The organism is Kitasatospora sp. NPDC088264 (genome assembly GCF_040685715.1).
Lineage (GTDB): Bacteria > Actinomycetota > Actinomycetes > Streptomycetales > Streptomycetaceae > Kitasatospora.
On sequence record NZ_JBFBIR010000023.1, the window covers coordinates 56,081 to 113,751 of the forward strand.

Below are 57,671 nucleotides of genomic sequence, written 5' to 3' on the forward strand. Positions count from 1 at the left end.
GACTCGTCGAAGCTCTCGGAGGCGCCGAAGTGGACGCCGCCGAGGCCGCCGGTGGAGAACACCCGGATGCCCGCCCGGTGGGCGAGGAAGGCGGTGGCCGCGACGGTGGTGCCGCCGTGGCGGCCGAGCGCGGCGACCACCGGCAGGTCGCGCAGGCTCACCTTGTCCAGGCCGTCCGTCGCGGACAGTTCGGTGATCTGCTCGGTGCTCAGACCGACCGTGGGCACGCCCGCGTGCACGCCGATGGTCGCCGGGACGACGCCCGCCTCGCGCAGCTGTCGCTCGGCCTCCAGCGCGACGGCCAGGTTGCGGGGGCGCGGCAGGCCGTGGGTGAAGATGGTCGATTCCAGCGCGACCACGGGCCGGCCGTCGGCCACGGCCTGCGCGACCTCCTCGGAGACGCGGATGGCCCGCGCGGAACGGGTGGCCGGCGCGGAGCCGGCGGCTTCGGGGGTGCTGGGGGGCAGTCCGGTCATGGTCGGATCTCTCTGTGAGATGCCACTGCGGTGGGGCAACGTGTCGCTCAGCGTATGGACGGTTCGCATCGGAATCCAGAATGAGTCCTGGGGCTTTCCATAGGCTCAGACCTATGGGTTGGCTTAGGCTTGAACCATGGGCTTCACCTTGCGTCAGCTTGAGGTCTTCCTCACCGTCGCCGAAACGCTGCACTTCGGACGGGCCGCCGAACGGCTGCACATCTCCCAGCCGACGGTCAGCCAGGAAGTCGCCCGGCTGGAGCGGACCGTCGGTGTCGAGCTGTTCGACCGCAGCCGCCGCTCGGTGGCGATGACCGAGGCCGGCGAGGTGATGGCCGCCGAGAGCGCCCGGCTGCTCGGGCAGGCCGAGACGCTGCTGGCCCGGGTGCGGCTGCACGAGGAGTCCCGGCTGGGGACGGCCCGGATCGTCGCCTCCCCCAGTGTGGTGAACCGGCTGCTGCCCGCCGTGGTCAGCCGCGCCGAACAGGAACTGCCCGCGCTCACCACCGCCGAGGTCGCCGTCGACACCGGCCAGGTCTCCACCGCGCTGGCCGCCGAACTCGCCGACATCGGCCTCGGCCGCTTCCTCGACGAGGTGGCCGGCTACCGGCTGGAGCGGATCGCCGACGAGCCGGTGCGGGTCGCCCTCGGCCGGGACCACCCGCTGGCCGGCCGGACGAGCGTGCGCCTCGGCGAACTGCGCGACCTGCCGCTGCTGCTGTGGCCGCGCGAGCAGCACCCGCGCTACTACGACCACGTGCTCGGCCTGTGCGCGGACCACGGCGTCGACCCGCCGGTCCTGGTCAGCCCGCCGCGGATCGTCGGCTCCCGGCTCTACCTGCTCGCCCGCAACCGCGCGTTCTCGCTGGTGCCCGGCTCGATGACCGGCCACCTCACCGAGGACGTGGCCACCGTCCGGCTGGACGGCCGGGCCACCCTGCCGCTGGAGATGCAGTGGCGGCTGGACGACCGCCGGCCCCGGCTGGCCACCCTGCGGGACCTGATCCGCCAGGAGGCGGCGGCCCTGGAGGTCGACTAGGGCTTTGCCGGGCCCGCGACGCCGGGCACCCGAAGCGCCCCCGGCGAATCCTTGACGCTGGCATGCCACCGCCGAAAGGATGCCCGGACCGCCCACCCGGCCTGCGGCAGCGCCCGCCGGCCGCCCGAACCCTGGGGACCAGCCTTGGCCGTCCGCCCGCTGCTTCGCCGCGCCGCCCGCCTCCTCGGCGCCGCCGCCCTGACCCTCGCCGGCACCCTCACCGCCGCCGCCCCCGCCCACGCCGACTTCGGCACCGACTACCACGACCCGGTCACCGCCACCCGGCCGCTCACCCGCCCCGACACCCGCTCCTGCACCGTCGAGGTGATGCACGACCAACAGTTCCGCAACGGGTACGGCAACCCGCCCGACACCCCGTACACCACCACCCTCACCCCGCCCGCCGACTGCGCCGGGCCCTGGTCGGCGGTGGTCCTGGACCTCCACGGGCAGGTCGCCGGGCGGCAGTTCGACCGCATCTTCAGCGCCCGCGTCGGCGGCGTCCAGGTGCTGCTCTCCTCCACCCCCGAGCCGTCCAAGGACGGCATCGAATGGAAGCTCGAACGCGATCTCACCCGCTACGCCCCGCTGTTCGCCGCCGGCCCGCAGCCGTTCTCCCTCGACCTCGCCAACGTCACCGACGCCACCTACACCGGCGTCTTCACCATCAGCGCCAGTGTCACCTTCTACACCGCGAACGACCGCTGGCCCGCCGCCCGCGCCGCCGACCGCCTGCTCACCACCGGGCCGTTCGCGCTCACCCAGGCCGCCCCCGCCGCCACCCGCGAGCTCACCTTCCCGCAGAACCTCGAACGCCTCACCGCCGAGGTCTACACCCGGGGCGGCGGCGCCTGCGAGGAGTTCGCCTACGCCTCCGCGCCCGACGCCTTCGTCAGCGCCAACCCCGGCCTCGGCTCCTGCGGCAAGGGCCCGTTCCGCGAACTGCGGCTCACCGTCGACGGGCGGACGGCCGGCGCGGTCTGGCCCTACCCCGTCATCTACACCGGCGGGTGGGATCCGCTGCTCTGGCGGCCCGTCCCCGGCGTCTTCGCCTTCGACCTGCCCGCCTACCGGCTCGACCTCACCCCCTACGTCGGACTGCTGCTCGACGGCCGCCCGCACACCGTCGGCATCGCGGTGAACGCCACCGAGGCGCAGAACAACGACACCTGGACCGGCCAGGTCAACCTCTTCGCCGACGTCGACCACGGCACCGCCCGCACCACCGGGCAGCTCACCGACCACCGGGTCGCCCCCGAGGCCGCCGTCGACACCCGGCTCACCGACCACGGCGGCGGCAGCGGCGACTGGACCGTCACCGCAGGCCGGCACGACCTCGCCCGCGGCTGGGTCCAGACCTCGCACGGCCGGATCACCACCGAGGTCCGCGACGACCTCGCCTTCCGCTCCGCCCAGCAGCTGCGCGACAGCGGCAACGACGTGACCCTGCACAACCGCACCGACCTCACCCGCACCACCGCCACCTGGGGCGGCGGCCCGCACCGCACCACCACCGTGCGCGAGGGCGAACCGCTGGACGTCACCTACCGCGTCACCCACGACGCCGCCGGCAACACCGACCAGCGGACCGCCATGGACCTCGGCTACCACCGCGAGGCCACCGCGGCCACCGGCGGCCACGTCACCGAGCGTTCGACCGTCGACCACACCCTGCGCCCCACCGCCCGCCGCCACGACGGCGACTCCACCGTCCGCACCGGCACCAGCACCGAGGACTACCGCAGCACCGGGCCCGACGGGCCGTACCACCGCACGCTCGCCTTCGTCGACGGCTGGCCGAAGCCGTAACACCGCCCCGAATCTCCCGACTTGCGAAATCCATCCGATTTCGGGCGGTTGACCCCTGGTGCACACGGCGTGGGAAGCGCATGATGGGAGGTGGACCTGCGAGGCAGCTGAAGGAGTTCGACCGCAGGAGGCAGTGGTGACAGATCGAGACGGATCAGGGTCTGCCACTGGCACTACCTCGGTCGACGATCGAACTGCCAGGCCGGAGGACACGATGTCCGGAGGCCACCCCCGCCTCGTAGGTTCCCCGCGTCCACGGAGCGCCCCCTCGGCTCCGTGGACGCGTCCGTCGCGGCAGGGCCCGTCACTGCGGCGCCTGTGACCGCGGGGCCCATCGCCGCGGCGCCCGTCACTGCGGCACCCATCACTGCGGCACCGGGTAGCCCGTCCCCCAGGCGTGGACGGCGATGCCGACCCGGCGCTCCCCGTCCGCCGCCGATGCGGCCCGGCGGGAAGTTCACGTCACGGCCCCGGCGCGGTTCACCAACGCGCGGTGAGGCTGGCGGCCATGAACGCTTCCAGTGGACATCTCCCCGTCAGCCGGCGCGGGATCCTGGCCGGTGCCACCGGTCTCGGTCTCGGCGGCGCCGTCTCCCTCTCCGGCATCGCGGCCACGCCCGCCGCCGCCTCTCCGCTGCTGCTGGAGCGGCCGGACCGCTCCGGCGCCCCGCGCGTCGCCGGGCTGCACCTCCAGTTCGGCTCGGACGCCTCGCGCGAGGTCGTGGTCTCCTGGCACACCACCGCCTCGGTCGGCAACCCCCGTGTCCGGTACGGCACTTCGCACGGCGGCTTGGGCCGCAGCGTGCAGGCCGACACCAACACCTACCGGGACGCCAAGTCCGGCACCGAGGTCCAGATCCACCACGCCCGGCTGAGCGGCCTGCACCCCGACACGGACTACGTGTACGCCGCCGTCCACGACGGTGCCACCCCGGAGCTCGGCACCGTCCGCACCGCCCCGCGCGGCCGGGCCGCCTTCACCTTCACCAGCTTCGGCGACCAGGGCACCCCCACCCTCGGCAAGAAGACCGCGAACGGCTACGCCAACGACAACCTGGGCAGCCCCGCCGCCGGCGACACCACCGCCGGAGTCGAGCGGATCGCCCCGCTGTTCCACCTCGTCAACGGGGACCTCTGCTACGCCAACCTCGCCACCGACCGGGTCCGCACCTGGTCCGACTGGTTCGAGAACAACACCCGCTCCGCCCGCCACCGCCCCTGGATGCCCGCCGCCGGCAACCACGAGAACGAGCGCGGCAACGGCCCGACCGGCTACGGCGCCTACCAGGCCTACTTCGACCTCCCCCCGTCCGGCTCCGACGACGAACTGCACGGCCTCTGGTACGCGTTCACCGCCGGCGCGGTCCGCGTCATCAGCCTCAACAACGACGACGTCGCCTACCAGGACGCCGGCGACTCCTACGTCCACGGCTACTCCGGAGGCGCCCAGCAGCGCTGGCTGGAGCGGGAGTTGGCCGCCGCCAACGCGAACCCCGAGATCGACTGGATCGTGGTCTGCATGCACCAGGTCGTCATCTCCACCGCCGACAAGTTCAACGGCGCCGACCTCGGCATCCGCGAGACCTGGGTGCCGCTGTTCGACAAGTACGGCGTCGACCTGGTGGTCTGCGGCCACGAGCACCACTACGAGCGCTCGCACCCGATCCGCGGCCAGCAGCAGACCGACACCCGCACCCCCGTCCCGGTCGCCACCGACACCGCCACCATCGACACCACCCGGGGCACCGTCCACCTGGTGATCGGCGGTGGCGGCACCTCCGCCCCCTCCAACCACCTCTTCTTCGAGCCCGCCAAGGCCCGCGTCATCACCGGCGTCGGAGCCGTCGACCCGGCCACCGGCAAGCGGCCCCCGCAGTACGTGATCGAGGACGCCCCCTGGTCCGCCTTCCGGGACGCCGAAAACCCGTACGGCTTCGCCGCCTTCGAGGTCGACCCGGGCGAGCGCGGCGGCCGGACCACCATCGACGTCACGTACTACTCCGTCAGCGGCCCGTACGGAGACCTCGTCCCCGTCGACCGCTTCACCCTCACCCGCCCGCGCGGCGCCCGCGGCGGCGGCCGGGGACGCTGACCCCGGGCGCCCGGGGCGGTGGCGCCGGCCCGGACCGGCGCCACCGCCCCGGCAGCGCGCTCACCCCCCGACAGGCGCGGTACCGTTCCTCCGCGCGCCCGAACGCACCGAGCGCACCGAGCGCCTGAACGCCCGAACGCCCTGGAGGCCCGCCCGATGCCCGTCGACCGCCCCGCCGACGGCACCGGGAACGCCGGCCGCCCCGACTACGGCCGACTCGCCGCCGTCGGCCCGTACTTCGCGCTCGACACCCCCGCCACGCCCGGCGCGGGGCCGCCCCCGGGCTTCCGGCCGCTGCCCGAGCTGTACGGCGCCGGGCCGGACGCGCCGCTGGCCCTGCGGATCCGGGTGGTGGCGCAGCGGCTCGGCACCGCCGAGCCGCGGGTCGCCGCGTCGATCCTGCACCTCGGACTGGCCGCCCGTTTCTGGTCGGTGGGCCTCGGGGCGGCCGTCCTGCTGGGTACGGTCCCGACACTGGAGCACGCCTGGGTACGGATCCCGGATCAGGGGCCGCTCGACCTCTGGACGCCGCCGGAGCCCCCGCTCCCCGCTCCGTTCCCCACTTCGCTCCCGCTCGCCGACCAGCTGTACGAGGCTGTCCTGGTGGGCCAGTTGGAGCCGCTGGCGGCGGCGGTGCGGTCCGCCGTCCCGCTCTCCGCCCGGCTGCTGTCGGGCAACGCCGCCTCCGCCCTGGCCGGTACGCTGCGGGTCCTGGACGCCCACGCACCGGTCCCCGCAAGGGCGTTGGTGGCGGAGCTGCTCGCGCGCCCGCCACTGGCCGGTACCGGGACGCTACGGACCGGCCCGCGCGGCGCCGCCTTCCGGCGGACCAGCTGCTGCCTGTACTACCGGGTGGGGCCGGGCGCCGGGGTCTGCGGCGACTGCTGCTTCACCCGGCCGCCCGCACCAAGACGGGGCTGATACATCCAGGAGTGGAGGTCATGTCCGGACCACCTCCCGGTTCGCCGCCGCCGACGGCACCGCCGCCCGCCCCACCACCGGGCCTCCGGTCACCCGTCAGCCGTCAGCCGTCAGCCGTTCGTCCGCCAGCTGGAGGTGCCCCCGCACCAGGTGGTGCACGCAGGCGACGGTGTGCACCTCGGCGGCGGCCCGGGCCCCGGCCGCGTCGCCGGCCAGGACGGCGACCAGGATCTCCCGGTGCTGCTCGGCGAACCGTTCCTGGTCGGGGCCGTGCGGTGCGGGCAGCCAGAGCAGCGGCCCGAGTTCGGCCTGGAGCCGGACGGCGAGCCGGGTGAGGCGCACGGACTGGGCGGCGACGGCGAGTTCGATGTGGAAACGGGCGTCGGCGCGGCGCTGTTCGGCGGGCCCGGCGGCGTCGCGCAGGTCGTGCACCAGCCGGGTGAGCCGGGGTGCGAGGTCGACGGGGGCGCGTTCGGCGGCGAGCCGGGCGGCGGTGCCGGAGACGGCCAGTTCCTCGTCGCCGAGGTCACGCAGGTCGACGGTGGCGAGGTCGCGCAGCCGGGCGAGTTGGAGGCGCTCGGGGCCCTCGCCGGGGGTGCGGACGAAGCTGCCGCCGTTGCGGCCACGCCGGGTCTCGATCAGGTCGGCCTCGCGGAGCAGGGCGAGCGCCTCGCGGACGGTGCCGTTGGCGACGCCGAGCTGGTCGGCGAGGTCGTTCTCGCTGGGCAGTTGATCCCCGTCGGCGACCAGGCCGAGGGCGATCGCCTCGGTGATCCGGCGGGCCACGGCATCGGCGCGGCCGAGGTCGGTCAGCGGCGCGAGGACGGCGCTGAGCAGCGGGGTCGCGCTCCCGATCGTCGCCACGCCGACCCTCTCCTCGATCACCGTCGGACTGGGTGCTTCCGGCAGGGTACCTCCCGGTCGGGCACGCACCCTTGCCGCTAGAAACCCGATCTCGTATGTTTTCCCGCGATCCCGGTCCGAGCACCACCCCCCGGTAAGCCCTCACGCGTCACGCCACGTTCCCAAGAGCAGGAGCAGGTCATGACCGATGCCAGCGCACGTGCCACCTCCCCGACCGGCCCCCTCCCCCCTCAGGGCCCCGACCTCGGCGCCGATGCCGACGCCGCACGGCTGGCCGCCCTCGGCTACGCCTCCGAGTTCAAACGCGACATGAGCCTCTGGGCGAACTTCTCCCTCGGCTTCACCTACCTCTCCCCGGTCGTCGGCGTGTACACACTCTTCGCCTCCTCCCTCGCGACCGCCGGCCCGCCGATGGTGTGGAGCTTCCTGATCGCCGGGGTCGGCCAGTTGCTGGTGGCACTGGTGTTCAGCGAGGTGGTCGCCCAGTTCCCGGTGGCGGGCGGGGTGTACCCGTGGTCGCGCCGGCTCTGGGGCCGCACCTGGGGCTGGCTGACCGGCTGGGTGTACCTGCTGGCGCTGATGTCCACCATCGCCGCGGTCTCCTACGGCGCCGGCCCGTACGTGGCCGCGCTGCTGGGCGTCGAACCGAGCACCGCGACGACCGTCTGGTGCGCGCTCGGCCTGCTGCTGCTCGCCACCGTGATCAACCTGGGCGGCACCAAGGTGCTGTCGGCGGCGGCCGTGTTCGGCTTCGCCGCCGAGCTGCTGGGCGCCCTGGCGGTCGGCGCCTGGCTGCTGCTGACCCACCGCTACCACGGGCTCGGTGTGGTCTTCGACCGCTTCGGCGCGGGCGACGGCGGCTCGTACACCGACGCCTTCCTGGCCGCCGGACTGATCGCGGTCTTCCTCTTCTTCGGCTTCGAGGCGTGCGGCGACGTCGCCGAGGAGGTGCCGAACCCCGGTCGACAGATCCCCAAGTCGATGCGGCGCACCCTCTACGTCGGCGGCGCGGCGGCGATCGGCGTCAGCCTGGCGCTGGTGATGTCGATCCAGGACATCGGCGCGGTGGTCTCCGGCGACGACAAGGACCCGGTGGCCTCGGTGCTGCACGACGCGTTCGGCGCCACCGGCGCCCGGGTGGTGATCGGCGTGGTGCTGATCTCCTTCCTGTCCTGCGTGCTGAGCCTCCAGGCGGCGGCGAGCCGGCTGGCGTACTCCTTCGCCCGGGACCGGATGATCGCGGGCAGCCGGCTGCTCGCCACCGTCTCGGACCGCCTGCGGGTACCGCCGTACGCGCTGCTGCTCGCTGCGGCAGTGCCGGGCGTGATCATCGTCGGCGCCTCGGCGCTCTCCGAGGGCGCCCTGACGAAGATCATCTCCTTCTCCAGCATCGGCATCTACCTGGCCTTCCAGATGGTGGTGCTGGCCGCCCTGCGCGCCCGGCTGCGCGGCTGGCGCCCGAGCGGGGACTTCCGGCTCGGCCGCTGGGGCCTGGCGGTGAACATCGGCGCGCTGGTGTACGGGCTCGCCGCGATCGTCAACATCTGCTGGGGCCGCACCCCGGACGCCGCCTGGTACGACGACTACCTCGTGCTGCTCTCGGCCGTGGCGGTGCTCGCGGCCGGCGGGCTCTACCTGCTGCTGGCCCGCCCGCACCTGCGCGGCGACGCCCCGTCCGGCGACGCGACGGCCCCCGCCGGGGACGCCCGATGACCCTCACCCCTGGAGGAATCCCCGTCGCCGCCCTCGACCGCCTCCCGGACGACGGGCACCCCGAAGGCGCGCCATGAGCCCGGAGCCATGAGCCCGGAGCCACGGAACCCGGAGCCACGGAACCCGGAGCCACGGAACCCGGAGCCACAGAGCTTGAGTCACGGAACCGGAGCCGCGAAACCGGCCCGCGTCCGGCTTGTCCAGAGCCGGGCGCGGGCCGCCGGTCCCCACCCGGTGCCGATGCCCTTGGCGGCGGGTGAAGCACTCGCGTGCGGTGCGGTCAGACCGCGACCGCCTCCGCCATCTCCCCCTCGGCCTCCACCGGGCTCTCCACCGCCCGGCGCCCGCGCCCCTCGTAGAGCGCGGCGGCCACCAGCGCGGCCCCGCCCAGCAGCAGCCAGACCACCAGGGTCACGACGTGCCCGCCGAGGCCCGCGCCGCCGTCGAAGTACAGGATGCTGCGCGCGCCCTCCAGGAAGCCGGCGCCGGTCCAGAAGCCGTGCAGCGCGCCGAAGAAGCCGTTCTGCAGCTCGGGCCGGAAGACGCCGCCGGAGCTGGTGAAGTTCAGCATCACGAACAGCACCATCAGGGCCAGGGTGGTCCACCTCTTCAGGAAGCTGTGCAGGCCGATGCCGATCAGGACGACGCCCGCCGAGTAGAGCCACCCGAGCGCCCACACCGCGGCCAGGTCGTGGTCGACCACGTGGAAGACCGGTCCGGCGGTGACGATCCCGATCACGCTCACCACCAGCGACACCGCCACGCCGACCAGCGCCCGGATCCGCATGCTCAGCCCGGCGCCGGCCGCGCCGATCACGGCGACGCTGGCGTAGGAGCCGATGCTCAGCGCGACCAGCAGGAAGAACAGGCCCTGGCCGGTCGGGTCGCCCTCGGCCGGGGTGGTGAGATCGGTGACGTGCAACGGCACGCCCTGCCGGTCGGTGACGTTGCTGAACACCGCCGTGGCGGCCACCGCCGAGGTGTCCGAGTTCCCCTTGGCGACGAGCAGTTCGGGGCTCCTGGCATCCGGGAGGAAGGCCCCCACCAGGTCGCGGTCGCGCAGCTGCTGCTCGGCGGTCGCCCGGTCTGGCAGGGTGCGGACGTCGACCGCCGCCCCGGCCTTGGCCTGGATCGCCTGTGCCAGGCCCTGCGCCTGCGGGGTGGTGCCGACCACGGCGACCTTCAGGTGGTGCGGCTCGGGCTGGTGGAAGGCGCCCTGGTAGGCGAGCGCCATGCCGAGGCACATCAGCAGCGGGGTGATCAGGTGGAGGGCGAGGTGCTTGAGCGAGTGCCCCAGGGCGGGCGCTGCGGCAGGGGTCTGGGATGTGCTCATGGCGTTCGTACCGTCCTCCGGTGGCGTCGAGTCAAGATAGGTGGCAAATACAACCATGAGGGGTGTCGAATGCGCCTACATCAGGTGGTAAATGCAACTATCTTGGATGTAGCTTACAACTATCTGACGCCGTTCGAAAGCCGGCCGCCCCAGCAGGGGACACGGCCGAGCGCTCAGGACAGCTCGAACACGCCGTACGAGAAGCCGTCCGCCCGCAGTTCCCCGTCCGCCACCCGCACGCCCCGCACCTCCAGCGGGCGCACCCCGCCGTGCTCCAGCCGCACCGCCCCCGGCTCCCGGCGCGGATTCACCGCCACCAGGTACCGTCCGGCCCGGGTGTACACCAGCGGGTACCCGGCGTGCCGGACCTCCACCCCGCCGGAGGCACCCAGCCCCGGATGCGCCCGGCGCAGCGCGATCAGCCGCCGGACGGTGTGCAGCAGCGACGTCGGATCGGCCCGCTGGGAGAGCACGTCCGGGCGCCGCGGGTCCGGGTCGACGGGCAGGTAGAGGCGCTCGGGCGACGCGCTGGAGAAGCCCGCCGTCGGCCCGGGCTCCCACTGCATCGGGGTCCGCGAGCCGGCCCGGTTGTACCGCGGGCCGAGCACGCTGCCCTCGACGTCGGGCAGTCCGGGCAGGTAGCGCATGCCGATCTCGTCGCCGTAGTAGACGGCCGGCAGGGTGGGCCAGGTGAGCAGGAACGCGAAGGCGGCGGCCAGTTGCCCGTCGGCGCGCGGGCCGGTGGCCAGCCGGGAGAAGTCGTGGTTGGCGGTGGGCAGGGCGATGTGGCCGACACCCCCGGTCGCTTCGGCGGCGGCGCGCCAGGCGTCCAGGAACACCTGCGGGGTGCCGCGCCCCTCGGCCTCGAAGTAGCACGGGCCCTGCTGCCAGAACTCCTCGACCGTGCCGGCGCCGTTGTTCCACAGCGAGCGCAACGCCAGGCCGTGGTCGGCACCGCCGAACTGCAGGAAGAAGTCCGCGTGGAAGCCCGCCGCGACGGCGGCCGCCGGATCGCCCCACTCGGCGAACAGCGCGGCCTGCGGGTGGGCGCGGTCCAGCCAGTCCCGCAGCCCGGTCCACAACTTGGCGGTCTCCACCAGGCCCGGGTCGTCCTTGACCAGCGAGGAGGCCATGTCGACCCGGAAGCCGGCCAGGCCGAGGCCGAGCCAGTGCGCCATGATGTCGCGCAGGGCCGCCCGGTTGGCGCGCGGGCCCTCGGCGTCCACCGGCTGGCGCCAGGGATCCTCGGAACTCGGGCGCGCGTAGCCGAAGTTGAGCGCGGGCTGGCAGTCGAAGAAGTTCGGCCGGTACCAGCCGGGGCGGCTACCGGGCGAGGCGACGAAGCCGTCCACCCGCTGGTCGGACCAGATGTACCGGTGGTCGGACGGGTCCTCGGCGGCGGCCAGGAACCAGGGGTGGCGGTCGGAGGTGTGGCCGGCGACCAGGTCGAGCAGGATCCGGATGCCCTTGCGGCGGGCGGCCTCGACCAGCGCGACCAGGTCCTCGGTGGCACCGTAGCGCGGGGCCGGGGCGAGGTAGTCGGCGACGTCGTAACCGGCGTCGCGGAACGGGGAGGCGAAGCAGGGGTTGAGCCAGACGGTGTCGACGCCGAGCCAGGCGAGGTGGTCGAGGTGCGCGGCGATGCCGGCGAAGTCGCCGATGCCGTCGCCGTCGGAGTCCGCGAAGCTCTGCGGGTAGATCTGGTACAGGACGGCGTCGGCCAGCCAGTCGGGGCCGGGGCGGGGCGGGGTCATGGGGTGGGTCCTCCTGCCGGATCCGGGGGCCGGGGCCAGGGCTGGGGCCGGGGCTGGGGAGCACGATTCTCGCCCATCCCCGGCCGCGCCGACAGCCCGCCGACAGCCCGCCGAGGCCGTCCCGACAACTCGCCGACCGACCGCCCCGGCACCCCGCCGCCCACCGGCCCCTCAGGCCCGCGCCACCGCGCACGCCGCGGTGAACGCCCGGGCCCGCCGGGTGATCTCCGCCCAGTCCCCCGCCGCGACCGCGTCCGGCGGCACCACGTCCGTGCCCGCGCAGACCGCGAGCGCGCCGTGCGCCAGGAAGTCGGCGGCGTTGCCCGCGTTCACCCCGCCGGAGGCCACCAGCGGGACGTCCGGGTACGGGCCGCGCAGGTCCTTGAAGTAGCCGGGGCCGAACGCCCGGGCCGGGAAGATCTTCACGGCGGCGGCCCCGAGGTCCACCGCCCGGGCCACCTCGGTCGGGGTGAGCGCCCCGAGCACCACCGGCACCCCGGCGGCCCGGGCGGCCTGCGCGACCTCGGGCCGGCAGCCGGGGGTGACCAGGAAGGACGCCCCGCTCGCGACCCCGCGCTCGGCCTGCTCGGCGGTCAGCACGGTGCCCACGCCGACCCGCCAGCCCGCGTCCGCGGCACGCCGCAGGTGCGTCGTCACCTCCGGTGTGGTGTAGGTGAATTCGGTCCAGTTGATGCCGCCGTCGGCGAGCGCGGCGCACAGCGCGGCCGCGTCCGGGATGCGGGGCGCGCGGACCACGGCGATCACCGGGTCGTCCCGCAGATCGGCGAGGGGGTTCACGGAGGGGGGATTCACAGGGATCTGGTTCCTCGGTCGGTGCGGCGCAGGGCGCGCCCGGGCCGGGCGCCCGTGGTGCGGCCCTGCCGGACGACGGCGGTGCCGTTGACGTACACGTGCTGGACGCCCTCGGCGGGCAGCCGGGGGTGCTCGAAGGTGGCGGCGTCCCGGACCTTCTCGGGGTCGAGGAGCACCAGGTCGGCGTGGTGGCCGGGGGCGATCAGGCCGCGCCGGTGCAGCCCGAGCCGGGCGGCGGGCCGACCGGTCATCCGGGCGATCGCCTCCTCCAGTGTCAGCACGCCCAACTCCCGGCTGTAGTGGCCGAGGTAGCGGGGGAAGGTGCCCCAGGCGCGCGGGTGCGGCCGGGCGCCGACCAGCAGTCCGTCGCTGCCGACGGTGTGCGCCGGGTGGCGCATGATCGCCCGGACGTTCTCCTCGTGCCCGACGTGCTGGAGGATCGTGGTGGCCAGTTCGTCGCGGCGCAGCAGGTCGAGGAAGACCTCCGTGCCGCTGCGGCCCCGCTCGGCGGCGAGTTCGGCGACGGTCCGGCCGACCGCCCGCGCCAGCTCGGCCGTCCGGACACCGGAGATCTGGATCGTCGCCCAGTCGGTGACGACGCCGTGGCAGCCGTCGCTGCCCTTCTCCTCCACCTCATACCGGATCCGCTCGCGGGCGGCCGGGTCGGCGAGCCGGGTGAGTGTCGCCGCCGGACCGCCCTCGGTGGCCCAACTGGGCAGCAGGGCGGCCAGGGTGGTGGAGCCCGGCAGGTAGGGGTAGCTGTCCAGGGTGAGGTCGACGCCGTCGGCGAGCGCCTGGTCGACCAGTTCCAGCAGTTCGCCGGCCCGGCCCCGGTTGACGCCGAAGTTCATCGTGGCGTGGGTCAGGTGCAGCGCGCAGCCGGTCCGCCGGGCGATCTCCACCATTTCCGCGTAGCCCTCCAACGCGCCCTCACCGTACGAGCGTTGGTGCGGGGCGTGGAAGCCGCCGTAGGCCGCTACCACGGTGCACAGCTCGACCAGCTCGGAGGTGTCCGCGTACATCCCGGGGGTGTAGCTGAGGCCGCTGGACATGCCGACCGCGCCGTCCAGCAGGCCCTGCGCCAACTCCTGGCGCATCCGGTCGAGTTCGGCCGGGGTGGGCGGCCGGTTGGCCCAGCCCATGGCGAGCATCCGCAGCGAGCCGTGCGGGACGAGGTAGCAGGCGTTGACGGCGACGCCGGTGCGGTCGATCCGGTCCAGGTAGCCCGCGACGCCGCGCCAGTCCCAGTCGAAGCCCTCCGGATCGCCGTTCCAGCCGGCCAGTTGGCGACGCAGCGCGGGCAGCGTGGCGTCGTCCACCGGGGCGTAGGACAGGCCGTCCTGGCCGAGGACCTCGCAGGTGACGCCCTGGGTGACCTTGGCCGGGTGCTCGGGTTCGAGCAGCAGGGCGAGGTCGGAGTGGGCGTGCATGTCGATGAAGCCGGGGGCGAGGACCAGCCCGTCGGCGTCCACCACCGTCGGCGCGTCGAGGCCGTGGCCGATCCCGGTGATCAGCCCGTCGGCGATCCGCACGTCCGCCCGGTAGCGGTCCGCGCCGGTGCCGTCGACGACGGTGGCGCCCCGGAAGACGGTGTCGGGCGCTCTGCCGCCCGCCATCAGAAGAACGTCCTGACCAGCCCGGTGACCTTCGGCTCGGCCGCGTCGGCGGAGTCCAGCACCGGGATCGCGGTCCACTTGTCGAAGGCCGTGCACGGGTGGGAGACGCCGAGCCGCAGCACCGCGCCGATCGGGGCGAGGTCGCCCGCGTCGCGCAGGAAGGCGTGCTGGTCGTTGAGTGCGGTGATCCGGGCCGCGGTGCCGGTCAACTCGGCGCCGCCGCGCACGCGTTGCGGCTCGGGCAGGCCCTCGTCGAAGGGCAGGTCGCGCTTGCCGGCGTCCAGCAGGGCCAGTTGCGGCTCGGGCCGGGACACCACCCGGGCCCAGCCGTGCAGCGCGCTGCGGAACGGCGTGGCGCCGGCACCCCGGACCAGCGGCGAGATGCCCCGGTAGAAGCCGTCGTCGTGGGCGATGTACGCGCCCGAGCGCAGGACCACGAGGGCGTCCGGCAGGCCTGCCAGTTCCTCGACGACCAGGTCGAAGTAGGCGCTGCCGCCGGCCGTCACGATCGGCCGGGCGTCGTCCGGGTAGGCGCGGGCGAGCCGGCCGTGCAGGTCGGCGAGCGCCTTGAGGTAGTCGCGGACGGTGGCCAGCCCGTCGGCGGTGGCGTCGTGGGCGAGCGCACCCTCGTAGCCGCCGACGCCCGCGAGGCGCAGGGTGGGGGCGCGCAGCACGGCGGCGGCGATCTCGACGGCCGCGTCCACGCCGCGGGCGCCGGTGCGCCCGCCGGGGCCGCCGAGTTCGACCAGGACCTCGACGGGCCGCTGGGCCCCGGCGGCGCGCAGCGCCTCGTCCATCAGCCGGACGCTCTCGGTGGAGTCCACCCAGGAGACGAAGGCGAACGCCGGGTCGGCGGCCAGTTCGGCGGCGAGCCAGGCCAGTCCGGCCGGGTCGAGCAGGGTGTTGGCGAGCAGGATCCGCTCGACTCCGAAGGCCCGGGCGACGCGCACCTGCGGCAGGTTGGCGAGGGTGATGCCGTGGCTGCCGGCGGCGAGCTGCGCCTGCCACAGGGCGGGCGCCATGGTGGTCTTGCCGTGCGGCACGAGCGCGACCCCGGCCTTGGCGCACCAGTCGGCCATGGTGCGGAGGTTGTGGTCGAGCGCGGCACCGTCCAGGGTGAGCAGCGGGGTGCCGAGCCCGGTGAGGGTGGGTCCGGTGGCCAGCCAGTCGCGGACGGAGTGCCCCCAAGCCTCCGGCGGGGCGGCCTTGAACCGCCAGTCGAGCGTCTCGTCGGCGAGGGCCGCCACCGCGCCGTCGTCGATGCCCGGCCCGGTGCCGATGCTTGCGAAGGTCTGCTCCACCGTCTTCCTCCATCTGCCGTGTTGCAACATGTGCAATGAGGGTTGCACATGTTGGCATGACGGTTCTAGCATCGGCGCCGGATCACGGTCAACGGAACGGCCGCCGCAGACGGAGGAGCCCAGCAGATGCCGCGACAGGACACCCCGGGCCCGGCCCGCCCCGGTCCTTCCCCGACGGCCGTGTGCGTGGGCGAGTCCATGGCGGTGCTGCTGCCGGACCGGCCGGGCCCGCTGGAGGCGGTGGAGAACTTCCGGTTGTCGGTCGGCGGCGCGGAGTCCAACGTGGCCGGCGCGCTGGCCGCGCTCGGCGTCCCGACCGCCTGGATCAGCCGGGTCGGCGACGACGGCTTCGGCCGCCGGCTGCTCGCCGAGGTCGCCGCCCGCGGCGTGGACGTCTCGGCGGTCGCCGTCGACCCGCACCGCCCCACCGGCCTGTACCTCAAGGAGGTCGGCGGCGCCACCGGCCACCACCACGACCTCGGCCCCGGCCGCAGCCGGCTGCACTACCACCGGCGCGGCTCCGCGGCCGCCGCGCTCTCCCCCGCCCTGCTGGCCGACCCGGCGGCCGTCCGGCTGCTGTCCGGCGCCCGCCTGCTGCACCTGTCCGGCATCACCGCCGCGCTCTCCGACGACTGCCTGGCGCTGCTGCGCGCCCTGCTCGCCGACCGCCGCCCGGAGCGGACCGTCAGCTTCGACCTCAACTGGCGCCCCGCGCTCTGGCACGACCGCGACCCGGCCGTCCTGCCGCCGCTGCTGGACGCCGCCGACCTGCTGCTGATCGGCGCCGACGAGGCCGAGGCCGCGTTCGGCACCGGGGAACCGGCCGCGCTGCGCCGCCGCTTCGCCTCCCCGGCCACCGTGGTGGTCAAGGACGCCGCCCGGCTGGTCACCGCCCTGGAGCGGGACGGCACGGCGGTGAGCGAACCGGCCCTGGCCGTCGAGGTGGTCGAGGCCACCGGCGCGGGCGACGCCTTCGCCGCCGGCTACCTGGCCGGCACCGTCCGCGGCCTGGACCAGCGCCGCCGGCTGCGGCTCGGCCACCTGAGCGCCGCCTGCGCGCTGACCGCCCACGGCGACCAGGCCGAACTGCCGCCCGCCGCCGTGGTGGCCGCGCTGCTCGACGCCTCGCCCGCCGACTGGGCCGCCACCCGGGTCTCGGTGGAGGGCATCACCGGCCCGGCCGTCCCCGCGGACCGGTCCCGCGACACCCGGCGGGCCCGGGCACAATGAGCACGAACCCGAGCCCGAACGACCCCGGCGGAGCACGATGAGCCAGACCGTCACCCGCGCCCTGCGCCTGCTCGCCGAACTCGGCGAGGGCGAGCGCTCCCTCGACCAGCTGGCCGAGGTGCTCGGCGTCCACAAGACGACCGTGCTCCGACTGCTCCAGAGCCTGGAGGAGGAACGGTTCGTCTACCGTGACGCCGCCTACCGCTACCACCTGGGCGCCGGCCTGTTCGCCCTCTCCGGCCTCGCCCTGGAACAGCGCGGCGTCCGCCGGATCGCCGCCCCGCACCTGGCCGAGCTGAACGCCACCACCGGCCAGACCGTGCATCTGGCCGCGTACGAGGGCGGCGAGGTCGTCTACATCGACAAGTTCGACTCCCGGCACCCGGTCAGGATGTACTCCCGGATCGGCCTGCGCGCCGCCCTGCACAGCGCCGCCGTCTCCAAGGTGCTGCTGGCCGACCTGCCGCTGCCCGAACGCCGCCGGGTGGCCGCCGGGATCGACTTCACCCCGCACACACCCCGCACCCTCAGCACGCCCGAGGCGCTGCTCGCCGAGCTGGAGAAGGTCGCCGTCCAGGGCTGGGCGCAGGACCACGCCGAGCACGAGGCGTTCATCAACTGCGTGGCCGCACCGATCCGGGACGCCAGCGGCCGGGTCGTCGCCGCCGCGTCCATCTCGGTGCCGGACGTCGTCCTCCCCTACGAGCAGGTGCTGGACCTCCTCCCGCAGCTGCTCGCCACCACCCGCGCCATCTCGGCCGACTGCGGCCGCCCGGACCACAACTGATCAACCGTCAGACCGTAAGGAACCCCATGAACGAGCAGCACCCGACCAGCGGCAAGACCGAGGTCCGCACCGACGGCGCCCCCGCCCCCGCCTGGATGTTCTCCCAGGGCGTCCGCAAGGGCCCGATCCTCCAGGTCTCCGGCCAGGGCCCGCAGGACCCGGCGACCGGCGAGTACCTGTACCACGGCGACGTGAAGGCGCAGACCCGGCGCACGCTGGAGAACGTCAAGGCGATCGTCGAGGCCGGCGGGGCCACCATCGAGGACGTGGTGATGTTCCGGGTCTACCTCACCAAGCGGGCGGACTTCCCGCTGATGAACGAGGTGTACGCCGAGTTCATCGACGAGAACATCAAGCCCGGCGGCGTGAAGCCCTGCCGCACCACGATCTTCGTCGAGCTGCCGCAGGAGCCGATGCTGGTCGAGATCGACGCCCAGGCCGTCGTCGCCTGAGACACCGTCGAGCGGCCCGACCACCGCAAGGGCCCGGACGCGCACCAGGCGTCCGGGCCCTCCGCCGTCCCCCTCGCTCACCGCCCCGCGGGCACGCCCTGCTCGGCCGGGGCCCCCGAGCGCGCCACGACCCGCCCCTCGCCCGCCGCGCCGCGCCGGTCGAGCGCCGCCGCGAACACCGTCACACCGAGGGCGACCGCGGTGAGCAGCCCGCCCACCCAGTTCGGCGCGTCGTAGCCGAGGCCGCCGGAGATGACCAGCCCGCCGAGCCAGGCGGCCAGCGCGTTGCCCAGGTTGAACGCGGCGATGTTGGCGGCCGAGGCCAGCGTCGGCGCGCCCGCCGCCTGGTCCATGACCCGCTTCTGCAGCGGCGCGACGGTCGCGAAGCCGAACAGCCCGATCAGCGGGATGAGGACGATCGCGGCCGGCTTGCTGTGCGCGGCGAAGGTGAAGGCGAACAGCAGCACCGCGAGCACCGCGAGGATCACGGTGAGGCTGCGCATCAGCGCGCGGTCGGCGAACCAGCCGCCCAGCAGGTTGCCGACGAACAGGCCGACGCCGAACAGGAAGAGCAGCCAGGTGACGCTGCTCGGGGCGAAGCCGGCCAGTTCGGTCATCATCGGCGTGATGTAGGTGAACATCGCGAAGATGCCGCCCCAGCCGAGCACGGTCATGGCGAGCGCGAGCCAGAGCCGCAGGGTCCGGAAGACGGCCAGTTCGGGGCCGAGCCGGGCGGCGCCCGCCCGCGGCTGGACGGGCACCAGCGCCGCGATCCCGGCGAGGCCGAGCAGGCCGAGCCCGGCGACGACGTAGAACGTGGAGCGCCAGCCGAAGTGCTGGCCGAGCAGGGTGCCCATCGGGACGCCCAGCACGTTGGCGGCGGTGAGGCCGGTGAACATCAGGGCGATGGCGCCGGCCCGCTTGTGCGGGGCGACCAGGTCGGCGGCGACGACCGAGCCGATGCCGAAGAACGCGCCGTGCGCGAAGGCGCTGACGATCCGCCCGATCATCAGCAGCCCGAAGGCGGGGGCGACGGCCGCGATCAGGTTGCCCACCACGAACAGGCCCATCAGCGTCAGCAGCATGCCCTTGCGGGGGGCCCGGGTGCCGAGGATGGTGAGCAGCGGGCCGCCGACCACGACGCCGAGCGCGTAGCCGGAGATCAGCAGACCGGCGGTGGGGATGGAGACCGAGAAGTCGCCGGCGACCTCGGGCAGCAGGCCCATGATCACGAACTCGGTGGTGCCGATACCGAAGGCGCTGATCGCCAGCGCCAGGAGCGCGAGGGGCATGAGGGACCGCTTTCCAGAGAGAACCGTTGCGCATGCAACTACCAGCGTCGACAATACGAGACACCCGCAGGTACTTGCAAGCGCCACCTATCCCCGACGACAGCAATCCCGGCCACGCCACTTGCCACACCCTCGAGCGGAGATTAGGTTAGGCTCACCTAACTAACTGGAGGTCCGTCATGAGCCTGCCCGCCGGCGACGCCGAGGTGCCCGAACCCACCACCGCCGAGCGCGTCCAGAGCCTGCTCAGCGCGACCTCCTCGCTCACCGTCCGCGCCTGCGGCGAACACCACGACCTCGACACCCCGGTCTCCGTCCACGGCTCCCGGCTGCGCCTGCGCGCCCCGCTGGGCGACCCGCTCGCCACCGCCGCCGCCCGCGCCACCGACGGACTCGCCGTCGTCCTGGACGTCACCGACATCTCCCCCGTCGCCGTCCGCGACCGGATCCGCGCCCGCCTCACCCTGGCCGGCCGACTGCACCTGGCCCACCTCGCCGACGACGGCCTCAGCGTCCACCTGCGCGTGGACGTCGCCCACGCCGTCCTCGCCACCCCCTACGGCACCGGCGCGCTCACCGCTGGCGACCTCGCCCTCGCCACGCCCGACCCGCTGGCCCGTTACGAGGCCGCCATGCTCACCCACCTCGCCGACGACCACGCCGACGCCCTCGCCGTCCTCACCCGGCTGCTCGACCCGGACCTGCTCGCCCAGCACCCGGAGGTCCGCCCGCTCGCCCTGGACCGCCACGGCCTGGTCCTGCGCCTGGACCACCCGCACGGCCACCGCGACGTCCGCCTGGTCTTCCCCGAACCGGCCGCCGACACCGAGGACTTCGGGCAGCGGATGCACGAGCTGCTGACCGCCGCCCAGCACGGGCTGCCCGCCCACCGGCTCTGAACCGGCCCGCCGAAGCACACTGACGTATCGTCAACTCTCCCCGGACACACCCACCAAGGCCCGGAAACGACAGCGGCCGACCCGGCTCGCGAGAGAAGTCTCGCGAGCCGGGCCGGCCTGGGCGTGTCCCGCGCCCATGTCCACTGCTGCGGCGATCACCCGGTCGAGCGGTCACCCGACATGACCATCCCGGGCGGTCGATTCGCCCCGTAGCAGCGGTGGTTCCTCATCCGGTACATCCGGCAGATCCGGCACATCCGGTACATCCGGTACGGGTCAGAGCGCGACGCCGTGGGCCCGCAGGTAGGCGACCGGGTTGATGTCCGAGCCGTACTCCGAGCCGTTGCGGATCTCGAAGTGCAGGTGCGGGCCGGTCACGTTGCCGGTCGCGCCGGAGAGGCCGATCTGCTGTCCGGCCTTGACGGCCTGACCGATCTTCACCCCGATCGAGGAGAGGTGCGCGTACTCGGCGAAGTGGCCGTCGGCGAGCTTGATCTCGACCTCGTTGCCGTAGGCGCCGCCGTTGCCGGCCTTCACCACGACACCGTTGCCGACGGCGCGCAGCGGGGTGCCGGTGGAGGCGACGAAGTCCTGGCCGGTGTGGTGGCCGGAGGCCCACATCGAGCCTGCCACGCCGTACGCGGTGCCCAGCTTCGGGCCGGCCAGCGGGGCGACGAAGGCCGAAGCGGCGGCGACCGGCACGGCGGTGACCACGGCGGACGGCGCGGCGGTCTGCAGCTGGGTCTGGAGCTGGGCGGACGGCTTGGCCGCCTCGGTCCGGACCTCCGGCTGGGCCTGCGGCTTGGCGGCGGTGGTGGCCGGCGCGGCGTCCTGGGCGGACGGCTGGGCGGGCTTCGCCGGGGCAGCGGGCTTGGCCGGGGCGGCCTGGCCCGCGATCACGAGCCGCTGACCGGGGAAGATCAGGTCCGGGTTGCCGCCGACGACCTCACGGTTGTGGTCGTACAGCGCCTGCCAGCCGCCGTCGACGTGCTGGGCGTCGGCGATCCGGGACAGGGTGTCGCCGCTGACGACGCGGTAGCTCTCCTGCGACGAGGCCTGGGCCTGGTCGGCGGGAGCGGCGGCCGGGGCGGCGGTGACCGCGGCGGCCGGCGCGGGGTGGGCCTGGGCGCTCATCGCGGTGACGAGCGGCAGGGCGAAGGAGACACCGGTGACGGCGGTGGCGATCCCGATGCGGGCGGCGCGGGGCAGGGCGATACGACGAGCCTGTGCAGGCATGGAATTTTCCTCTCCGACGCCTGCGAGGTGAGCTGTCGGGTTCGGGCTGGAGTTGCCCGGCCGCACATGCGGCTTCACCCCTAGCCGGCCCTGGATCCGGGTACGCGAAAGCGTGCCGTTTCCGGTCCGGCGACTTACCTGTGGGTCCCCCGCTCCTGCCGTACAGAGTTCGGTGCGAGCCACCGGGCAGCGGCAGGATTCGGCGTTCCACCCGGTGGATCCGTCCGGACTGGCCGGGCGGTCGCTGAACTAAAACCCATCCGTTCGGGTGAAGCAATGTCGATCACTTGAACCGGCAACAACCCCCCGAGCTGCGGTGACCCTCCGAATGATCGGCTGCACCGTACGTGCACAATCCATTCACCCGGCGCCACTGATCCACGACGCTGCGCCGATTCCGCCACCGCTGCGCACCCGCCCGCTCACGCACCGCGCACCCACCGACACACCCCCCGGTGACCCTTGTCACGTACGCCCCACGGGCGCAGGATCGGCCCGTGGCCACCTCCGAAGCAGGAACACTGCGCCTGGGCACCTCGCGGGGACGCTGGGTCCTCCTCGCGACGGTGCTCGGCTCCAGCATGGCGATGCTCGACGGCACCGTGGTGAACGTCGCGCTGCCCCGCATCGGCACCGATCTCGGCGCCTCCCTCGCGTCCCTGCAGTGGACGCTCAACGCCTATCTGCTCACCCTGGCCGGACTGATCCTGCTCGGCGGCGCGCTCGGCGACCGGTACGGCCGGCGCCGGGTCTTCCTGATCGGCGTGCTCTGGTTCGCCGCCGCCTCCGCGGCCTGCGCCGCCGCCCCCACCATCCACGTGCTGATCGCCGCCCGCGCCGTCCAGGGCATCGGCGGGGCGCTGCTCACCCCCGGTTCGCTCGCCATGCTGCAAGCCGTCTTCCACCCGGACGACCGCTCGGCGGCGGTCGGCCTGTGGTCGGGCCTCGGCGGGGTGTCGGCCGCGGTCGGCCCCTTCCTCGGCGGCTGGCTGGTGGACGGCCCCGGCTGGCGGTGGATCTTCCTGCTGAACCTTCCGCTCGCGGCCGCCGTGGTCGCGGTCACCTCCCGGTTCGTCCCCGAGAGCCGGAACGAGAGCGCCGTCGGCCGCTTCGACGTCCCCGGCGCGCTGCTCGCCGCGCTCGCCCTCGGCGCGATCACCTACGCGCTGACCGCCGCCGGGGAGGGCCTGTCCCCCGCGGTCTGGCTCACCGGCGCGATCGGCCTGCTGCTCGGCGCTGCCTTCATCGCGGTCGAGCGCCGCGCCGCCGAGCCGATGCTGCCGCTCGGCCTCTTCTCCTCCCGGCTGTTCACCGCCGTCAACCTGGTCACCCTCTGCGTCTACGCGGCGTTCAGCGGGGTGTTCTTCCTGCTGGTGGTGCAGTTGCAGATCGTCTCCGGCTTCTCCCCGCTGGTCTCCGGCCTCGCCCTGGTCCCGATCACCGTGCTGATGCTGACCCTGTCGGCGCGCGCCGGGCGGCTGGGCAAGCGGATCGGCCCCCGGATCCCGCTCACCGTCGGTCCGCTGCTGTGCGCCGCCGGGGTGCTGCTGATGCTGCGCACCGGCCCCGGCTCCTCCTACTGGGCGGACGTGCTGCCCGCCGTCACGGTGCTGGGCTGCGGGATGACCCTGTTGGTCGCGCCGCTGACGGCGACGGTGCTGGCCGCCGTCGAGGTCCGGCACGCGGGCATCGCCAGCGGCGTCAACAACGCCGCCGCCCGCGCGGCCGGGCTGCTCGCGGTCGCCGCGCTGCCCTCGCTCGCCGGGCTGAGCGGCGACGCCTACCGGGTGCCGTCCGCGGTGGACTCGGCCTTCCGCACCGCGATGCTGATCTGCGCCGGGCTGCTGGTCACCGGCGGGCTGACGGCCTTCGCCACCGTCCGCGGCAACGTGCTCGCGCCGGTGGACCGCCCGGTGGCCGAGCCGGACTGCGAGTGGGCCTGCGGCACCACCCCGCCGCTCGACCCGGGCCACGTCCACACGGACGAGGGCCCCGCCACCGGATCGGCGGCAGGGCCCTCAGCCAGCTGACGAATCGTCAGAGGATGTCACCGGGCGCGTACTTGGCGGCCTCCGGGTAGGCGGCGGCGACGGCCTCCACCTGGCGGACCACCTCGGCGACCTGGGCACCGGCCGCACCGGTGAAGGAGAGCCGGTCGGCCAGCAGCGCGTCCAGCCCGGCCCGGTCCAGCGGGATCCGCTCGTCGGCGGCCAGCCGGTCCAGCAGCTCGTTCTCGCGGGCGCCCGCACGCATCGCCAGCGCGGAGGCGACGGCGTGCTCCTTGATGACCTCGTGCCCGGTCTCCCGGCCGACGCCCGCGCGCACCGCGCCCATCAGCACCTTGGTGGTGGCGAGGAACGGCAGGTAGCGGTCCAGCTCGGCCTCGATCACGGCGGGGAAGGCGCCGAACTCGTCGAGGACGGTCAGGAAGGTCTCCAGCAGGCCGTCGAAGGCGAAGAAGGCGTCCGGCAGCGCGACCCGGCGCACCACTGAGCAGGAGACGTCACCCTCGTTCCACTGGTCGCCGGCCAGCTCGCCGGTCATCGAGGCGTAGCCGCGCAGGATGACGGCCAGGCCGTTGACGCGCTCGCAGGAGCGGGTGTTCATCTTGTGCGGCATCGCCGAGGAGCCGACCTGGCCCTCCTTGAAGCCCTCCGTGACCAGCTCGTGGCCGGCCATCAGACGGATGGTCTTGGCCAGACTGGACGGCGCGGCGGCCAGCTGGACGAGGGCGGTGAGCACCTCGAAGTCCAGCGAGCGCGGGTAGACCTGGCCGACGCTGATCAGCACGTTCTCGAAGCCGAGGTGCCCGGCGACCCGGCGCTCCAGCTCGGCGAGCTTGTCGGTGTCGCCACCGAGCAGGTCCAGCATGTCCTGGGCGGTGCCGACCGGGCCCTTGATCCCGCGCAGCGGGTAGCGGGCGATCAGCTCCTCCAGGCGACGGAAGGCGACCAGCAGCTCGTCGGTGATCGACGCGAAGCGCTTGCCCAGGGTGGTGGCCTGCGCGGCCACGTTGTGCGAGCGGCCGGCCATGACCAGCTCGGAGTGCTGGGCGGCCAGGCGGGCCAGCCGGACCAGCACGGCCACCGTGCGGTCGCGCACGTGCTCCAGCGACTGGCGGATCTGCAGCTGCTCGACGTTCTCGGTCAGATCCCGGGAGGTCATGCCCTTGTGGATCTGCTCGTGGCCGGCGAGTTCGCTGAACTCCTCGATCCGGGCCTTCACGTCGTGGCGGGTGACCCGCTCACGGGCGGCGATCGAGCCGAGGTCGACCTGGTCGATCACCCGCTCGTAGTCGGCGACGGCGTTCGCCGGTACCTCGACACCGAGGTCCTGCTGGGCCTTCAGGACGGCGAGCCACAGGTGGCGCTCAAGGACCACCTTGTGCTCGGGGGACCACAGCTGGGCCAGGGTCGCCGAGGCGTACCGGGAGGCCAGGACATTGGGGATCTGGGGCTTCGCGCTCACGCTTCGCAAGCCTAACAGCCGAGGTCAGCCGGAACGTCGGCGCATCGGGCGGCTCCGGCCCGGGCCGGAGCGGACGGCTCCGACCGGGCCCGCCCGACGATTCCCGCCGGGCGCGGGGCGGCCCGCTGCCGGGCGGCCTACTGGGCGGCGCCGGACCGGCCGGCCAGCACCGGCAGGACCTGCGCGCAGATCGAGTGCAGCGCGATCCGCTGCTCGTCGGTCATCGCCTCGAACGCCTGGTGGGTGCGGGCCATCTCGCCGCGGATGCGGTTCAGGATCTCCCGGCCCTCGTCCGTGATCACGACGATCTTCACCCGGCGGTCGCCGGCGGCGGCCTCCCGGTGGGCCAGGCGCAGCGACTCCAGCCGGTCCACGATCCCGGTGACGTTGGACGCGTCGCAGCCCAGCCGTCCGGCCAGCGCCCGCATCGGCACCGGCTCCTGCACCGCGCCGAGCGCCTTGGCCTGCGAGGAGGAGAGCCCGTGCCGGGCCGCGGCCGCCGCGAAGTCCTGGAAATACGCGGCGCCGACGGCGGCCAACGCTTCCATCAACTCGGCGTTGGTCGGTACGGTCGTCGTCGCTGTCGAACCCATGGGGTCAGCGTACGGCCAAGTGCTTCAGCAACTCAAGCTTTGACCACGGCAACCGTCGACGGCTTGACCGGAACTGCGGCATCGGCCGGTCGACGAAGCCTCCGGCCGGTCGACAGAGCTTAGAGCACCAGCTGATCGAACAGGTGCCGCAGCTCCGGGTCCGGGTCCGCGGTCAGCCCGGTGTGCACCGGCCCCGGCTGGACGATCGCGCTGCGCGGAGCGGTCAGCCAGCGGAACCGCTGCCCCGGACTGTCCCCCGCCGCCGGGCCGGCCTCCGGCCCCCCGGCGCAGACCGCCTCGATCCCGTGCAGCGCCCGCCGCACCCCGTTCACGTCCGCCACCGGGTCGAGCGCCAGCAGCCGGGCCTGGTCCAGGTGCGTGCGCGCGGCCAGGTACCCGTTCTGGCGGCAGTACAGCAGCACCCCGACGTTGACGCACTCGCCGCGTTCCACCCGCGGCACCGCGCGGATCACGGCGTACTCGTAGTCGTGCAGCTCGACGGCGGCCGGCAGCGCGGGCGTCCTCGGCTCGGTCATGCGGGCACCTCCGGCAGCCAGTCGCGCGGACCGGCCAGTCGGCCGGTCAGCTGGGCGCGGTACGCGGCGCGCACCGCCTCGGGCGAGTCGAAGCCGGGCTCGTCCAGCAGCCAGACCTCCGGGATCCTCGCCACCGCGCCCTCGATCGCGGCCTCCGCGAGCGGTGCGAGCGCCTTGTCGGCGGCCGTCAGGTCCGGCCGGGCCCGCAGCAGCGCGTGGTCGGAGGCGTCGTACGGGCGGCGCACCCAGGCGGCGGCGCCCGCCCAGTGGTGGTGGAAGATCAGGCTCGCGCCGTGGTCGATCAGCCGCAGCCCGCCGGTCGCCACCAGCAGGTTGGGGTTGCGCCAGGAGCGGTCGACGTTGCCGATCAGCGCGTCGAACCAGAGCACCTGGCCGGCCAGCTCCGGATCCACCTCGAAGCAGAGCGGGTCGAAGTTGAGCGCGCCGCTGACGAAGGCCATCCCGAGGTTGGTCCCGCCACTGGCCCGCATCTGGTCCTGGACCTGCTGGTCCGGCTCGCTGCGGGCCAGCACCGGATCCAGGTCGACCGTCACCAGCTCCGGCACCGGCAGCCCGAGCCGCCGGCCCAACTCCCCGGCCAGCACCTCCGCCACCAACGCCTTCCGGCCCTGCGCCGCGCCGACCCATTTCAGCGCGTACAGCCGCCGGTCGTCGGCCTCGACCAGGCCCGGCATCGAGCCGCCTTCTCGCAGTGGCGTCACATAACGGACCGCCGTCACCTCGGGGAGCACGCCCGACAGCCTATCGGTGCCGACCCGTCACCTCCTCCCCTCCGTACGCCCCGTCCCACCCCTCCACCATCCGCCCCACCCCGGTGGCAGCCCCCGCTGCTCCGTGCGAGTGTGGCGGACAGCAATGGGGACCTTCGCGGTTACGACCTGCACGGCAAAGGGATGAGCGATGGAACGACCTCGGATCCTGATCGTGGGCGGCGGCTTCGCCGGCCTGGAGTGCGCCCGTCGACTCGAACGCAAGCTCGCGCCGTCGGAGGCCGAGATCTCGCTGGTCACACCGTTCAGCTACCAGCTCTACCTGCCCCTGCTGCCGCACGTCGCGGCCGGCGTGCTGACCCCGCAGTCGGTCGCGGTCTCCCTGCGCCGCACGCTGCGCCGCACCCACATCGTTCCGGGCGGCGCGATCGGCGTGGACCCGGCCTCCAAGGTGTGCGTGGTCCGCAAGATCACCGACGAGGTGGTGGCGCAGAAGTACGACTACCTGGTCCTCGCCCCCGGCAGCGTCACCCGCACCTTCGACATCCCCGGCCTGACCGACTACGCCCGCGGGATGAAGACGCTCGCCGAGGCGGCCTACGTCCGCGACCACGTGATCGCCCAACTCGACCTCGCCTCGGCCACCCTGGACCAGCGGGAGCGCGAGTCCCGGCTCCAGTTCGTGGTCGTCGGCGGCGGCTACGCGGGCACCGAGACGGCCGCCTGCCTGCAACGCCTGACCACCGCCGCGTCCCACCGCTACCCGCGCCTGGACGCCCGGCAGATCAAGTGGCACCTGATCGACATCGCCCCGAAGCTGATGCCGGAGCTGGGCGACGCGCTGGGCCTGGCCGCTCTGGAGGTGCTGCGCGGCCGCGGGATCGAGGTGTCGCTGGGCGTCTCGGTGGCCGAAGTCGGCGCCGAGTCGGTCAAGTTCACCGACGGCCGAGTACTGCCCTGCCGCACGCTGATCTGGACCGCCGGGGTGGCCGCGAGCCCGCTGATCGGCACGCTGGACGCGGAGACGGTCCGCGGCCGGCTCGCGGTGACGGCGGAGATGCGGGTGCCGCAGTTCGAGAGCGTGTTCGCGCTGGGCGACGCGGCCGCCGTGCCGGACCTCGCCAAGGGCGACGGCGCGGTCTGCCCGCCGACCGCCCAGCACTCCGCCCGGCAGGGCCGCGTGGTGGCCGGCAACGTGATCGCCGCGCTCCGCAACCAGCCTCTGGAGCCCTACTACCACAAGGACTTGGGCCTGGTGGTCGACCTGGGTGGCAAGGACGCGGTGTCCAAGCCGCTCGGCGTGGAACTGCACGGAGTGCCGGCCCAGCTGGTGGCCCGCGGCTACCACCTGATGGCGATGCGCACCAACGCGGCCAAGTTCCGGGTGGGCGCCAACTGGCTGCTCAACGCGACTGCCGGGGACGACTTCGTCCGGACCGGCTTCCTCGCCCGCCAGCCCGCCCGGATGCGCGATTTCGAGTACACCGACTCCTACTTGACGAAGGATCAGGTCCGGGCGCACGCCCAGGCCCTGCTCGCCAAGGGCTGAGCCGCCCGGCGCCCGCCTCCGGAACCGATCCGGAAACGGGCACCGGGCATCGCGTCACAACAGCCCAGCGTCACGACATCACGGCGTCACGACAGCCGCGCGCCGGAACAACCCAGCGTCACAACGTCCCGGTGTCACGACGTCACCGCGCCGCCAGGTACATCCCGCCCGCGTCCTGCCCCGCCGTGTTGCGGCACGCGTAGTCGCCGCTGCTCTGCCCCCACAGCAGGGTCAGGCAGCGCCCGAGCGCCTGCTGCCCGTAGTAGTTGGGGTGCATCGACTCCTGCAGCACGCCCTGCGTGGAGTTGAGGCCGCCGTCCAGGAAGCGCGCCCATTCGCTGGTGGTCGCGGACGGTCCGGCGGTGGCGGTCGGCTGCCGGGTGGCCGTCGAGCAGACCTCGCGGCCCTGCAGCATGTCGGAGAGGTCGAGGAACTGGGCGCCCTTGGACGCCGCGACCCCGGCCAGCGACTTGGAGATCTGCGGCACCATCGAGTCGCGCGCCCAGTCGGCGTCACCGTCCCAGAACGGGCAGCCGCCGGTGTTCGAGCGGGTCCAGCCGCTCTCCGGGTAGCGCATCTCGGCACTGCGCGGGATCGGCGAGGGGTAGGACTGCAGGACGAGGCGGTAGTCCCCCTGCGCGTAGCCGGCCCCGGCCATCACCGCGCGGATCTCGTCGATCGCCTTGCCGACGCCGGCCATCGCCGTGGGCATCTTCGAGTCGATCGAGGACTGCGCGGAGTCGTGGCAGTAGGAGTACCAGATGAGGTAGTCCTGGACGCAGTTGGAGATGATGCCGCTGAAGCCGAGGTCGTTGCCGCCGATCGACAGCGTGATCAGCTTGACGCTGTTCTGCCGTGCCACGGTGGCGAGTTGGTCGGCCTGCGGGGCCTCGCCCTTGAGCGTCTGGCCGCCGTTGGCGGCGCGGAAGATGTTCGCGGTGACGGCGCCGGAGCAGGCCAGGTTGATCTCGTTCTGCGCGCCGGTGGAGGCGCTGAGCACCTCGGCGACGTCGGAGCGGTCGCAGCCGCTCGCGGCCGTGGGGCCGTAGATCCGGGAGGCGTCGGCGGAACTGCCGTTCCAGGCGCGGTCGGTACCGGCCCGGCTGCCGCTGGTGCCGGCGGCGTTGCCCATCCAGCGGCCGGCCTCGCCGGAGATGTAGCTGTCGCCGAGCGTGACGCTGGCGGTGGGGCCGCCCGGTGCGGCGAGGGGTACGGAGGGGGCCGCGGCGGCCGACGCGGCGGTGGCGAGGCCGCCGGCCATCAGACCGCCGGCGGCCAGCGGGAGGGCGAGGGCCGCGGTGAGCAGCCGTCGGCGGAGTCGAGGGGCGCTGCGGGTGATGCTCGAACTGTTTTCGGGCACGGCGGAACTCCTGCGGCTCGGTCTCCCCGTGCGGTGGGGACGGGGAGACGCCTAGGTGAGGGTGCGCCGCCGGCCGGTGGCGCGATGAACATGACATGCCCGCACTGGTTACCGCTAGGTATCTGCACCAGGTTTCCCGCTTTGTTACCGCCGGGTTCAGACCAGCGGAGCACCGGGTTCAGACCGGCGGAGCGCACGGGTCGAACCGGACCGGCGCGGCCCGGTTCACACCAGCCGCGAACCGGCCCCGCCCGCCCCCAGCACGGCCGCCAGGTCCTCGGCCAGCCGCTGCGCGTCCGCCGGTTCCAACTGGGCCACGGTGAGCCGCAGCCCGGGCGGGGACTGGACGCGGTAGCGCGCGCCGGGCGCCGCGACCCAGCCGCGCTGCACCAGCGCCACCAGCACGGAGGTCTCGTCCGACACCGGCACCCAGACGTTCAGCCCGCTCTCGCCGTGCGCCTCGATGCCGCGCGCGGCGAGCTCGCCGAGCAGCGCGTTCCGGCGGGCCCGGTAGACGCCGGCCACCCGGGCGACCGGCACCGCGTCGGTGCGCCACAGTTCGGCGACGGCCCGCTGGAGCAGGTGGCTGACCCAGCCGGCGCCCAGGCGCAGCCGCCCGGTGACCCGCCCGATGGTGTCCTGGTCACCGACGGCCACCGAGAGCCGCAGGTCCGGGCCGTACGCCTTGGCCGCCGAGCGCACCACGGCCCAGTGCCGCGCGCCGGCGCCCACCAGCGAGTGGTACGGCTGGTCGACCATGCCGTGCCCGTGGTCGTCCTCGATCAGCAGCACGCCGGGGTGCTCGGCCAGGACGGCCCGCAGCTCCTCGGCCCGGCGGGCGGTGAGCGCGGCGCCGGTCGGGTTCTGCGCCCGGCTGGTGACCACCACCGCACGGGCGCCCTCGGCCAGCGCGGCGGCGAGCGAGTCGGGCAGGGGGCCCTCGTCGTCCAGCCGGACGGGCGCGGGCCGCAGGCCGAGCGCGGGCAGCAGGTCGAGCAGGCTGCCCCAGCCCGGGTCCTCGACGGCGACGGCGTCGCCGGGGCGCAGCCGGATGGCGAGGATGCGCTCGATGGTGTCGAGCGAGCCGGAGGCGACGGCGATCGGGCCGCCGGGCAGGCCGTCGGCCTCGAAGGAGGCGCGGGCGAGCGCGAGCAGCCCGGGGTCGACGGCCGGGTGCCCGTACAGGACGGGCTCGGCGTGGGCGGCCCCGGCGGCGGCCGCGAGGACCGGGGCGAGGTCGGGCAGCAGCGCCGGGTCGGGGTTGCCGCCGGACAGGTCGCGGGCGTGCGGGGGGACGGGGACGCGGATCTGGTCGCGCGGGGTGAGCGCGGGCCTGGGGAGGATCCGGCTGCCCTTGCGGCCGGCGGTCTCGATCACCCCGCGGTCGCGGAGCAGCCGGTAGGCGGCGGCGACGGTGTTGGGGTTGACGCCGAGTTCGGCGGCGAGGTCGCGCAGCGGGGGCAGCGCGGTTCCGGGGGCGAGGCGCCCGGTGCTCACGCCCTGTTCGATGTGGGACGCGATTTCGCTGGCGCGTCGCCCTTTCAGCGGATAGTCTCCTAGCACAAAGTAAATTATGCACTAGTACATAGAGGTTGTCATGTCGGCCCCTTCAGAAGGCTCCGCCAGCTACTCCCGCACCCCCCGCACCACCCCCACCCGCTACAAGGACCGCGCCACCTGGGAGCAGGAGGCGATCCACGACATCCTCGACCACGCGTACATCTGCCACCTCGGATTCGTCGCCGACGGCGCCCCCGTCGTCCTGCCGACCATCTACGCCCGCGTCGGCGGCCGGCTGTACGTCCACGGCTCGACCGGCAGCCGTCCGCTGCGCAACGCCTCCGCCGACCAGGGCCTGCCGGTCTGCCTCACCGTCACCCTGGTCGACGCGCTGGTGCTGACCAAGTCCGCGTTCAACCACTCGGTCAACTTCCGCTCGGTCATCGCGCACGGCACCGCCCACCAGGTCACCGACCCCGAGGAGCTGGACGTCGCGCTGGCCGCGCTGGTCGACCACGCGATCCCCGGCCGCTCCGCCGACGTCCGCCCGGCCAACGCCAAGGAACTCGCCGCCACCGCCGTCCTCCGGCTCGACCTGGACGAGGTCTCGGCCAAGACCCGCGCGGACGGCGCCGACGACGACCCGGAGGACCTCGACCTGCCCCACTGGTCCGGCCTGATCCCGGTCACCACCGTGCACGGCACCCCCGAGCCGGCCGCCTCCACCACCGTCCCGCTGCCCGCGCACCTGCGCGGCTACCCCCGCTGACGGAGGGCCCGCCGATGCTGATCAGATCCTGGGACCGCGGCGACGAACAGGAGTGGCGCGCCTGGCTGGCCGAGGGCCGCGACTTCGGCCTGCTCGCCGCCAACGGCGGACCGGGCGAGGGCCCGGTGCTAGTCCCGACGCACTTCCTGCTGGACGCCGGGCGCGGCGAGATCCTGCTCCACCTCGCCGCGCCCAACCCGCTGCTGGCCGCCGTCCGGGCCGACCCGCAGGTCACCCTCGCGGTCACCGACGGCTACGCCTTCGCGCCCGGCCACTGGCGCGGCGAGCCGGGCACGCCCACCAGCTACTACGCCTCCGTCCACTTCCACTGCACCGCCGAGCTCGTCGAGTCCGCGGCGGGCAAGGCGGAGATCCTCAACCGCCAGCTGGCGCACTTCCAGCCGGAGACGCCGGACACCCGGGTGGTGCCCGGTGAGGGCGAGTTCTCCCGGCTGCTCCCCGGCCTGCGCGGGCTCCGCCTGACGGTCCGCGAGGTGCGGGCCAAGTTCAAGTACGACGACAAGAAGCCGGCCGACGCCCAGCACGCGATCGCCGACCGGCTGGCCGAGCGCGAGGCCGACCGCGCGAACGCCCCGCACCCCCGGCGCGACCAGGACGCCGCCGCCCGCACCCAACTGCTGCGCCGGCACCAGCGGCGCGTCGGCTGACCGGGACGCACCGAGTGACCGGGGGGCACGTCAACTGGCCCGGCAGGCGCGCCGGCTGACCGTGGGGCGCGTCCGACCGTTCACGCTCCCGGCGCGAACGGCCCATCACACCGCGGGTGACTGACCCCGGATCACCCGATCGGCCTCCAATTCGAGCAGGGCGGCCCCGTCGCTGCTCGAATGTGAGACGAGTCCTGCCCACTCGGCCGTCAGAGCGGGCCCGTCCACCTCGGGGAGCGCGCTTGTCCACACTCAACAGCCATCGGGCGGGCGAGGCCCACCTCGGGCACGTCATCTTCATCTCCGCCGCCGCCGCGATGGGCGGGTTCCTGTTCGGCTACGACAGCGCGGTGATCAACGGTGCGGTGACGGGCATCCAGAAGCACTTCGCCGTGGGCAACGGCGAAACGGCCTTCGTGGTGGCCATCGCGCTGCTCGGCTCGGCGGCCGGCGCGGTGGCCGCCGGCCGGCTCGCCGACCACCTCGGCCGGGTCCGCACCATGCTGCTGGCCGCCACCCTGTTCGCGATCAGCGGCATCGGCTCGATGTTCCCGCCGAGCATCCAGGTGCTCGCCACCTGGCGCGTGGTCGGCGGCATCGCGATCGGCATCGCCTCGGTGATCGCGCCCACCTACATCGCCGAGGTCGCGCCGACCGCCTACCGGGGCCGGCTCGCGTCCTTCCAGCAGATGGCGATCGTGCTCGGCATCACCGTCTCCCAGCTCGCCAACTGGGCGATCAACCAGGCCGCCGGCGGCGAGTCCACCGGCCACCTGGGCGGCATCCAGGCCTGGCAGTGGATGCTCGGCGTGGAGACCATCCCGGCCCTGGTGTACGGGCTGATGGCGCTCGCCATCCCGGAGTCGCCGCGCTACCTGATCGCCGACCACCGGGAGGATCAGGCCCGCAAGGTGCTGCGCGAGGTGGAGGGCGAGGACGTCGACCTGGACGCCCGGGTCGCGGAGATCCGCACGGTGCTGGAGTCCTCGCACAAGCCCCGGCTCAAGGACCTGCTCGGCGGGCGGTTCGGCCTGCTGCCGATCGTCTGGGTCGGCATCGGGGCCTCGGTGTTCCAGCAGTTCGTCGGCATCAACGTGATCTTCTACTACTCCTCGTTCCTCTGGCAGTCGGTCGGCATCAACGAGTCCAACTCGCTGCTGATCAGCCTCTCCACCTCGATCATCAACGTGATCGGCACGGTGATCGCGATGGCGCTGGTGGACCGGATCGGCCGCAAGCCGCTCGCCCTGGCCGGCTCGATCGGCATGGCGCTCGCGCTGGGCACCGCCGCCTGGGCGTTCTCGTACCGGCACGGCACGGGTGACACCGCCACGCTCGACAACACCCACGCCACCGTCGCCCTGGTCGCGGCGCACGTCTTCGTGCTCTGCTTCGCCTTCTCCTGGGGCGTGGTGGTCTGGGTCCTGCTCGGCGAGATGTTCCCCAACCGGATCCGCGCGCTCGCGCTGTCCGTCGCCGCCTCGGCCCAGTGGATCGCCAACTGGGCGATCACCGTCAGCTTCCCCGACCTCGCCGACTGGAACCTGTCGGCGACGTACGTCATCTACGCGGCCTTCGCGCTGCTCTCCATCCCGTTCGTGGCCTTCTGCATCAAGGAGACCAAGGGCCGCGCCCTGGAGGAGATGGGCTGAGCCCGCCCCCGTCGAGTCCCCGCCGCATCCGGCCCGACCCACCGCGAGGAACCCATGCCTGACCAGGGCGGCTCCCGGCAGAACGTCGCCTTCCCGAGCAACGGCCGCACCGCGCACGGGTACCTGGCCCGCCCGCCCCAGGGCGTCGGGCCGGGCCTGGTGGTGGTGCAGGAGTGGTGGGGCCTCACCACGCACGTCGCGACGATGGCCGACCGGTTCGCCGCCGAGGGCTTCACCGTGCTGGCCCCCGACCTGTTCGGCGGCGCCACCACCCACGACCGCACCGAGGCGGCCCGGCTCACCCGCGAGCTCCCGGTCGAGCGGGCCGTCGAGGACCTCTCCGGGGCCGTCGACCACCTGCTCGCCCTGGAGGGCGTGGTCGGCGACGCGGTCGGCGTGGTCGGCGTGGTCGGCTTCTGCATGGGCGGCGGCTTCGCCCTGCTGCTGGCCGCCCGGGAGGGCGACCGGGTCGCCGCGGTGGTGCCCTTCTACGGCCTCCCGCCCGACCCGGACTTCGACTACCGGGGCCTGACCGCCCACGTCCTGGGGCACTACGGCGAACTGGACGGCTCGATCCCGATGGCCGCCGTCGACGAGGCCGCGATCCGGATCGGCGAGGCCACCGACGTCCGCCCCGAGATCCACTTCTACCCGGCCGGCCACGCCTTCATGAACGACGAGAACCCGCTCGGCACCTACGACCCGCTCCAGGCCGCGACCGCCTGGCGCCGCACCCTCACCTTCCTCTGGGGCCACCTGGGCTGAGCCCGTCCCAGCCGTGAAAACCCGTTGGACAGCCGTACGAGCCGCGGCCATAGTCTCCAGGTGCCGACCCGACCTCCGCGCCCCCGCCGCCTCGCCTGGGCGAGCCGCAACTTCCGCATCCAGACCGCCGCCACCGTGGTCAGCGGCCTCGGCAACGCCGGTGCCCCCATCGCCACGGCCTTCGCCGTGCTCGGCCACGGCGGCACCACGTCCGAGGTCGGCTACGTCACCGCCGCCCGGCTGCTGCCCACCGTCCTGCTCCTGGTGGTCGGCGGTGCCCTCGCCGACCGGATGCCCCGGCACCACCTCATGGTCGCCGCCAACCTGTTCAGCGGCCTGTCCCAGGTCGTCCTGGCGGCACTGGTGCTGGCCGGGGACATCCGGCTCTGGCAGCTGATGCTGCTCTCCGCCGCCGGCGGCGCCGGGTACGCGCTCTACTCCCCCGCCTCCGGCGGCATGATGCTGCAGGCCGTCGCCCCGGAGCACGCCGCCCGGGCCTTCTCGGTGTTCCGGATGGGCCAGAACGCCTCCCAGATCGGCGGCGCCGCGCTCGGCGGCGCGCTCACCGCCGCCGTCGGCCCCGGCTGGGTGCTCGCCCTGGACGGCGCCTGCTTCCTGGTCGCCGCCTCGCTCCGGTTCTTCCTGGAGGCCGAGCAGGCGCCCGCCCCGCAGGGCCACAGCATGCTGCGCGATCTGCGGGAGGGCTGGCGGGAGTTCGCCTCCCGCCGCTGGCTCTGGGTGGTCGTGGCGCAGTTCTCCGTCCTGGTCGCCTGCATCGGCGCGGTCGAATCGGTGTACGGGCCGACGGTCGCCAAGGAGCGCCTCGGCGGGGCGTCCGACTGGGGCCTGGCGATGGCCGCCTACGGCGTCGGGCTGGTGGTGACCGGCGTGCTGATGGCCCGCTGGCGGCCCCGCCGGATCCTGTTGGTCGGCAACTGGGGGGTGTTCCTGTTCGGCGTGCCCGCCCTGGCGCTGGCGGCGGAGGCGCCGCTGCCGCTGCTCGCCCTCGCGATGTTCCTGTCCGGGGTCGGCGTCACCGTCTTCGGCGTCAACTGGATGGTCGCGCTCCAGCAGGAGATCCCCGAGGAGATGTTCTCCCGGGTCGCCGCGTACGACGAGCTCGGCTCCTTCTCGCTGTCCCCGATCGGCATCGCGCTGGCCGGCCCGGCGGCCACGGTGCTCGGCCTCTCGGGCGCGCTGTGGGCCTGCGCCGTCGTCTGCCTGGTGCTCAGCGCGGTCGTGCTGCTGGAGCCTCAGGTCCGCCGGCTGGCCCGCAGGAGCACCGTCGACGCACCGGTGGCCGCCGCCGAGCCGGTGGCCGCGCCGTGAGCGCCCCGTGCGCCCCGCGTGCGCCCGGCCGTACGCAACCACTGGTACGCCAGGTTCGTCCGACCAGGTAAGTCACACCACCGTCTCTGGGGGCCACTGGTGCCGAAGCCGCTGCTGTTCCTGGACGTCGACGGGGTGCTCAACCCGGTCTGCCCGCACCCGGACGCCGGGTTCGACACCCACACCCTGCTCGGCTACTCGGTGCTCCTCTCCGCCCGGCACGGCGCCTGGCTGCGCGAGCTGGCCGGCACCTACGAACTCGTGTGGGCCACCACCTGGGAGGAGCACGCCAATGCGCACATCGCCCCGGCGATCGGCCTGCCCGCCCTCCCGCTGGTCCGCTTCACCGGCGACGTCCCGCAGCCCGGTGACCCGCGCGTCCCGCTGATGGAGCTGCTCTCGGCCCGCAAGTGGGCCCCGCTGCTGCGCTACGCCGCAGGCCGCCCGTTCGCCTGGGTGGACGACGTCATCCCGCCGCGGCTGGTCCGCAACTCCCTCTGGCGCCGCGACCGCCTGCTGCTGCCGATCGACCCGGGCCCGGGCCTGGAGCGCCGGCACGTCGACCGCCTGCTCGCCCGGCCGCCGCGCACCCCGGCCGGCCGCCTCCCGCTCAGGGGGTCGGCAGCCAGCTGACGTGCCCGGCGAGCAGCGCGTACCCGACGAAGGCCACCGTGTCGATCAACGCGTGCGCCGCGACCAGCGGCATCACCCGCCCCCAGCGCCGGTAGAGCAGGCAGAACACCGCCCCCATCACCATGTTGCCGACCAGCCCGCCGACCCCCTGGTACAGGTGGTACGAGCCGCGCAGCACCGAACTCGCCACCACCGCCGCCGGCCACGACCAGCCCAGCTGCCCGAGCCGGCGCAGCAGGTAGCCGAGGACGACGACCTCCTCCAGGGCGGCGTTCTGCCACGCGGAGAGCACCAGCACCGGGATCCGCCACCACACGTCCGGCAGCCCGGACGGCGCCACCGTCAGGTTGTAGCCCGCCGCCTGCGAGGCCAGGTACAGCACCAGCCCGGAGCCGCCGATCGCGGCCGCCACGGCGGCGCCCCGGCCGAGGTCGCGCAGCTTCTGCCCGAGGTCGAAGCCGAGCACCCGCAGCGCGGCGCCCTCGCGCACCAGCAGGTACCCGACCAGCACCACCGGCATCAGCCCGCGCCCGATGTAGTACAGCTGCCACACCAGGTCCAGCCAGGGCCGGCCGGGCGCCCGCGAGCCGTTCAACGTGGCGACCTGCTGGCCGAGTTGGATCGGTTCGGTGAGCGAGGCCGCGAAGCTGATCAGCGCGCTGACGCCACTGGCCCCGAGGGAGAGTCCGAGGACGATCAGCAGTTCCACGCCGAGCAGCCGGCGCGTGGGCTTCGCGGTCTCCGGTGCGGTCGGGAGGGTGGTCACGGGGGCTCCAGCGTGGCGGGCGTCGCTCCGGCCGTCGGCCGACCGCCGGAGCGATCATCCTGACACAGCGGTCCGGCTACCCGACCGGCCAGGTGTGCACCGGCTCGCCGGTGCGCATGTGCTCGATGTAGCGCCTGGTCATCGCGGCGAGCGCGGCCGGGCGGTCCATCCCGTACTGCTCGCGCAGCCGGTGGAAGGTCGCGCTCTGCCAGGCCGCGCCGTTGGTGCGGCGCAGGCAGCGCTGCTCGATGATCCCCAGGTAGCGGTCCCGGTCGGCGGGCTCCACGCCCCACTCGTCCAGGCCCTGGTGGGCCATCGGCAACAGTTCGTTGAGCACCAGGTCGACGGCGGACACCGTGGTCAGCCCGCCGCCGCGGCCCGCCCGGCCCGCCCTCGGCCACTGGAACACCGCGTCGATGCCGTAGCGGGCGCCCTGCCGGAAGTTCTCGTCGGCCCGCTCGAACGGCAGCCGGGTCCAGACCGGCCGGGGCTGCTCGGCGAGCACCCGGACCAGCCCGTAGTAGAAGGCGGCGTTCGCGAGCGTGTCGGCCACCGTCGGCCCGGCCGGCAGCGCCCGGTTCTCCACCCGCAGGTGCGCGGTCCCGCCCGCGATGTCGTACACCGGCCGGTTCCAGCGGTAGATCGTGCCGTTGTGGAGCCGCATCTCGGCGAGCCGGGGCGCGCCGCCGGAGGCGAGCACCTTCAGCGGGTCCTCGTCGTCGCAGATCGGCAGCAGGGCGGGGAAGTACCGCAGGTTCTCCTCGAACAGGTCGTACGCCGAGTCCACCCAGCGCTCGCCGAACCAGGTGATCGGCCGGACGCCCTGCGCCTTGAGTTCCGCCGTACGGGTGTCACAGGCCTGCTGGAACAGCACCGGACGGGTCTCCCGCCACAGCTCCCGCCCGAACAGGAACGGCGAGTTGGCGCCGAGCGCGAGCTGCGCCCCGCAGATCGCCTGGGCCGCGTTCCACACCGAGGAGAAGCGTTCCGGGGTCACCTGAAGGTGCAGTTGCAGGGAGGTCGCGGCGGCCTCGGCCACCATGGTGATGGTCTCCAGCTGGAGGTGTTCGACGCCCTCGATGTCCAGCGCGATGTCCTCGCCGCGGGCGGCCAGGATCTGGTCGCTGAGCAGGCTGTAGCGCGGGTTGTGGGAGATCGCGTCCAGGCCGGTGTGACCGTGCTCCAGGGTCGGCAGGATCCCCACCATGACGATCCGGGCACCGGCCTCGGCGGCCCGCCGGTCGGCGTAGCGCAGCCCGGTTTCGAGCTCCTCGCGCAGATCCTCGAAGACGTGCCCGCACAGCCGGTGCGGCACGATGTTCACCTCGACGTTGAACTGGCCCAGTTCGGTCTGGAAGTCGCTGGAGCCGATCGCGCTCAGCACCTGCGCGTTGCGCAGTGCCGGCAGGCCGTCCTCGTCGGCCAGGTTGAGCTCGATCTCCAGGCCCATGACCGCCCGCGGCCGGTCGAACCGGTCCTCGCGCAGCATCCGCCCCAGCGCGTCGAGGCAGGCCTGGAGCTTGCGCCGGTACAGCTGCCGGTCCGCCAGATCAGCCCGAGTCGCCACGACCTTCTCGCCCACGGTCCCCTCCTCCTGAGACACCGGCCGACCCGACCGTGCAAGCATCATGCCCACCTCGAAGATCGATACCCGAATGCTCGTACTGGCTTGCAATGCAAGGAAACTGACGGATATTCAGCAGATCTGCCGACTTGCCCGGCGCCACCGCCTGTGATAAACAGGTCACCCTGCGCACCTGTTCGATAGAATTCGCACTGCGCTCCGGCCGGCCCGCTCCGCCTCGAAACCCTCGTCGACGGCGGCGACCGCGCCGGCACCGCGATCATGCACAACCGGACACGGCCAGGTCCCGTCACCGATGACACGCCGCGCCACGCCGGTATGCCGCACTCGCACGCCGATCTCGCACGGAGAGGCGGACCCCGCCATGACTCTGCAGACCCCCCAGCCCCCGCCGAGCGCCCTGCGCGCCGTCCTGGCCGCACTCGACTCGGAGACCGCGCTGCGCCAACCCGCCGCCGCAGCACTGCGCCATCCGGTCGGCCCGCTGCTCCCCGCGCACCCGCTCGCCGTCCACGTCCTGGACGGGCCGCGCCCGGAGCTGCGCGCCGCCCGCCGGACGGGCTGGCGATTCCTGATCAAGGACGGCGCCGAGGTCGCCGCCGCCGCGGAGGTCGTCCAGGCCGTCGAGGGCCACACCTTCTCGCACTTCACCGCCGGCCCCTACCTCGACTCGACGGTCCGGGCGCTGCGCCAGGCCTGGCAGCTCGCCCAGGGCTCCCGGTCCCGCCAGCAGCCCCGGCTGCTGACCTTCCCCGGGCAGTACGCGACAGCACTGTGGCTGCACGGCCCCGACGCCGACCCGGCCGCCGACCAGCTGATCCCGCTGGCCCCGGCCCCGCTCGGCGTCACCGCGCACCGCGCCTACCCGGCCGGCGAGCTGCTGCCGCTGCTCGCCCGGGCACCGCTCGCCAAGCCACTGCTGCTCGGCTCCTCCTGAGCCGACCCCACGCCGCCGGGCCGCCGGGCCACCACCCGGCGGCCCGGCAGCGTGCGCGTCGCCCTCGCCCGCCCGAACCACCCGGACGGGCCATCCGCCCTGACCTCCTCGGGCCATGCCGCAGCTGACCCATCGGTGCGCCGTTTCCCGCCGGACCCGCCTGAACGGGTGATCTCTACCCGGGAGTTGTGGCGCATGTCACGAAATCCCTGCGCGCGCGACCGTAGATGCCGACACTGGGAACCAGCGTGGAAGGACCACCTGTCCTACCCACTTGAGCGCCGGTCCACACCTGGTCGGCGCGCGGACAGGATCCGGCTACCGCGGCGGCTCCCGACGGCTCCGCCGGCGGCCGCACCACGGGGGAGGATCGCAGAGCGAAGCGAGGGTACGTATGTGCCAGCACCGTCCTGAGTGCCCGTCGGCCGAGTCCGAGGACCGCGAGGCGGCCGTCACGGTGGCCTGCCACCCGGAGCAGGGCTGGAGCCTGCTCTGCAACGGCGTCGTGCTGTTCGAGGACACCGGAGAGCTGCTGCCCGACGGCCGGGTGATCGCGCCGCGCCGCCCCGTCGCCCGCGCGGCCTGACCGCACCGGCGGGGGCAGCCGCCGAACGACGACAACGGGCAGGGCCCCGACGGTACGTGCCGTCGGGGCCCTGCCGTACGTCCGGTCCGGATCAGACGCCGTACTCCTCCAGCGGCGGGCAGGAGCAGACCAGGTTGCGGTCGCCGTACGCGCCGTCGATCCGGCTGACCGGCGGCCAGTACTTGTCCGCCGGGTTCACGCCCGCCGGGAAGACCGCCTCCTGCCGCGAGTAGCCGTGCGCCCAGTCGCCGGCCAGCTCGGCGGCGGTGTGCGGGGCGTTGCGCAGCGGGTTGTCCGCGGCCGCCCACTCGCCCGAGCCGACCTTGTCGATCTCGGCCCGGATCTCGATCATCGCGTCGCAGAACCGGTCGATCTCGTGCAGGTCCTCGGACTCGGTCGGCTCGATCATCAGCGTGCCGGCCACCGGGAAGGACATCGTCGGCGCGTGGAAGCCGTAGTCGATCAGGCGCTTGGCGATGTCGTCCACCGTCACGCCCGTCTCCTTGGTCAGCGGGCGCAGGTCGATGATGCACTCGTGCGCGACCAGCCCGCCGGGGCCGGTGTAGAGCACCGGGAAGTGCGGTGCCAGCCGCTTGGCGATGTAGTTGGCGTTCAGCACCGCGACCTGCGTCGCGCGCTTGAGGCCCTCGCCGCCCATCAGCCGGACGTACGCCCAGGAGATCGGCAGGATGGCCGCCGAGCCCCACGGCGCCGCCGAGATCGGGCCGACCCCGGTGGCCGGACCGGCCTCCGGCTGCAGCGGGTGGTTCGGCAGGTACGGCGCCAGGTGGGCGCGCACCGCGACCGGGCCGACGCCCGGGCCGCCGCCGCCGTGCGGGATGCAGAAGGTCTTGTGCAGGTTCAGGTGCGAGACGTCCGCGCCGAACTTGCCCGGCTTGGCGAGGCCGACCAGGGCGTTCAGGTTGGCGCCGTCCACGTACACCTGGCCGCCGGCCTCGTGCACCAGGGCGCAGATGTCGGTGATCTGGGTCTCGTACACGCCGTGGGTGGAGGGGTAGGTGACCATCAGCACGGAGAGGCTGTCCCGGTGCTGCTCGATCTTGGCCTTCAGGTCCTCGACGTCCACGTCACCGTCGACCAGGGTCTTCACCACGACCACGCGCATGCCGGCCATCACCGCGGAGGCCGCGTTGGTGCCGTGCGCGGAGGACGGGATCAGGCAGACGTCGCGCTGGGTGTCGCCGTTGGCGTGGTGGTAGGCGCGGACGGCCAGCAGGCCGGCCAGCTCGCCCTGCGAGCCCGCGTTCGGCTGGATCGAGACGGCGTCGTAGCCGGTCACCTCGACCAGCTGGCGCTCCAGCTCGCGGATCAGGCTGAGGTAGCCCTGGGCCTGCTCGATCGGCGCGAAGGGGTGCAGCTGGCCGAACTCCGGCCAGGTGACGGCCTCCATCTCGGTGGTCGCGTTGAGCTTCATGGTGCAGGAGCCCAGCGGGATCATGCCGCGGTCCAGCGCGTAGTCCCGGTCCGACAGGCGGCGCAGGTAGCGCAGCATGGCGGTCTCCGAGCGGTGGCTGTGGAAGACCGGGTGGGTCAGGTACTCGTCCTGGCGCAGCAGCGCGGCCGGCAGCGCGTCGGCGCCCTCGGCGACCTCGACCGCGGGGACGCCGAACGCGGCCCAGACGGCGGCGAGGTGCTCGCGGGTGGTGGTCTCGTCGGTGGAGACCGAGATCCGGTCCGCGCCGTCCTGGTGGACGTTGACGCCGTTGGCGCGGGCGGCGGCCGCGATCTCGGCGGCACGGCCCGGGACGACGGCGGTGACGGTGTCGAAGAACTCGCCGTGCAGCAGCTCGACGCCGCCGGCCCGCAGGCCCTCGGCGAGGGCGGCGGCGTAGCGGTGGGTGCGGCGGGCGATGTCGGCCAGGCCGTCCGGACCGTGGTAGACGGCGTACATCGAGGCCATGACGGCGAGCAGCACCTGGGCGGTGCAGATGTTGCTGGTGGCCTTCTCGCGGCGGATGTGCTGCTCGCGGGTCTGCAGCGCCAGGCGGTAGGCGCGGTTGCCGTCGGCGTCGACCGAGACGCCGACCAGGCGGCCGGGCAGCGAGCGGGCGTACTCGGCGCGCACCGACAGGTAGCCGGCGTGCGGGCCGCCGAAGCCCATCGGCACGCCGAAGCGCTGCGAGGTGCCGCAGGCGATGTCGGCGCCGAGCGAGCCCGGCGAGGCGAGCAGGGTCAGCGCCAGCAGGTCGGCGGCGACCGCGACGATCGCTCCGAGGCCGTGCGCCTGCTCGATGACCGGGGTGAGGTCGCGGACCACACCGGTGGCGCCCGGGTACTGGAGCAGCACGCCGAAGACGCCGCGCTCGGCGATCTCGGCCGGGATGCCCTCGGACAGGTCGGCGACGACGACCTCGACACCGGTCGGCACCGCGCGGGTGTTGATCACCGCGGTGGTCTGCGGCAGGGTCTCGGCGTCGACCAGGAAGACGCCGCCCTTGACCTTGGTGACGCGGCGGGCGAGCGCCATCGCCTCGGCGGCCGCCGTGCCCTCGTCGAGCAGCGAGGAGCCGGAGGTCGGCAGGCCGGTCAGGTCGGAGACCAGGGTCTGGAAGTTGAGCAGCGCCTCCAGGCGGCCCTGGGAGATCTCCGGCTGGTACGGCGTGTAGGCGGTGTACCAGGCCGGGTTCTCCATGACGTTGCGCAGGATCACCGGCGGGGTGAAGGTGCCGTAGTAGCCCAGGCCGATCATCGGCTGGAGCACCTGGTTGCGGCTCGCCAGCTCGCGCAGTTCGGCGAGCACCTGCGCCTCGCTGCGGCCGCCGGGCAGGTCCAGGCCGGTGATGGAGCGGATCGCCTCGGGAACGGCGGTGGCGGCGAGTTCGTCCAGCGAGCCGTAGCCGATGGACGCCAGCATCTTCTGCTGCGCGGCGTCGTCGGGGCCGATGTGGCGGTTCTCGAAGGGGCTGGCCAGCTCAAGCTCGGTGAGGGTCGAGGCGCCGGTGGGGCGTCCCGCGTTCGGCTGGGCGTTCATGGTGGTCGAGGCCTCCTGGTCACGGACCGGCGGGGGTGCGCACGCCGACCGGCCGGAGCCGCTGCGGACAGCGGCTCGACCCGGGCGGGCGAACCCGACAGGCCTCCCCCTCTGTCATCGGGACCTGAGAGCTTCACCCGCACGGCGCGCTGTGGGCACGCCGCCGGCTTGCACCGTCGGTGAGGGTGGTGCCCGTCGGCTCCCTGCCGACGGTCCTGCCCTGCTTTCCAGAGTGACCTACCCCACACGGTACGGATGCCTGAGAGATTCCGGGGAGGAGTTGCTCCTTCGGCGCCCCGACCAGCGCTTTCCGTGGCCGGGGACTCTCCCGAGCGGGCTCGGCGGTCGCCGCCCAGGGTACCAGCGGCAGGCCCCCTGATCACGGTCGCGTCGGGTCGCTCGGGGTCTACGCGCGTCCCCCGGACGGTCCAGCCCGGAGCCCGTCCGGCGCACCCCGGTCGCGCCCGTCCGATTCATGGCCTTTGGTGTGAAGTGGCAGGCGGAACGGGTGCTCCGGCCACGGTCCTGCGGGAGTTCCGCAGGCGCAGCGCACTGGAGGAAAGAGTGCAAACCGATATCGATCCCCGGGACCTCATCGGCCACAAGGCGGTCGACCGCAACGGAGACAAGATCGGCACGGTCGACGAGGTCTACCTGGACGACGCCACCGGCCAGCCGGAGTGGGCAGCCGTCCGGACCGGCATCTTCGGCCGGGACGCCTTCGTCCCGCTCACCACCAGCGAGTTCTCCGGCGACGAGCTCCGGGTGCCGTACGACAAGTCGCTGGTGAAGGAGTCGCCGGACTTCGGCGTCGGCCAGCACCTGTCGCCCGCCCAGGAGCTCCAGCTCTACCGCTACTACGGCCTGGACACCCCGGCGAACGGCCGCCCGGTCGGCCGGGACAGTGACCGGCCCGTCAGTCGTGAGGGTGACCGGCCGGCCGGCCGCGAGAGTGACCGCCCGGTCGGCCGGGACGGCGACCGACCCGCGCGCCCCGACCTCGACTTCGGCACCACCTCGGCGGCCGAGCCCGTGAAGCCCATCGCCTTCCACTCCCTCGACCCCGCCCCGACCACCACCCCTGCCGACCCCACCGGCACCGCGACGGAGGTCAGCGTGCGGACCCTCAACACCCCCGCACCCGCGGCCGCCCCCACGACGACCGAGCCCAAGCCGCAACCCGCCCCGATCGTGACGACCACCGCGACCACGAACTCGGCCGTGGCCCCGCCGGCCTCGGAGCGCTCGACCGGTCCGGCCCCGTCGTCCCCCAACGGCCCGGTGGAGATCACCTGCCGCGAGGAGCGCCTGGACATCACCACGGACTGGCACATCGTGGGCACCGCGAGGCTGCGCAAGTACGTGACCAGCGAGCAGGTCGAGCGCCGCGTCCCGGTGGTCCGCGAGCGCGTCCGGGTGGAGCGGATGCCGGTGAGCGAGGCCGAGCGCGCCTCGCTCACCGAGAAGGAGATCGCCGAGGCGGTGGAGGAGGTCACCCTGCGCGAGGAGCGCCCGGTGGTCCGCAAGTACCTCACCCCGATCGAGCGGGTCCGCCTGGTGGTGGAGCGCTACACCGCCGAGGAGGTGATCCGGGACGAGCTGCGCCGCGAGCACGTCGAGATCCACGACAACACCGCCGCCGCCCCGGCGACCCCGGTGGCCACGCCGGCGGCCGAGGCACCCCGCCCGGCCGTGCTGCGCCCGTTCGCCTGACCCCTCGCCCCAGGGCCCCGGACCCATCGGTCCGGGGCCCTCGGCATGCCTCGTCCCGGTCGCCGCCCGGCCGGAATCCTTCGATTTTGCCAAAGCGTCACCAATGGATATTTGACACTCTGAAGTATTTCCCGGCATGGTTACTTCAGTTCATTCACTATGTACGGGAGGAAGCAACCGTGAGTGAGGCACCACAGCCCACCACCGCGGCCGAGAAGCAGAGCAGCGCCCGGGTCCTGCCGGCCCTCATCCTGGCGATGCTGTCGTTCAGCGTGGTGCAGACCGCGGTCGTCCCGATCCTGCCCTCGCTGGCCAAGGAACTGAGCGTCTCCGCGTCCAGCGTCACCTGGCTCATGACCGCCAACCTGCTCTCCGCCGCCGTGCTGACTCCCCTGCTGGGCCGCTTCGGCGACCTCCGGGGCCGTAAGCCGATGCTGCTGATCTCGCTGGCCGGTCTGGTCGCCGGCTCGGCGCTGGCGGTCAGCACCCACTCCTTCACCTGGCTGGTCGTCGCCCGCGTCCTTCAGGGCGCCGGCGGTGGCGTGCTCCCGCTGGCGATCAGCATCGTCCGCGACGAGCTGCCCAAGCAGAAGGTGACCGGCGGCGTCGCCGCCATCAGCGCCTCGATGGGTGTCGGCTCCGGCCTCGGCCTGGTCGCGACCGGTCTCCTGCTGGAGCACTGGAGCTACAAGTCGATCTTCTGGATGGGCCTGGTCTTCGGCCTGATCGCGGTCGCCCTGGTCGCGTTCCGCGTCCCGTCCGACCCGGTCACCGACAAGGAGGGCGGCGCCGACCCGCTCGGCGCCCTCACCCTGGCCGGCTGGCTCTCCGCGCTGCTCGTCGCGGTCAGCCAGGGCAACCACTGGGGCTGGACCTCGACCAAGACCCTCGGCCTGTTCGCCGTGGCCGCCGTCGTCGCCCTGATCTGGGGGGTCATCGAGACCAAGGTCGCGCACCCCCTGGTGGACATGAAGATGATGTCCCGTCCGGCCGTCGCCTTCACCAACCTGGCCGGCCTGCTGATCGGCTTCGGCATGTACGGCTCGTTCATGGTGATCAGCAACTTCGCCCAGACCCCGGAGAAGCTCACCCACTACGGCTTCACCGCGACCGTCCTGCATGCCGGTCTGCTGCTGCTGCCGTCCGCGATCGGCTCGATGGTGGCGGCTCCGGTCGGCGCGATGCTGATCGCCCGCCGCGGCCCGCGCCTGCCGCTGGTCCTCGGTGGCGTCCTGGGTGCCGTCGCGATGGCCTACCTGGCCGTGCGGCACAGCCACGAGGGCGACATCTACACCTCCTCGGCGATCTTCGGCCTCGGCATCGGCCTGGCGTTCTCCGCGATGCCGGCCTACATCAACGGCGCCGTCCCGGTGGAGCAGAGCGGCATCGCCAACGGCATGAACGCCGTGCTGCGCACCGTCGGTGGCGCGATCGGCACCGCCGTGATGGCCGCCATCCTGACCGGCGACACCATGAAGCTGCCGCCGCAGATCCCGCTGCTGCTGCCCACGCTGGACGCCTACAAGCACGCGTTCTGGGCCGCGGCCGTCGTCTGCGCCGTCGCCGGCGTCGTCCCGTTCCTGATCCGCGGCGTCAAGCCGGCCGCCACCGTCGTCGCCTCGGGCGGGACGGCCGAGCGGAACTCCAGCCCCGAGCTGGCCAAGACCGACGCCTGACCAGGCGTCCGGCCGCCGCGCTCAGGGACAGGGCGCGGCGGCCCGGCCTTCGGACGGTCGCGAGGGCATCACGACCGCACGAAGTCCGGCACGGTATGCGGCCCCAACCGGTACTCCCCCCACCGGTCGGGGCCGCTTCGCGTTTCACACCCCCGGCGCCCCCGTCTCCTCCGGCGCCTCCCTCTCCCCGGGCGCCCCCGTCTCCTCCGGCCCCTCGGCCCCCCACAGCGGCAGCGGACGGGCCGGTTCCAGCGCCGGATCGTCCACCGCGAAGGTCCGGATGCGCCCCGGCCCGCTCCACGGCGTCTCGAACCGCACGGTGACCCGCCCGACACCGCTGCCCTGCACCCACCCGGGCCCCAGCTCGGTATGGCGGACGTCCTGCCCGGGCATCCAGCGGCGCGGCGCGACCGCCTCCGGTTCCTCCTCGGCCGTCTCGACCTCCGCCTCCGCGTGCTCGGCCGCCTCCTCCCGCAGGGCCTGCGCGAACAAGTCCTCCTGGGTGTAGTCGGCCAGCTGGGCGACCCCCACCCCGAGCAGCCGCACCCCGCCGGTGATGTCCACCTGGGAGGCCAGCCGACGCGCCGTCTCGATGACCACCGCCTCGTCGTCGGTGGGCCCGCGCAGCGTCTCCGAACGGGTCAGCGTCGAGAAGTCGAACCGCCGGACCTTGAGCACCACCGTCCGCCCCGAGCGCCCGGCCGCGCGCAGCCGCCGCACGCACCGGGCGGCCAGCACCTCCACCTCGCGCAGCACCCGCTCCCGGTCGGCGAGGTCCACCTCGAAGGTGTCCTCCACCGAGACCGACTTGGCGTCCTGGTCGGCCACCACCGGCCGGTCGTCCAGCCCTATCGACATCTGGTGCACACCCGCGCCGTGCGCCCGCCCGAGCAGCTGCACCAGTTCGCCCTCCCCCGCCTCGGCGAGGTCCGCCACGGTGTTCAGTCCGGCCCGCCGCAGCACCTGTTCGGTGGCCGGCCCGATCCCGGGCAGCGCCCGGACCGGCATCGGGCCGAGCACGGCCCGTTCCTGCCCGGGTTCGATCAGCACCAGCCCGTCCGGTTTGGCCTGCTCGGAGGCGATCTTCGCCATCAGCTTGGATCCGGCCGCCCCGACCGACCCGGTCAGCCCGGTGCGCCGCTGGATGTCCGCCCGCAGGTCCTCCGCCAGGGCGAGCACCAGCCGCTCCCCGGTCTCGTGGTCGGACTCCGCCAGCACCGGACCGTAGGGGCCGGCCTCCAGGTCGACGAAGGCCTCGTCCAGGCTGAGCGGCTGCACCAGCGGCGACAGCTCGCGCAGCAGACCCATCACGAGCTCGCTGACCTGCCTGTAGGCCTCGAACCGGCCGCTCAGAAAGGCCGCGTTGGGGCAGAGCCGGCGCGCCTGCGCCATCGGCATCGCCGAGTGCACCCCGAACCTCCGCGCCTCGTACGAGGCGGTGGAGACCACCCCGCGCCCGCCGAGCCCGCCGACGACCACCGGTTTGCCGCGCAGGCTCGGCTTGGCCGCCTGCTCCACCGCCGCGAAGAAGGCGTCCATGTCGAGGTGGATGATGCTCGGCAGTGATCGCACCCGCCGATCATCCCGCAGGGGTCCGACAATGCGTACGAACCCGGGCAGGCCCTAGCGCTGCGCGGCGTCCGCCAGCGCCTTCGGGATGCCGTCCTCCCGGGGGCCGAGGAACAGCGGGTCCGGCCGCAGCCAGGCGTTGACCGCCGCCTTGCCCGCCCCGGGGATCTCCCGCAGCCCGCCGTACAGCCAAGTGCCGTCGTGCGGTTCCGGCACCCCGACCGCGTACGCGTCGATGCCCGCCGCCTCGCACAGGGCCAGCGCCCGGCGGACGTGGAAGTCCTGGCTGACCAGCACCGCCCGCTCCACCCCGAAGACCCGCCGGGCCCGGGTGCAGGAGTTCCAGGTGTCGAAGCCCGCGTAGTCGCCCACCACCCGGACCGCCGGCACCCCGTGCTCGATCAGGTACGTCCGCATCGCGTCCGGCTCGTCGTAGCTGTCCCGGCCGTTGTCGCCGGTCACCAGGATCGCCTGCACCTTCCCCGCCCGGTACAGGTCCAGCGCCGCGCTCAGCCGGTGCTCCAGATACGGCGACGGCTTGCCCTGGTCCAGCCCGGCGCCGAAGACCACCGCGACCGGCGCGGACGGCACGCCGGCCACCGTGCCGACCCGGTCCCCGGCCGAGCACCACAGCCACGCGCTCGGCGCCAGCGCCAGCGAGCAGAGCACCGTCGCCGTCTGGAAGGCCCTGCGCTGCACGGACCGCCGCCGAAACCGGACCTTCAGCAGCCCGCCCCGACGCCGCAGCAGACCCGCTATCCCGGTGCCGAACCCCACGTGTCCTCCCTCGATCGCCTCACCAGGCGCAACGACGAGGCCGCGGGCCCGGACGGTTCCCCGTCCGGGCCCGCGGCCTCGTCAGTTCTGCGTTCAGACCGCCCGGTTGCGCCGCTGGGCCAGCTCGTCGGACGGGTCGTGGCCGACCAGCGTCTCGCCGGTGTCGGTGCGCTCCGCGTGCAGCCGCCCGAGCGTCAGCTCCAGCTCCCGCCAGACCGCTCCGACCGCGATGCCGAACACGCCCTGACCGCCCTTCAGCAGGTCCACCACCTGCTGCGGTGTGGTGCACTCGTACACCGTCGCGCCGTCGCACATCAGCGTCATCCCGGCCAGGTCGCCCTGCTCGGCCGCCTGCAGATGGGCGACCGCCACCCGGATGTTCTGCAGCGAGACGCCCGCGTCGAGCAGCCGCTTCACGATCTTCAGCAGCAGGATGTCGCGGAAGCTGTAGAGCCGCTGGCTGGTGGCCGGGTACGCCGAACGGACGCTGGGCTCCAGCAGTCCGGTCCGGGCCCAGTAGTCCAGCTGGCGGTACGTGATGCCGGCCGCCGCGCAGGCCGTCGGACCGCGGTAGCCGATCAGTTCGGACGTCGGGGCCAGCCGCTCGATGGCGGGCTGACCGGGCTGCACGGCCGGGAACCTGCCCACCCGGGGCAGGTCCGTCACGGTGCGAGCGGTGCGCGGCAGGTGCACGGCACACAGGCCTCCCACGGCCGTGTCATCGCCGGTGCTGCTCATGCCTGCCTCCGTCCACTGGTGCTGCGGGCAACCCGAACTGCGGGCATCGGTCACCCGGACAGCCACTCCTGACGGTAGGCAGTCCCCTATGACCCGTCAACGATCGCCACGCCGGGCCAGCCAAACCACATCACTCAGGAGAGTGGTTTTTCGTGCCCCTAGTGTGGGTAGGTCGACGGTTTTTGGCAAAACGGCAAGCCAAACAACGGCCTGACCTGTAGGGAAATCCGGTTCGCACTACTGCGGACCGCTGCCCCCGAAGTCCTCGGGCGACACCTGGTCGAGGAACTCGCGGAACTTCTCGACCTCATCCTCCTGCTCGTCCGGGATCGCGATGCCCGCCTCGGCGAGCACCTCCTCGCTCCCGTAGATCGGCGTGCCGGTGCGCAGGGCCAGCGCTATCGCGTCGGACGGCCGGGCGCTCACCTCGACCCCGCCGGTGAAGACCAGCTCGGCGTAGAAGACGCCCTCCCGCAGGTCGGTGATCCGGACCTCGGTGAGCTGCTGCCCGAGCGCCTCCAGGACGTCCTTGAACAGGTCGTGCGTCAGCGGGCGGACCGGCGTCATGCCCTGCTGGGCGAAGGCGATCGCGGTCGCCTCGCCGGGACCGATCCAGATCGGCAGGTACCGATCGCCCCCGACCTCCCGCAGCAGCACGATCGGCTGGTTGGAAGGCATCTCCACTCGGACACCCACGACGTCGAGCTCATTCACACAGGCAACCCTATGGCTCAGGCCCCGGATATGAAAGCGCAGGGCCGACGCCGCTGGTCAGCGCGGTGCACGCCGACCGCCCGGGGTCTGGACGGCCACCCCGCAGGAGCCCCGCGGGAATCCCACGGGGACGCTATCCGCGGCTGCGCAGACCGGCCTGGACCATCGCCGCGTGCAGCCGCACGGACAGTGTCGCCAGCTCCCGCGCGGTGGCCTCGGCATGGGCCCTGGTCTGCGGGTTCCGGTGCCGGCGCAGTGGCGCCACCACCTGTTCCACCAGCGCGATCTCCCGATCCGCCGCGGCCTTCATGGCCCGCAGGTGCCGCGGTTCCAGCCCGTACCGGCCGAGTTCCGCGACCAGCCGGGCCACCTGCAGCGCCTCGCCGTCGTACCCGCCGTCCGGACCAGGCGCGACCAGACCGTAGGACTCCCATTCGGACAGCTCGCGCTCACCGGACTCGGCGGCCGCCAGCAGTTCGGCACGCCCCAGCCGGACTCCGGACGGGACGTCGGCCGAGGCCCCCAGCTCCCGGTCCGCTTCCTCCACCGGCCCGGGTCGGGTGTCGGCGGAGGGCGGCAGCGCGGGCGGTGCCTCACCGCGCTCGATGGCGTCCAGGTGCTCGCGGATCACCCGCAGCGGCAGGTAGTGGTCACGCTGCATCCGCAGGACGTAGGCCAGCCGCTCGACGTCGGCCGGGCTGAACTTGCGGTACCCCGAGGGCGTGCGCTGCGGCTCGACCAGCCCCTCCGCCTCCAGGAACCTGATCTTGGAGATGGTGACCTCGGGGAAGTCGTCGCGCAGGAAGGTCAACACCGCGCCGATGCTCAGCAGCTCGTCACCGCCGCGCCGCCGCCCACCCGGCCGGTCCGGGCGGACCGGCTGCCTGGGGCCCGCGACCACCCCGCGCGCGCCGCGGTCCGCGTGCGGACCGGACGATGCGGGGGTGGCCGCCCCGAGAGAAGATGAAGGGGTATTCGTACTCACTCGGGCTCCTACCGACGTTGGGTTCAGTACCCCCGGTTGTGGCCGGCGAAGAACACCAGCCGGTACTTCCCGATCTGCACCTCGTCACCGTTGTTCAGCGACACCTCGTCGATCCGCTCCCGGTTGACGTAGGTGCCGTTGAGGCTGCCGACGTCCGCGACGCTGAACCCGGCCTGCGTCCGACGGAACTCCACGTGGCGCCGCGAGACCGTGACGTCGTCCAGGAAGATGTCGCCCTGCGGGTGACGGCCGGCCGTGGTGACGTCCGAGTCCAGCAGGAAGCGGCTGCCCGAGTTCGGACCGCGCTGGACGATCAGCAGGGCCGAGCCCGGCGGCAGCGCGTCGATCGCCGACAGCACCTCGGCCGACAGGGCCGGCGTCGCGCCGGTGCCGGTCGTGGTGTTGGGGTCGTACGACTCCAGGCCGGAGATGGAGATGGTCGACGTGGTCTCCGCCGCCCCCTCTGGAAGCAGGCCACCGCGCAGGGCCGTACCGCAGTTGGAGCAGAACCGGGCCGATGACGGGTTCTGGTTGCCGCACCTGGGGCACGGAGTGGGGCCAGCCATGTTCACAGCCTCCTGGCGCGGCACACCCGACGGGTTGTGCCCGGCGTACGGATCGGGGGCAAACCCTCCACCAGAGGTTGAGGGTCCTGACTGGAAACCTATGCGCGGGTCGCCGGAAGGGTCAACCGACGCGCCGTAGCCCACCGGATTCCCTGCGTACTGGGCGGCGGCGCCGTCCCGGAACAGCTGCTGCTCGGCGTACGGCGCCCCCTCTGGAGCGGGGCGCATGCCCGGCACGGCGGCCTCGTCCTCGGGCCGGCGGTGCCGCGCGGTCGGCGCCTCGACGGAGGCCGCGCCACGGCCCTTGTTACGACCGAACAACTTCGAGAAGAAACTCACGGGCGAATCCCCTTGCGTGTGACAGACCCGCCCGCGGGGCAGGGTGAGAACCTCGGACAGACTGCGGGCCCGGTTGCGGATCGGGCCTGCTGGAGTGGTACTCCGACGGTTGGTACTGCTGTTGGTGCTCCGGTGCGTGCTGGTACGACCCAGTCTCGCCCACGCGACGGCGGCGCCCCGCACCGGGTGCCGCCCGCAGGTGACGGGCCGTTCGTCGGGCGCCCCGTCACTTCGAAGCCGGCTTGGCGTACTGCGGCGTCTTCAGATCCACGAGGGCGTCCACGACCACCTTCTGCTGCTGGGTGATCGTCGCCCGCGCCTGGTGACTCTCCAGAGTACGGACGACACCCCCCGGGATGTTCAGCGCGGGTGTCAGATCCTGCGGGTTCCCCACGACGGTGAACCGATAGGGCTGCGAGACCTTCTTCCCGTCGATCTGCACCCCGCCGCCCGACACGTCGGTGAAGTAGGTGTTGACCACCACGCGCACATCGTTGATCTGAATCGCCTCCGCCCCTGCCGCTCGAAGTTCTTGCAGGGTGTCCAGCAGCATATCTGCCTTCACCTGCCCTTGGGGATCATCGACCGTGAGTACGATGCCCGGACCAGTGGCTTTGACGGTACCGGCGAGCACGCCGAGCTCCGTCGCCTTCTTCCTGGTCTGCTCCTGGGCCTCCTTGGCCTGGTTGGAACTGTTCTCCAACTTGGCCAGGGACTGCTCCAACTCCGCCTTCTCCTGCTGAAGACGCTGCTGACGGCTGTCCAGTTCGTCGAGGATGCGCACCAGGTCCTCCTGGCGGGCCCCGCGGAGCTGGCTGTGGTGGTCGTTGGTCGACCGCACCTGGATCGCCAGCCCCAGACCGAGCGAGAACAGCAGCAGCGCCACCACCAGCTGCCCGCGCGACATCCGCGGCGGCCACAGGGCTGCCTTGAGGCGCCGCCGTCCCGCACCGCGGTCCAGGGCGGCCGGCTCCACCACGGGCTCAGGCTCGGGCTCAGACGCAGGCTCGGGCGCAGGCGCTGCGGCCTTCGCGAGCCGCACCGCGGGCGTGGGCGCCGCCTCCGCATCAAGCTCAGGCTTAGCGTCAGACTTCGCCGCAGCCTGTTCCTCGGGCTCCCCCACCGCCGCCACGGGCCCCTCGGCCCTCCCCGGCTCCTCGGCCGGTTCGGCGCGCTGGACCTCCCCGGCCCCGTCCACCGGCTCGACCGGGCCCGCCTCGGCCGCCGACTCCGGCCCCGGCGCCTCGGCAGCCCGCTCCGACGCCTTCCCGCCGCCGTCCGCGTGCTCCTCCGCCGCCCCGCGGCCCGGCTCAGGCGCGGAAGACATGGCGCCGAATCGCGGCCGCGTTGGAGAAGATGCGGATGCCGAGGACGACGACCACACCCGTGGACAGCTGCGAGCCGACGCCCAGCTGGTCACCGAGGAAGACGATCAGTGCCGCGACCACCACGTTCGACAGGAACGAGACGATGAACACCTTGTCGTTGAAGATCCCGTCCAGCATCGCCCGGACGCCGCCGAACACGGCATCCAGCGCCGCCACCACCGCGATCGGCAGGTACGGCACGACGGCGTCCGGCACCTCGGGCTGGACGAAGAGTCCGACGACCACCCCGATCACGAGACCCAGTACGGCAATCACGGTCTAGCTGCTCCTGTCCCTGCGGACGACGACCCGGTCGGGGCCGTCGTGGACGAGTGGGCTGTCGTGGTCTTCGCGGACCCGCTCGGCGTACGCCGACCGGTGCTGCCCGCAGACGGTGAAACGGACGCGCTCGGGCTCCCGGAGGTTCCGGCGGTGGGTGACGGCGTCGGGGGGACCGAAGCCGCCGACGGGGACGCCGGGGGCGAGGGCTCGGGCGTGACTGGCTGGGCGGTCCGCAGCGTCACGCCCACCGCGGCCGGCAGCGTCAGGCTCTTCTGCGCGGACATGGTCGACTTGATGCCGTACTTCTCCTGGAGCAGCCGCAGGTACTGCCCGGCCATGTCGTTCTCGAAGGCGGTGAGCAGCTTCGGCCCATCCCCGATCGCCTGGATGTTGTACGGCGGGACGAGCGGTCGGTTGTCCACCAGCACCGCCTCTCCCGCAGCCCGGATCGCCGAGAGCGCGGTGAGCCGCTGACCGTTGATCGCCACGGCTTCCGCACCGGATCCCCACAGGCCGTTCACCACCAACTGGAGGTCGCGGTCCCGTAGCCGGCCGCTGTTGGAGAAGCCCTGCCCGGCCCGCGGGTCGACGTTTCCCCCGCCGCCGGTCCCCGCCGCGTCCTCCAGGACCAGCTTGACGCCCGGCCCCGCGACCTCGCCCAGGCCCACCGCGCCGGTCAGACCTCCCTGGTCGCCGTCGCCCGTGGCGAGCGCCTGCTGCTGCGTGCTCTCGACCTTGCGCCGCAGGTCCTGGACCTGCTGCTGGAGGTGGTCGGCCGAGCCGTTGGTGTCGTTGATCCGGTGGATCAGCGCGTCCCGTTCCTTGGCCAGCGTCGGCTCCGCCTTGTGCGCGTTCACCGCGCCGACCGTCACCACGACCCCGACCAACGCCAGCCCGGCGGCCAGCGTGAGCAGGCCTCGGGCCGTCCTGGGTATCCGGCTGTCGTGGTCTCCGCCCCGCGCCGCGGCCGCCTCGGCGTAGCCCTCGTCGAGGCTGTGGTCCATGACGTTGGTCAGCAGGGACATCGAGGCGTCCGGGCGGTTGTACCGTCCGTTCGGGGCACTCGGCGTCGGCGTCGCTGGCATGCGGACCATCGTCCCACGTCGGCGAAGGGGCCCGCGCACACCCCTTGAGCTGCACACACGACACAAAGTGACGGATCATTGCGAACAGTGTGAAAACGGACAGCGGGGCGCGCGGACCATGCCGCGCGCCCCGACCGTCAGGACCGTCGGACGATCAGGCCGGTGTCGTCACCTCCCGGCCCCGTCGACCACCGCCGCCCACTCGTCCAGCAGCGCCTCCGTGGCCTCGTCGTCCGGACCCTCTGCCCACAGGTGGGTGGTCGCCTCGGCCGGGTCCGGCAGCACCAGCGTCCAGCGCCCGTCCGCCTCGACGACCCGGACGCCGTCGGTGGTGTCCAGCCGCCGACTGCCGGCCGCCTCGACCACCGAGCGCATCACCATCCCCTTGGCCGCCCACGGCGTCGCCAGGTCCCGACGACGGATGTGCGCCTGCGGGATGCGCGCGTCGATCTGGCTCAGCGTGAGCTGGGTCCGCGCCACCAGGCCGACCAACCGCACGAAGGCCGCGGCCCCGTCCAGCACTCCGCTGAACTCCGGCACCACGAACCCGCCGCGCCCGTCCCCACCGAACACCGTGCCCTCGGTGGCGGCCGCCTTCGCCAGGTCGTCCGGCGTCGTCGTGGTCCAGATGACCTGGGTGCCGTGGTACGCGGCGACCTGCTCGGCGATCCGGGTCGTGGTCACCGGCAGCGCCACCTGCCCGCTGCGCCGTTCTGCCGCGACCAGGTCCAGCAGCACCAGCAACGCCCGGTCGTCGTCGATCACCCGGCCCAGTTCGTCGACGAACGCGACCCGCTCGCCGACCGGGTCGAAGCGGACGCCGAAGGCCGCCCGGGAGGAGGCCACCAGCTCACCGAGCCTGGCCAGCCCGGCCCGCCGCTCCTCCGCGTCCTCCGTCGGCCGCGCCTCGTCCAGCCCGCTGGAGACGGTGAGCGCCTCCACTCCGAGCCGTCCGAGGATGCTCGGCAGAACCAGGCCGGCGCTGCCGTGCGCGGTGTCCACGACCACCTTCAGTCCGGCCTCCCGGACCCCGGTGGTGTCGACGGCCCGCAGCAGGTTGCCCGCGTAGGAGTCGAAGACGCTGGACGGGAAGGTCAGGTCCCCGATCTCACCGGGGAAGGCCCGCCGGTACTCCTGGCGCGCGTACACGCGGTCCAGCTTGCGCTGGCCGGCCTGCGAGAGATCGGCCCCGCGCTCGTCGAAGAAGAGGATGTCCAGAGAGTCGGGCACCCCCGGCGTGGTCCGCAGGAAGATCCCGCCCGCACTCCCTCGCGCGGTGTGCTGCCGGGCCACCGGCATCGGCACGTTCTCCAGGTCGCGGACGTCTATGGCCGACGTCTGGAGCGCCGAAATCATCGCCCGTTTGAGCGCACGCGCACCACGCGAGTGGTCACGCGCAATGGTGACGGTCGCCCCCTTCTTCAGGGTCGTGGCGTACGCGCCGGCCAACCGCACGGCCAGTTCCGGGGTGATCTCGACGTTCAGGATCCCCGACACGCCACGCACGCCGAACAGGTGCTCCTGGCCGCGGGACTCCCAGATCACCGACGTGTTGACAACGGCGCCGGCCTCGATGGTCTTGAACGGATAGACCCGGACGTTCGCACCGATGATCGACTCCTCGCCGATCAGGCACTCGTCCCCGATCACCGCGCCGTCCTCGATCCGGGCGGCCCGCATCACGTCGGTGTTCTTTCCGACCACGCAGCCGCGCAGATTGCTCTGCGGCCCGATGTAGACGTTGTCGTGCACGACCGCCTTGTGGAGGAAGGCCCCGCGCTTGACCACCACGTTGCTGCCGAGCACGGTGTGCT

At 73.4% G+C, this 57,671-nt stretch carries 49 protein-coding genes, 1 pseudogene and 2 riboswitches (2 of these 52 running past the window's edge); of the genes and pseudogenes, 22 read left to right on the forward strand and 28 right to left on the reverse strand.

Annotated features, from left to right (window positions below):
• Positions 1-476, reverse strand: the 5' portion of a protein-coding gene (locus tag AB0O82_RS19700) for a pseudouridine-5'-phosphate glycosidase (protein WP_363585269.1). Its footprint begins 508 nt before the window's first position; 476 of the gene's 984 nt are visible here — the first part of the coding sequence; it begins with the start codon at positions 474-476; the stop codon falls past the left edge of the window.
• A 136-nt stretch (positions 477-612) separates the two neighbouring features.
• Between AB0O82_RS19700 and AB0O82_RS19705 the strand changes: the two genes are divergently transcribed.
• The 4 genes from AB0O82_RS19705 (at position 613) to AB0O82_RS19720 (ending at position 6,337) form a co-directional block, all read left to right on the forward strand.
• Positions 613-1,515, forward strand: coding sequence for a LysR family transcriptional regulator (locus AB0O82_RS19705; protein WP_363585271.1), 903 nt, complete (start codon positions 613-615; stop codon positions 1,513-1,515).
• A 144-nt stretch (positions 1,516-1,659) separates the two neighbouring features.
• Complete coding sequence (locus AB0O82_RS19710) at positions 1,660-3,324, forward strand: peptide-N4-asparagine amidase (protein WP_363585273.1); 1,665 nt, start codon at positions 1,660-1,662, stop codon at positions 3,322-3,324.
• A 508-nt stretch (positions 3,325-3,832) separates the two neighbouring features.
• Positions 3,833-5,416 carry a metallophosphoesterase family protein gene (locus AB0O82_RS19715; RefSeq protein WP_363585275.1) on the forward strand — a complete coding sequence of 528 codons (1,584 nt, stop codon included), beginning with the start codon at positions 3,833-3,835 and terminating at the stop codon, positions 5,414-5,416.
• A gap of 156 nt (positions 5,417-5,572) precedes the next feature.
• Complete coding sequence (locus AB0O82_RS19720) at positions 5,573-6,337, forward strand: (2Fe-2S)-binding protein (RefSeq protein WP_363585277.1); 765 nt, start codon at positions 5,573-5,575, stop codon at positions 6,335-6,337.
• A 96-nt stretch (positions 6,338-6,433) separates the two neighbouring features.
• Here the strand turns inward: AB0O82_RS19720 and AB0O82_RS19725 are convergent, their stop codons facing one another.
• Positions 6,434-7,201 (reverse strand): FCD domain-containing protein, encoded by a 768-nt coding sequence (locus tag AB0O82_RS19725; RefSeq protein ID WP_363585278.1) that lies wholly within the window; start codon positions 7,199-7,201, stop codon positions 6,434-6,436.
• A gap of 180 nt (positions 7,202-7,381) precedes the next feature.
• Here AB0O82_RS19725 and AB0O82_RS19730 point away from each other — a divergent pair, with 180 nt between their 5' ends.
• Entirely contained in the window at positions 7,382-8,914 is a 1,533-nt protein-coding gene (locus tag AB0O82_RS19730; protein WP_363585279.1) for an amino acid permease, read from the forward strand.
• A gap of 280 nt (positions 8,915-9,194) precedes the next feature.
• On the opposite strand, the gene AB0O82_RS19735 is transcribed toward AB0O82_RS19730, so the two are convergent.
• The 5 genes from AB0O82_RS19735 to AB0O82_RS19755 all read right to left on the reverse strand — a co-directional run bounded on the left by AB0O82_RS19735 (position 9,195) and on the right by AB0O82_RS19755 (position 15,731).
• On the reverse strand, positions 9,195-10,247 hold the full coding sequence (locus AB0O82_RS19735) for a hypothetical protein (protein ID WP_363585280.1): 1,053 nt from the start codon (positions 10,245-10,247) through the stop codon (positions 9,195-9,197).
• 173 nt (positions 10,248-10,420) lie between these two features.
• On the reverse strand, positions 10,421-12,001 hold the full coding sequence (locus tag AB0O82_RS19740; RefSeq protein ID WP_363585281.1) for an alpha-amylase family glycosyl hydrolase: 1,581 nt from the start codon (positions 11,999-12,001) through the stop codon (positions 10,421-10,423).
• A 171-nt stretch (positions 12,002-12,172) separates the two neighbouring features.
• Positions 12,173-12,814, reverse strand: coding sequence for a bifunctional 4-hydroxy-2-oxoglutarate aldolase/2-dehydro-3-deoxy-phosphogluconate aldolase (locus AB0O82_RS19745; protein ID WP_208869124.1), 642 nt, complete (start codon positions 12,812-12,814; stop codon positions 12,173-12,175).
• The gene (locus AB0O82_RS19750) at positions 12,811-14,430 is read right to left on the reverse strand and encodes a D-aminoacylase (protein WP_363585282.1); all 1,620 of its coding nucleotides are present in this window, start codon (positions 14,428-14,430) and stop codon (positions 12,811-12,813) included. The genes AB0O82_RS19745 and AB0O82_RS19750 overlap by 4 nt, the downstream gene beginning before the upstream one ends.
• A complete protein-coding gene (locus tag AB0O82_RS19755) occupies positions 14,430-15,731 on the reverse strand; it encodes an alanine racemase (RefSeq protein ID WP_363585283.1) in 1,302 nt (433 codons plus the stop codon). Before AB0O82_RS19755 ends, AB0O82_RS19750 begins: the two co-directional genes overlap by 1 nt.
• A 126-nt stretch (positions 15,732-15,857) precedes the next feature.
• Here AB0O82_RS19755 and AB0O82_RS19760 point away from each other — a divergent pair, with 126 nt between their 5' ends.
• Genes AB0O82_RS19760 through AB0O82_RS19770 form a run of 3 tightly spaced genes read left to right on the forward strand, consistent with a single transcriptional unit; the run spans position 15,858 to position 18,200 of the window.
• Positions 15,858-16,961 (forward strand): sugar kinase, encoded by a 1,104-nt coding sequence (locus AB0O82_RS19760; RefSeq protein WP_363585284.1) that lies wholly within the window; start codon positions 15,858-15,860, stop codon positions 16,959-16,961.
• 37 nt (positions 16,962-16,998) lie between these two features.
• A complete protein-coding gene (locus AB0O82_RS19765) occupies positions 16,999-17,748 on the forward strand; it encodes an IclR family transcriptional regulator (RefSeq protein WP_063350228.1) in 750 nt (249 codons plus the stop codon).
• A gap of 26 nt (positions 17,749-17,774) precedes the next feature.
• Positions 17,775-18,200, forward strand: coding sequence for a RidA family protein (locus AB0O82_RS19770; protein ID WP_363585285.1), 426 nt, complete (start codon positions 17,775-17,777; stop codon positions 18,198-18,200).
• 77 nt (positions 18,201-18,277) lie between these two features.
• Here the strand turns inward: AB0O82_RS19770 and AB0O82_RS19775 are convergent, their stop codons facing one another.
• The gene (locus tag AB0O82_RS19775; RefSeq protein WP_363585286.1) at positions 18,278-19,492 is read right to left on the reverse strand and encodes an MFS transporter; all 1,215 of its coding nucleotides are present in this window, start codon (positions 19,490-19,492) and stop codon (positions 18,278-18,280) included.
• Between the two features lie 179 nt (positions 19,493-19,671).
• Here AB0O82_RS19775 and AB0O82_RS19780 point away from each other — a divergent pair, with 179 nt between their 5' ends.
• Entirely contained in the window at positions 19,672-20,391 is a 720-nt protein-coding gene (locus AB0O82_RS19780; RefSeq protein WP_363585287.1) for a DUF2470 domain-containing protein, read from the forward strand.
• A 276-nt stretch (positions 20,392-20,667) separates the two neighbouring features.
• Here AB0O82_RS19780 and AB0O82_RS19785 read toward each other — a convergent pair whose 3' ends face one another.
• The gene (locus tag AB0O82_RS19785; RefSeq protein WP_363585288.1) at positions 20,668-21,627 is read right to left on the reverse strand and encodes a LysM peptidoglycan-binding domain-containing M23 family metallopeptidase; all 960 of its coding nucleotides are present in this window, start codon (positions 21,625-21,627) and stop codon (positions 20,668-20,670) included.
• A gap of 2 nt (positions 21,628-21,629) precedes the next feature.
• Positions 21,630-21,812, reverse strand: a riboswitch (cyclic di-AMP (ydaO/yuaA leader).
• A 312-nt stretch (positions 21,813-22,124) separates the two neighbouring features.
• Between AB0O82_RS19785 and AB0O82_RS19790 the strand changes: the two genes are divergently transcribed.
• Positions 22,125-23,657, forward strand: a complete 1,533-nt coding sequence (locus tag AB0O82_RS19790) for an MFS transporter (protein ID WP_363585289.1) — start codon at positions 22,125-22,127, stop codon at positions 23,655-23,657.
• Positions 23,658-23,664: 7 nt separating this feature from the next.
• Here the strand turns inward: AB0O82_RS19790 and purB are convergent, their stop codons facing one another.
• The 4 genes from purB to AB0O82_RS19810 form a co-directional block, all read right to left on the reverse strand.
• Entirely contained in the window at positions 23,665-25,095 is a 1,431-nt protein-coding gene (purB, locus tag AB0O82_RS19795; protein ID WP_363585290.1) for an adenylosuccinate lyase, read from the reverse strand.
• A 137-nt stretch (positions 25,096-25,232) separates the two neighbouring features.
• A complete protein-coding gene (locus AB0O82_RS19800; RefSeq protein WP_363585291.1) occupies positions 25,233-25,688 on the reverse strand; it encodes a MarR family transcriptional regulator in 456 nt (151 codons plus the stop codon).
• A 119-nt stretch (positions 25,689-25,807) separates the two neighbouring features.
• A complete protein-coding gene (locus AB0O82_RS19805) occupies positions 25,808-26,224 on the reverse strand; it encodes a DUF3037 domain-containing protein (protein ID WP_363585292.1) in 417 nt (138 codons plus the stop codon).
• Entirely contained in the window at positions 26,221-26,976 is a 756-nt protein-coding gene (locus AB0O82_RS19810) for a HipA family kinase (protein ID WP_079136059.1), read from the reverse strand. The genes AB0O82_RS19805 and AB0O82_RS19810 overlap by 4 nt, the downstream gene beginning before the upstream one ends.
• Positions 26,977-27,145: 169 nt before the next feature.
• On the opposite strand from AB0O82_RS19810, the gene AB0O82_RS19815 reads away from it, so the two are divergent.
• Entirely contained in the window at positions 27,146-28,504 is a 1,359-nt protein-coding gene (locus AB0O82_RS19815; protein WP_363585293.1) for an NAD(P)/FAD-dependent oxidoreductase, read from the forward strand.
• A gap of 142 nt (positions 28,505-28,646) precedes the next feature.
• Here the strand turns inward: AB0O82_RS19815 and AB0O82_RS19820 are convergent, their stop codons facing one another.
• A complete protein-coding gene (locus AB0O82_RS19820; protein ID WP_363585294.1) occupies positions 28,647-29,864 on the reverse strand; it encodes a GDSL-type esterase/lipase family protein in 1,218 nt (405 codons plus the stop codon).
• Between the two features lie 225 nt (positions 29,865-30,089).
• A complete protein-coding gene (locus tag AB0O82_RS19825) occupies positions 30,090-31,427 on the reverse strand; it encodes an aminotransferase class I/II-fold pyridoxal phosphate-dependent enzyme (protein WP_363585295.1) in 1,338 nt (445 codons plus the stop codon).
• A gap of 34 nt (positions 31,428-31,461) precedes the next feature.
• Here AB0O82_RS19825 and AB0O82_RS19830 point away from each other — a divergent pair, with 34 nt between their 5' ends.
• The 6 genes from AB0O82_RS19830 to AB0O82_RS19855 all read left to right on the forward strand — a co-directional run bounded on the left by AB0O82_RS19830 (position 31,462) and on the right by AB0O82_RS19855 (position 37,180).
• A complete protein-coding gene (locus AB0O82_RS19830; protein ID WP_363585296.1) occupies positions 31,462-32,133 on the forward strand; it encodes a pyridoxamine 5'-phosphate oxidase family protein in 672 nt (223 codons plus the stop codon).
• A 14-nt stretch (positions 32,134-32,147) separates the two neighbouring features.
• A complete protein-coding gene (locus AB0O82_RS19835) occupies positions 32,148-32,801 on the forward strand; it encodes an FMN-binding negative transcriptional regulator (protein ID WP_363585297.1) in 654 nt (217 codons plus the stop codon).
• A 242-nt stretch (positions 32,802-33,043) separates the two neighbouring features.
• Entirely contained in the window at positions 33,044-34,453 is a 1,410-nt protein-coding gene (locus tag AB0O82_RS19840; protein ID WP_363585298.1) for a sugar porter family MFS transporter, read from the forward strand.
• A gap of 54 nt (positions 34,454-34,507) precedes the next feature.
• Entirely contained in the window at positions 34,508-35,218 is a 711-nt protein-coding gene (locus AB0O82_RS19845; RefSeq protein WP_363585299.1) for an alpha/beta fold hydrolase, read from the forward strand.
• Between the two features lie 60 nt (positions 35,219-35,278).
• Positions 35,279-36,547, forward strand: a complete 1,269-nt coding sequence (locus AB0O82_RS19850) for an MFS transporter (protein WP_363585300.1) — start codon at positions 35,279-35,281, stop codon at positions 36,545-36,547.
• A gap of 99 nt (positions 36,548-36,646) precedes the next feature.
• Positions 36,647-37,180, forward strand: coding sequence for an HAD domain-containing protein (locus tag AB0O82_RS19855; protein WP_063350210.1), 534 nt, complete (start codon positions 36,647-36,649; stop codon positions 37,178-37,180).
• Here the strand turns inward: AB0O82_RS19855 and AB0O82_RS19860 are convergent.
• Positions 37,158-37,946 carry a CPBP family intramembrane glutamic endopeptidase gene (locus AB0O82_RS19860; protein ID WP_363585301.1) on the reverse strand — a complete coding sequence of 263 codons (789 nt, stop codon included), beginning with the start codon at positions 37,944-37,946 and terminating at the stop codon, positions 37,158-37,160. The genes AB0O82_RS19855 and AB0O82_RS19860 overlap by 23 nt on opposite strands.
• Positions 37,947-38,022: 76 nt before the next feature.
• Positions 38,023-39,528, reverse strand: a complete 1,506-nt coding sequence (locus tag AB0O82_RS19865; RefSeq protein WP_363585302.1) for a glutamate--cysteine ligase — start codon at positions 39,526-39,528, stop codon at positions 38,023-38,025.
• Positions 39,529-39,895: 367 nt separating this feature from the next.
• Here AB0O82_RS19865 and AB0O82_RS19870 point away from each other — a divergent pair, with 367 nt between their 5' ends.
• Both AB0O82_RS19870 and AB0O82_RS19875 read left to right on the forward strand, forming a co-directional pair.
• Entirely contained in the window at positions 39,896-40,468 is a 573-nt protein-coding gene (locus tag AB0O82_RS19870; protein WP_363585303.1) for a hypothetical protein, read from the forward strand.
• Between the two features lie 394 nt (positions 40,469-40,862).
• Positions 40,863-41,054, forward strand: a complete 192-nt coding sequence (locus AB0O82_RS19875) for a DUF5999 family protein (protein ID WP_363585304.1) — start codon at positions 40,863-40,865, stop codon at positions 41,052-41,054.
• Between the two features lie 91 nt (positions 41,055-41,145).
• On the opposite strand, the gene gcvP is transcribed toward AB0O82_RS19875, so the two are convergent.
• Positions 41,146-44,046, reverse strand: a complete 2,901-nt coding sequence (gcvP, locus tag AB0O82_RS19880; RefSeq protein ID WP_363585305.1) for an aminomethyl-transferring glycine dehydrogenase — start codon at positions 44,044-44,046, stop codon at positions 41,146-41,148.
• 237 nt (positions 44,047-44,283) lie between these two features.
• Positions 44,284-44,387: riboswitch (glycine riboswitch) on the reverse strand.
• A 223-nt stretch (positions 44,388-44,610) separates the two neighbouring features.
• Here gcvP and AB0O82_RS19885 point away from each other — a divergent pair.
• The 3 genes and pseudogenes from AB0O82_RS19885 to AB0O82_RS19895 all read left to right on the forward strand — a co-directional run.
• A pseudogene (locus AB0O82_RS19885) lies at positions 44,611-44,919 on the forward strand (PRC-barrel domain-containing protein); the annotation flags it as partial.
• Positions 44,911-45,759, forward strand: a complete 849-nt coding sequence (locus tag AB0O82_RS19890) for a YsnF/AvaK domain-containing protein (RefSeq protein ID WP_363585316.1) — start codon at positions 44,911-44,913, stop codon at positions 45,757-45,759. The pseudogene AB0O82_RS19885 and the gene AB0O82_RS19890, both read left to right, overlap by 9 nt.
• A 179-nt stretch (positions 45,760-45,938) precedes the next feature.
• Entirely contained in the window at positions 45,939-47,435 is a 1,497-nt protein-coding gene (locus tag AB0O82_RS19895; protein ID WP_363585306.1) for an MFS transporter, read from the forward strand.
• 144 nt (positions 47,436-47,579) lie between these two features.
• On the opposite strand, the gene AB0O82_RS19900 is transcribed toward AB0O82_RS19895, so the two are convergent.
• From AB0O82_RS19900 to AB0O82_RS19945, 10 genes are all read right to left on the reverse strand, one after another.
• Positions 47,580-49,007, reverse strand: a complete 1,428-nt coding sequence (locus AB0O82_RS19900) for a DNA polymerase IV (protein WP_363585307.1) — start codon at positions 49,005-49,007, stop codon at positions 47,580-47,582.
• Between the two features lie 51 nt (positions 49,008-49,058).
• Positions 49,059-49,703, reverse strand: a complete 645-nt coding sequence (locus AB0O82_RS19905; RefSeq protein WP_363585317.1) for an ElyC/SanA/YdcF family protein — start codon at positions 49,701-49,703, stop codon at positions 49,059-49,061.
• 171 nt (positions 49,704-49,874) lie between these two features.
• Positions 49,875-50,519, reverse strand: a complete 645-nt coding sequence (locus AB0O82_RS19910) for a MerR family transcriptional regulator (protein WP_363585308.1) — start codon at positions 50,517-50,519, stop codon at positions 49,875-49,877.
• A 237-nt stretch (positions 50,520-50,756) separates the two neighbouring features.
• Positions 50,757-51,233, reverse strand: a complete 477-nt coding sequence (locus tag AB0O82_RS19915) for a bifunctional nuclease family protein (RefSeq protein ID WP_063350203.1) — start codon at positions 51,231-51,233, stop codon at positions 50,757-50,759.
• A 133-nt stretch (positions 51,234-51,366) separates the two neighbouring features.
• On the reverse strand, positions 51,367-52,062 hold the full coding sequence (locus AB0O82_RS19920) for a MerR family transcriptional regulator (protein WP_363585318.1): 696 nt from the start codon (positions 52,060-52,062) through the stop codon (positions 51,367-51,369).
• A 179-nt stretch (positions 52,063-52,241) separates the two neighbouring features.
• Positions 52,242-53,012 carry an FHA domain-containing protein gene (locus AB0O82_RS19925; RefSeq protein ID WP_363585319.1) on the reverse strand — a complete coding sequence of 257 codons (771 nt, stop codon included), beginning with the start codon at positions 53,010-53,012 and terminating at the stop codon, positions 52,242-52,244.
• A gap of 337 nt (positions 53,013-53,349) precedes the next feature.
• Positions 53,350-54,450 carry a DUF881 domain-containing protein gene (locus tag AB0O82_RS19930; RefSeq protein ID WP_363585309.1) on the reverse strand — a complete coding sequence of 367 codons (1,101 nt, stop codon included), beginning with the start codon at positions 54,448-54,450 and terminating at the stop codon, positions 53,350-53,352.
• Entirely contained in the window at positions 54,434-54,766 is a 333-nt protein-coding gene (locus tag AB0O82_RS19935) for a small basic family protein (RefSeq protein WP_030062488.1), read from the reverse strand. Before AB0O82_RS19935 ends, AB0O82_RS19930 begins: the two co-directional genes overlap by 17 nt.
• Entirely contained in the window at positions 54,763-55,857 is a 1,095-nt protein-coding gene (locus AB0O82_RS19940; RefSeq protein ID WP_363585310.1) for a DUF881 domain-containing protein, read from the reverse strand. The genes AB0O82_RS19935 and AB0O82_RS19940 overlap by 4 nt, the downstream gene beginning before the upstream one ends.
• 168 nt (positions 55,858-56,025) lie before the next feature.
• Positions 56,026-57,671 carry the 3' portion of a mannose-1-phosphate guanyltransferase gene (locus AB0O82_RS19945; protein ID WP_063350200.1) on the reverse strand. 850 nt of this gene lie beyond the right edge of the window, so only the last 1,646 of its 2,496 coding nucleotides appear in the window; its start codon lies off the right edge, out of view; the stop codon is at positions 56,026-56,028.

Coding starts and splice junctions, on each gene's coding strand:
- AB0O82_RS19705 (WP_363585271.1), top strand. CDS start 613: ATGGGCTTCACCTTGCGTCAGCTTGAGGTCTTCCTCACCGTCGCCGAA.
- AB0O82_RS19715 (WP_363585275.1), top strand. CDS start 3,833: ATGAACGCTTCCAGTGGACATCTCCCCGTCAGCCGGCGCGGGATCCTG.
- AB0O82_RS19720 (WP_363585277.1), top strand. CDS start 5,573: ATGCCCGTCGACCGCCCCGCCGACGGCACCGGGAACGCCGGCCGCCCC.
- AB0O82_RS19730 (WP_363585279.1), top strand. CDS start 7,382: ATGACCGATGCCAGCGCACGTGCCACCTCCCCGACCGGCCCCCTCCCC.
- AB0O82_RS19735 (WP_363585280.1), bottom strand. CDS start 10,247: ATGAGCACATCCCAGACCCCTGCCGCAGCGCCCGCCCTGGGGCACTCG.
- AB0O82_RS19740 (WP_363585281.1), bottom strand. CDS start 12,001: ATGACCCCGCCCCGCCCCGGCCCCGACTGGCTGGCCGACGCCGTCCTG.
- AB0O82_RS19750 (WP_363585282.1), bottom strand. CDS start 14,430: ATGGCGGGCGGCAGAGCGCCCGACACCGTCTTCCGGGGCGCCACCGTC.
- AB0O82_RS19760 (WP_363585284.1), top strand. CDS start 15,858: ATGCCGCGACAGGACACCCCGGGCCCGGCCCGCCCCGGTCCTTCCCCG.
- AB0O82_RS19765 (WP_063350228.1), top strand. CDS start 16,999: ATGAGCCAGACCGTCACCCGCGCCCTGCGCCTGCTCGCCGAACTCGGC.
- AB0O82_RS19770 (WP_363585285.1), top strand. CDS start 17,775: ATGAACGAGCAGCACCCGACCAGCGGCAAGACCGAGGTCCGCACCGAC.
- AB0O82_RS19775 (WP_363585286.1), bottom strand. CDS start 19,492: ATGCCCCTCGCGCTCCTGGCGCTGGCGATCAGCGCCTTCGGTATCGGC.
- AB0O82_RS19780 (WP_363585287.1), top strand. CDS start 19,672: ATGAGCCTGCCCGCCGGCGACGCCGAGGTGCCCGAACCCACCACCGCC.
- AB0O82_RS19785 (WP_363585288.1), bottom strand. CDS start 21,627: ATGCCTGCACAGGCTCGTCGTATCGCCCTGCCCCGCGCCGCCCGCATC.
- AB0O82_RS19800 (WP_363585291.1), bottom strand. CDS start 25,688: ATGGGTTCGACAGCGACGACGACCGTACCGACCAACGCCGAGTTGATG.
- AB0O82_RS19805 (WP_363585292.1), bottom strand. CDS start 26,224: ATGACCGAGCCGAGGACGCCCGCGCTGCCGGCCGCCGTCGAGCTGCAC.
- AB0O82_RS19815 (WP_363585293.1), top strand. CDS start 27,146: ATGGAACGACCTCGGATCCTGATCGTGGGCGGCGGCTTCGCCGGCCTG.
- AB0O82_RS19830 (WP_363585296.1), top strand. CDS start 31,462: ATGTCGGCCCCTTCAGAAGGCTCCGCCAGCTACTCCCGCACCCCCCGC.
- AB0O82_RS19835 (WP_363585297.1), top strand. CDS start 32,148: ATGCTGATCAGATCCTGGGACCGCGGCGACGAACAGGAGTGGCGCGCC.
- AB0O82_RS19845 (WP_363585299.1), top strand. CDS start 34,508: ATGCCTGACCAGGGCGGCTCCCGGCAGAACGTCGCCTTCCCGAGCAAC.
- AB0O82_RS19870 (WP_363585303.1), top strand. CDS start 39,896: ATGACTCTGCAGACCCCCCAGCCCCCGCCGAGCGCCCTGCGCGCCGTC.
- AB0O82_RS19875 (WP_363585304.1), top strand. CDS start 40,863: ATGTGCCAGCACCGTCCTGAGTGCCCGTCGGCCGAGTCCGAGGACCGC.
- gcvP (WP_363585305.1), bottom strand. CDS start 44,046: ATGAACGCCCAGCCGAACGCGGGACGCCCCACCGGCGCCTCGACCCTC.
- AB0O82_RS19910 (WP_363585308.1), bottom strand. CDS start 50,519: ATGAGCAGCACCGGCGATGACACGGCCGTGGGAGGCCTGTGTGCCGTG.
- AB0O82_RS19925 (WP_363585319.1), bottom strand. CDS start 53,012: ATGCGCCCCGCTCCAGAGGGGGCGCCGTACGCCGAGCAGCAGCTGTTC.
- AB0O82_RS19930 (WP_363585309.1), bottom strand. CDS start 54,450: ATGTCTTCCGCGCCTGAGCCGGGCCGCGGGGCGGCGGAGGAGCACGCG.
- AB0O82_RS19940 (WP_363585310.1), bottom strand. CDS start 55,857: ATGCCAGCGACGCCGACGCCGAGTGCCCCGAACGGACGGTACAACCGC.